This window comes from Intrasporangium oryzae NRRL B-24470 (assembly GCF_000576595.1).
Taxonomy (GTDB): domain Bacteria; phylum Actinomycetota; class Actinomycetes; order Actinomycetales; family Dermatophilaceae; genus Intrasporangium_C; species Intrasporangium_C oryzae.
The window spans coordinates 1-56,924 of record NZ_AWSA01000029.1 but is presented as its reverse complement, the minus strand read 5'-3'; the positions used below and the strand labels follow the sequence as shown (position 1 = coordinate 56,924).

46 protein-coding genes are annotated in these 56,924 nt (G+C 71.3%); 26 read left to right on the top strand and 20 right to left on the bottom strand.

Features of this window, described 5'->3' with window-relative positions; genetic code table 11:
* Window positions 1–274 precede the first annotated feature (274 nt).
* The 5 genes from N865_RS13765 to N865_RS13745 all read right to left on the bottom strand — a co-directional run bounded on the left by N865_RS13765 (window position 275) and on the right by N865_RS13745 (window position 5,979).
* On the bottom strand, window positions 275–898 hold the full coding sequence (locus N865_RS13765) for a DUF721 domain-containing protein (protein ID WP_245603763.1): 624 nt from the start codon (window positions 896–898) through the stop codon (window positions 275–277).
* On the bottom strand, window positions 895–2,289 hold the full coding sequence (gene recF / locus N865_RS13760) for a DNA replication/repair protein RecF (protein WP_034806992.1): 1,395 nt from the start codon (window positions 2,287–2,289) through the stop codon (window positions 895–897). Before recF ends, N865_RS13765 begins: the two co-directional genes overlap by 4 nt.
* Window positions 2,290–2,316: 27 nt before the next feature.
* Entirely contained in the window at window positions 2,317–3,420 is a 1,104-nt protein-coding gene (gene gnd, locus N865_RS13755) for a phosphogluconate dehydrogenase (NAD(+)-dependent, decarboxylating) (protein WP_034806990.1), read from the bottom strand.
* 119 nt (window positions 3,421–3,539) lie between these two features.
* On the bottom strand, window positions 3,540–4,667 hold the full coding sequence (dnaN, locus tag N865_RS13750) for a DNA polymerase III subunit beta (RefSeq protein WP_034806988.1): 1,128 nt from the start codon (window positions 4,665–4,667) through the stop codon (window positions 3,540–3,542).
* A gap of 586 nt (window positions 4,668–5,253) precedes the next feature.
* A complete protein-coding gene (locus N865_RS13745) occupies window positions 5,254–5,979 on the bottom strand; it encodes a TetR/AcrR family transcriptional regulator (protein WP_034806987.1) in 726 nt (241 codons plus the stop codon).
* Between the two features lie 124 nt (window positions 5,980–6,103).
* On the opposite strand from N865_RS13745, the gene N865_RS13740 reads away from it, so the two are divergent.
* Window positions 6,104–7,060, top strand: a complete 957-nt coding sequence (locus tag N865_RS13740) for an NAD-dependent epimerase/dehydratase family protein (RefSeq protein ID WP_034806984.1) — start codon at window positions 6,104–6,106, stop codon at window positions 7,058–7,060.
* A gap of 85 nt (window positions 7,061–7,145) precedes the next feature.
* Here N865_RS13740 and dnaA read toward each other — a convergent pair whose 3' ends face one another.
* Window positions 7,146–8,777, bottom strand: coding sequence for a chromosomal replication initiator protein DnaA (gene dnaA / locus N865_RS13735; RefSeq protein WP_034806982.1), 1,632 nt, complete (start codon window positions 8,775–8,777; stop codon window positions 7,146–7,148).
* Window positions 8,778–9,279: 502 nt separating this feature from the next.
* Here dnaA and rpmH point away from each other — a divergent pair.
* From rpmH to N865_RS13685, 10 genes are all read left to right on the top strand, one after another.
* Complete coding sequence (gene rpmH / locus N865_RS13730) at window positions 9,280–9,417, top strand: 50S ribosomal protein L34 (protein WP_010849920.1); 138 nt, start codon at window positions 9,280–9,282, stop codon at window positions 9,415–9,417.
* Window positions 9,418–9,435: 18 nt separating this feature from the next.
* Window positions 9,436–9,795, top strand: coding sequence for a ribonuclease P protein component (gene rnpA / locus N865_RS13725; RefSeq protein WP_034806980.1), 360 nt, complete (start codon window positions 9,436–9,438; stop codon window positions 9,793–9,795).
* Window positions 9,792–10,217: a membrane protein insertion efficiency factor YidD gene (gene yidD, locus N865_RS23840; RefSeq protein ID WP_084328230.1), complete on the top strand. Its 426-nt coding sequence runs from the start codon at window positions 9,792–9,794 to the stop codon at window positions 10,215–10,217. Before rnpA ends, yidD begins: the two co-directional genes overlap by 4 nt.
* A 73-nt stretch (window positions 10,218–10,290) precedes the next feature.
* Window positions 10,291–11,277 carry a membrane protein insertase YidC gene (gene yidC, locus N865_RS13715; protein ID WP_034806977.1) on the top strand — a complete coding sequence of 329 codons (987 nt, stop codon included), beginning with the start codon at window positions 10,291–10,293 and terminating at the stop codon, window positions 11,275–11,277.
* A gap of 103 nt (window positions 11,278–11,380) precedes the next feature.
* Entirely contained in the window at window positions 11,381–12,118 is a 738-nt protein-coding gene (locus tag N865_RS13710) for a Jag family protein (protein ID WP_245603762.1), read from the top strand.
* 90 nt (window positions 12,119–12,208) lie between these two features.
* Window positions 12,209–13,054 carry a 16S rRNA (guanine(527)-N(7))-methyltransferase RsmG gene (gene rsmG / locus N865_RS13705; protein WP_084328229.1) on the top strand — a complete coding sequence of 282 codons (846 nt, stop codon included), beginning with the start codon at window positions 12,209–12,211 and terminating at the stop codon, window positions 13,052–13,054.
* Window positions 13,055–13,583: 529 nt separating this feature from the next.
* Window positions 13,584–14,540: an AAA family ATPase gene (locus tag N865_RS13700; protein ID WP_322786062.1), complete on the top strand. Its 957-nt coding sequence runs from the start codon at window positions 13,584–13,586 to the stop codon at window positions 14,538–14,540.
* Between the two features lie 386 nt (window positions 14,541–14,926).
* Entirely contained in the window at window positions 14,927–16,012 is a 1,086-nt protein-coding gene (locus N865_RS13695) for a ParB/RepB/Spo0J family partition protein (protein WP_034806975.1), read from the top strand.
* A 27-nt stretch (window positions 16,013–16,039) separates the two neighbouring features.
* Window positions 16,040–16,900, top strand: a complete 861-nt coding sequence (locus N865_RS13690) for an Fpg/Nei family DNA glycosylase (protein WP_034806973.1) — start codon at window positions 16,040–16,042, stop codon at window positions 16,898–16,900.
* Window positions 16,901–17,053: 153 nt separating this feature from the next.
* The gene (locus N865_RS13685; RefSeq protein WP_034806971.1) at window positions 17,054–17,935 is read left to right on the top strand and encodes a hypothetical protein; all 882 of its coding nucleotides are present in this window, start codon (window positions 17,054–17,056) and stop codon (window positions 17,933–17,935) included.
* Here the strand turns inward: N865_RS13685 and N865_RS13680 are convergent.
* A complete protein-coding gene (locus N865_RS13680; protein ID WP_245603761.1) occupies window positions 17,919–18,317 on the bottom strand; it encodes a nitroreductase family deazaflavin-dependent oxidoreductase in 399 nt (132 codons plus the stop codon). The genes N865_RS13685 and N865_RS13680 overlap by 17 nt on opposite strands.
* Before the next feature lie 290 nt (window positions 18,318–18,607).
* Window positions 18,608–20,083 (bottom strand): FAD-binding oxidoreductase, encoded by a 1,476-nt coding sequence (locus N865_RS13675; RefSeq protein WP_084328227.1) that lies wholly within the window; start codon window positions 20,081–20,083, stop codon window positions 18,608–18,610.
* A gap of 203 nt (window positions 20,084–20,286) precedes the next feature.
* Between N865_RS13675 and N865_RS13670 the strand changes: the two genes are divergently transcribed.
* The 3 genes from N865_RS13670 (at window position 20,287) to N865_RS13660 (ending at window position 25,294) form a co-directional block, all read left to right on the top strand.
* Complete coding sequence (locus N865_RS13670) at window positions 20,287–23,256, top strand: AfsR/SARP family transcriptional regulator (protein WP_169735748.1); 2,970 nt, start codon at window positions 20,287–20,289, stop codon at window positions 23,254–23,256.
* A 162-nt stretch (window positions 23,257–23,418) separates the two neighbouring features.
* A complete protein-coding gene (locus tag N865_RS13665; RefSeq protein ID WP_034806966.1) occupies window positions 23,419–24,309 on the top strand; it encodes a metallophosphoesterase family protein in 891 nt (296 codons plus the stop codon).
* A 121-nt stretch (window positions 24,310–24,430) separates the two neighbouring features.
* On the top strand, window positions 24,431–25,294 hold the full coding sequence (locus tag N865_RS13660; RefSeq protein ID WP_051510570.1) for an alpha/beta fold hydrolase: 864 nt from the start codon (window positions 24,431–24,433) through the stop codon (window positions 25,292–25,294).
* A gap of 93 nt (window positions 25,295–25,387) precedes the next feature.
* On the opposite strand, the gene N865_RS13655 is transcribed toward N865_RS13660, so the two are convergent.
* Entirely contained in the window at window positions 25,388–26,404 is a 1,017-nt protein-coding gene (locus N865_RS13655; RefSeq protein ID WP_034806964.1) for a glutathione S-transferase family protein, read from the bottom strand.
* A gap of 84 nt (window positions 26,405–26,488) precedes the next feature.
* Window positions 26,489–27,265 (bottom strand): isocitrate lyase/PEP mutase family protein, encoded by a 777-nt coding sequence (locus N865_RS13650; RefSeq protein ID WP_034806962.1) that lies wholly within the window; start codon window positions 27,263–27,265, stop codon window positions 26,489–26,491.
* A 149-nt stretch (window positions 27,266–27,414) separates the two neighbouring features.
* On the opposite strand from N865_RS13650, the gene N865_RS13645 reads away from it, so the two are divergent.
* Window positions 27,415–28,095 carry a GNAT family N-acetyltransferase gene (locus N865_RS13645; protein ID WP_034807006.1) on the top strand — a complete coding sequence of 227 codons (681 nt, stop codon included), beginning with the start codon at window positions 27,415–27,417 and terminating at the stop codon, window positions 28,093–28,095.
* Here the strand turns inward: N865_RS13645 and N865_RS13640 are convergent.
* From N865_RS13640 to N865_RS13595, 10 genes are all read right to left on the bottom strand, one after another.
* The gene (locus tag N865_RS13640) at window positions 28,070–29,269 is read right to left on the bottom strand and encodes an ABC transporter permease (protein ID WP_034806961.1); all 1,200 of its coding nucleotides are present in this window, start codon (window positions 29,267–29,269) and stop codon (window positions 28,070–28,072) included. The two genes, N865_RS13645 and N865_RS13640, sit on opposite strands and share 26 nt — an antisense overlap.
* The gene (locus N865_RS13635; RefSeq protein WP_084328225.1) at window positions 29,266–30,273 is read right to left on the bottom strand and encodes an ABC transporter ATP-binding protein; all 1,008 of its coding nucleotides are present in this window, start codon (window positions 30,271–30,273) and stop codon (window positions 29,266–29,268) included. The genes N865_RS13640 and N865_RS13635 overlap by 4 nt, the downstream gene beginning before the upstream one ends.
* An 85-nt stretch (window positions 30,274–30,358) precedes the next feature.
* Window positions 30,359–31,663: an N-acetylmuramoyl-L-alanine amidase gene (locus tag N865_RS13630; RefSeq protein WP_034806959.1), complete on the bottom strand. Its 1,305-nt coding sequence runs from the start codon at window positions 31,661–31,663 to the stop codon at window positions 30,359–30,361.
* A 211-nt stretch (window positions 31,664–31,874) separates the two neighbouring features.
* On the bottom strand, window positions 31,875–32,198 hold the full coding sequence (gene trxA / locus N865_RS13625) for a thioredoxin (RefSeq protein WP_034806957.1): 324 nt from the start codon (window positions 32,196–32,198) through the stop codon (window positions 31,875–31,877).
* Between the two features lie 102 nt (window positions 32,199–32,300).
* Window positions 32,301–33,383, bottom strand: coding sequence for a thioredoxin-disulfide reductase (gene trxB / locus N865_RS13620; RefSeq protein ID WP_084328224.1), 1,083 nt, complete (start codon window positions 33,381–33,383; stop codon window positions 32,301–32,303).
* A 224-nt stretch (window positions 33,384–33,607) separates the two neighbouring features.
* Window positions 33,608–34,525, bottom strand: a complete 918-nt coding sequence (locus tag N865_RS13615) for a hypothetical protein (protein ID WP_034806955.1) — start codon at window positions 34,523–34,525, stop codon at window positions 33,608–33,610.
* Window positions 34,526–34,746: 221 nt separating this feature from the next.
* Entirely contained in the window at window positions 34,747–35,319 is a 573-nt protein-coding gene (gene sigM, locus N865_RS13610; RefSeq protein ID WP_034806953.1) for an RNA polymerase sigma factor SigM, read from the bottom strand.
* A gap of 2 nt (window positions 35,320–35,321) precedes the next feature.
* Complete coding sequence (locus N865_RS13605) at window positions 35,322–37,169, bottom strand: protein kinase family protein (protein ID WP_034806952.1); 1,848 nt, start codon at window positions 37,167–37,169, stop codon at window positions 35,322–35,324.
* Window positions 37,170–37,335: 166 nt separating this feature from the next.
* A complete protein-coding gene (locus tag N865_RS13600) occupies window positions 37,336–39,732 on the bottom strand; it encodes a DUF6049 family protein (RefSeq protein WP_084328223.1) in 2,397 nt (798 codons plus the stop codon).
* Window positions 39,729–40,214 (bottom strand): NUDIX hydrolase, encoded by a 486-nt coding sequence (locus tag N865_RS13595; protein ID WP_034806949.1) that lies wholly within the window; start codon window positions 40,212–40,214, stop codon window positions 39,729–39,731. The genes N865_RS13600 and N865_RS13595 overlap by 4 nt, the downstream gene beginning before the upstream one ends.
* 477 nt (window positions 40,215–40,691) lie before the next feature.
* Between N865_RS13595 and N865_RS13590 the strand changes: the two genes are divergently transcribed.
* The 11 genes from N865_RS13590 to N865_RS13545 all read left to right on the top strand — a co-directional run bounded on the left by N865_RS13590 (window position 40,692) and on the right by N865_RS13545 (window position 56,786).
* Entirely contained in the window at window positions 40,692–43,448 is a 2,757-nt protein-coding gene (locus tag N865_RS13590; protein WP_034806947.1) for a LamG-like jellyroll fold domain-containing protein, read from the top strand.
* A gap of 116 nt (window positions 43,449–43,564) precedes the next feature.
* A complete protein-coding gene (locus tag N865_RS13585) occupies window positions 43,565–50,272 on the top strand; it encodes an RHS repeat-associated core domain-containing protein (RefSeq protein ID WP_051510569.1) in 6,708 nt (2,235 codons plus the stop codon).
* The gene (locus tag N865_RS23050) at window positions 50,272–51,177 is read left to right on the top strand and encodes a hypothetical protein (RefSeq protein ID WP_169735746.1); all 906 of its coding nucleotides are present in this window, start codon (window positions 50,272–50,274) and stop codon (window positions 51,175–51,177) included. The genes N865_RS13585 and N865_RS23050 overlap by 1 nt, the downstream gene beginning before the upstream one ends.
* Window positions 51,174–51,350: an ankyrin repeat domain-containing protein gene (locus tag N865_RS23045; RefSeq protein WP_169735745.1), complete on the top strand. Its 177-nt coding sequence runs from the start codon at window positions 51,174–51,176 to the stop codon at window positions 51,348–51,350. The genes N865_RS23050 and N865_RS23045 overlap by 4 nt, the downstream gene beginning before the upstream one ends.
* Window positions 51,344–51,562 carry an ankyrin repeat domain-containing protein gene (locus N865_RS21845; RefSeq protein ID WP_051510568.1) on the top strand — a complete coding sequence of 73 codons (219 nt, stop codon included), beginning with the start codon at window positions 51,344–51,346 and terminating at the stop codon, window positions 51,560–51,562. The genes N865_RS23045 and N865_RS21845 overlap by 7 nt, the downstream gene beginning before the upstream one ends.
* Complete coding sequence (locus N865_RS13570) at window positions 51,559–52,137, top strand: hypothetical protein (protein WP_157557701.1); 579 nt, start codon at window positions 51,559–51,561, stop codon at window positions 52,135–52,137. The genes N865_RS21845 and N865_RS13570 overlap by 4 nt, the downstream gene beginning before the upstream one ends.
* Window positions 52,134–52,598: a hypothetical protein gene (locus N865_RS13565; protein ID WP_034806942.1), complete on the top strand. Its 465-nt coding sequence runs from the start codon at window positions 52,134–52,136 to the stop codon at window positions 52,596–52,598. Before N865_RS13570 ends, N865_RS13565 begins: the two co-directional genes overlap by 4 nt.
* A gap of 102 nt (window positions 52,599–52,700) precedes the next feature.
* Window positions 52,701–54,224 carry a CCA tRNA nucleotidyltransferase gene (locus N865_RS13560; RefSeq protein WP_084328220.1) on the top strand — a complete coding sequence of 508 codons (1,524 nt, stop codon included), beginning with the start codon at window positions 52,701–52,703 and terminating at the stop codon, window positions 54,222–54,224.
* A 46-nt stretch (window positions 54,225–54,270) separates the two neighbouring features.
* Entirely contained in the window at window positions 54,271–54,651 is a 381-nt protein-coding gene (locus N865_RS13555; RefSeq protein WP_034806940.1) for an ArsR/SmtB family transcription factor, read from the top strand.
* On the top strand, window positions 54,648–55,697 hold the full coding sequence (locus N865_RS13550; RefSeq protein ID WP_034806938.1) for a cation diffusion facilitator family transporter: 1,050 nt from the start codon (window positions 54,648–54,650) through the stop codon (window positions 55,695–55,697). Before N865_RS13555 ends, N865_RS13550 begins: the two co-directional genes overlap by 4 nt.
* A gap of 330 nt (window positions 55,698–56,027) precedes the next feature.
* Window positions 56,028–56,786, top strand: coding sequence for a PP2C family protein-serine/threonine phosphatase (locus N865_RS13545; RefSeq protein ID WP_051510572.1), 759 nt, complete (start codon window positions 56,028–56,030; stop codon window positions 56,784–56,786).
* The last annotated feature ends 138 nt before the right edge of the window (window positions 56,787–56,924 follow it).

Here is a 56,924-nt window from a genome sequence, read left to right as displayed (position 1 = left end):
GGGGGCGTCGGCGCGGCCGTGGGCGCCGCGGTGCGAGTCCGGCGGGCCCGGCGCACCTCGCGGTCGAGGTCGAGCGCGTCGCGGGCGTGGCCGGCAAGGTGCTCGTCATCGCCCTGGAGCATGGCCTCGAGCATGTAGGGCGGGATGATCGTGCACCGGTGCTGGGTCATGGCCACAGTCTGCGACCCGGGACCGACAGCTGCCCGCCGAAACCCTGGCCGATCCCGGCTCGCCGGGCTGCCGGCACGAGGACTCAGCGCGACGGCCGTGGGCGTCAGCCGTACGTGTCGCGAGGACCGCGGGAGTCCGGCGAGCGGCGTGGGCCGCGGTTCCACGACGGTGCGCTCGGCCCGAGGACCTTGAGCTCGGTAACCGCACCCGCGCCGATCTCCTCGTCGACGCGGGCGAGGACCGAGGACGTGAGCAGGCGCATCTGGGTCGCCCAGGCGGTCGAGTCGGCCCGCACCGTGAGGATCCCCTCGGCGAAGGTGAGCGGTTGGACGTGCGAGGCGATGTCGGGACCGACGATCTCGCCCCAGCGGCCCATGACCGACCCTACGGCGACATCGACCTTCCAGCCGCGATCGAGGAGCAGGCGGTCGAGCTGGTCGCCGAGCAGGGCCGGGTCGCGGCCGTCGCGGGCCGAGCCCGACAGCACCGGCGCCTGGCCGATGGGACGGCGCCGCTTGAGCGGCCTCATGCCCGGGCGGAGCCCCTTCGCCGCCGCAGCCGCGCGGGCACGAGCGAGAGCGGACGCGGCGGCATCCGCGATCCGCGTCTCCTCGTCGGACGCGGCCGGCTCCGTGGTCTCGCCCGGCTCGACAGCCCCGGCGACCGCGTCCGGCTCTCCCGGGCCGGCGTCCGAAGGCACGGTCGGGTCGCTCGGCGGCTCACTCACCGTCCCGACCCCTCATCCTGCTCCCCCTCCTGCTCCCCCTCCTGCTCCCCCACCTGCGAGGTGAACGCAGCGTTCGTTTCCGAACTCACCGGTATACCACCGCTTTCAGAACCGAACACCGCGTTCGGTTCGCGGGGAGCGGAGGGGGAGGGCACGGGCTGGGAGGGGGAGGGCACGGGCTGGGGGGTCAGGGGGTGCACCTCGCCGAGCTCCACGGCATACGTCATGCCCTGCTCGCGCAGCACGTCGGGGACATCGGCGCCGACGGCCGCCGTGATGAGGACCTGCTCGCAGTCGGCGATGAGCCCCGCGAGGCGGTCGCGCCGGCCCGAGTCGAGCTCGGCGAAGACGTCGTCGAGCACAAGCACCGGGTCGTCCCCGAGGTCGCGTCGGAGCAGCCGGTATGCCGCGAGCTTGAGTCCCAGCGCGAACGACCAGGACTCGCCGTGGCTGGCGTACCCCTTCGCGGGCAGGTCGCCGAGGCTGAGGACGACGTCGTCGCGGTGCGGCCCGACGAGGGACACCCCGCGCTCGATCTCGGTCGCCCGCACCTCGGCGAGCGTGTCGAGGACGCCCTGGCGCAAGGCGTCGACGTCAGGCACCTCGCCGGCGCCGATGCGGGCGGCGAGCGACTCGTGGAGGGAGCTGCGGTAGGTCGCGCGGGCGTTGGAGCTCGCGGCGCTGACGGCGTCGTAGCACTCGGCGAGGTCGGGGACGAGATCGCGCAGCAGACGCAGCCGCGCATAGAGCAGCTGGGACCCGACGGTCGCCAGGTGGTCGTTCCACACGTCGAGGGTGTGCAGCGCCGCGGCCCGGGCCTCGTCGACCGGCTCGTCACCGGGCCGAGGCCGCCGGGGGGCGCCGCGGCCCTTGCGCAGGACGGACGCCGCCGACTTGAGCAGGGCGTTGCGCTGCTTGACGATCTTGTCGTAGTCGGACCGCACGCCCGACCAGCGCGGCTGGCGCTGGACGAGCAGGTCATCGAGGAAGCGGCGGCGCTCCGACGGGTCGCCCTTGACGAGGGAGAGGTCCTCCGGGGCGAAGAGGACCGTGCGCAGCGTTCCGAGCACGTCGCGAGGGCGGGCCACGGGCGAGCGGCCGAGCCGGGCCCGGTTGGCGCGACCCGGCGTGATCTCGAGCTCGACCATCGTCTCGCGGTGGTCGCGGACGACGGCTCCGCGCACGATGGCCTGGGCTGCGCCGAAGCGCACGAGCGGCTGGTCCGTGGCGACCCGGTGGGAACCGAGGGTCGCGAGGTAGCCGACGGCCTCGACGAGGTTGGTCTTCCCCTGCCCGTTGAGCCCGACGAGAGTCGTGACCCCCTGCGTCAGCGCGAGCTCGGCGCTGGGGTAGCTCCGGAAGTCCTTGAGGGTGAGGTGACGGACGTACACGGACGGGTCAGGACAGGCAGCCGCCCGTCAGGAGGTCTCGCCGGTGCCGGACGTGGGCCCGGCGTCGGCGGCGCCGCCGGAGCCGCTCCCGCCGGTCGACCCCGTGCCGGAGGAAGGGCCGGCGTCGGCGGCCGCACGCCCCTGCGAGGCCGCAGCCGCGGGAGTGGGCGAGCCCTCTGCGGACTCACGGGTCTGACGGACCTCGTGCAGCGTGGTGGGCCCCTCGCCCCGGCGCAGGGCCTCGCCCTCCTCGACGGTCATGACCTGGTGTCCGCCGAACTCCCCACGGAGCGCGGCGACCGCCTGCATCGTGGGCGAGGTCTGCTGTCGGGAGGCGAAACGGGCGAAGAGCGACGCGGAGATGACCGGCATCGGCACGGACAGCGCGATGGCCTCCTCGACGGTCCAGCGGCCCTCACCCGAGTCGACGGTGTAGTCGGAGACACCGTCGAGGTGGGGGTTCTTCTCGAGCGCGTCGACCATGAGGTCGAGCAGCCAGGAGCGCACGACCGTGCCGCGGCTCCATGCCTTGAAGGCGCCCGGGACGTCGGTGACGATGTCCTTCTTCTCGAGCAGCTCGTAGCCCTCGGCGTAGGCCGCCATGAGGCCGTACTCGATGCCGTTGTGGACCATCTTGGTGTAGTGCCCGGCCCCGACCGCGCCGGCATGGACGAACCCCTCGTCACGGGGGCCCTCAGGACGGAGCGCGTCGAAGATCGGCATGGCGCGCTCGACCCACTTCTCGTCGCCGCCGCACATCAGGCCGTAGCCGTTGTCGAGACCCCAGATGCCGCCGCTCACGCCACAGTCGACGTAGCCGATGTCCTTGGCGCCGAGCAGCTCGGCGTTGGCGAAGTCGTCGGTGAAGCGGGAGTTGCCGCCGTCGATGACGAGGTCGCCCGGCTCGAGCAGGTCGGCCAGGGCGGCAACGGTCTGCCGGGTCGGGTCGCCGGAGGGGACCATGACCCACACGACGCGCGGGGCCTTGAGCGCCTGGACGAGCTCCTCGAGGGAGCCGACGTCGGCGACCTCGCGGTTGTGGTCGAAGCCGATGACCTCGTGGTCGGCGCGACGCAGCCGCTCGCGCATGTTGCCGCCCATCTTGCCGAGACCGATGAGACCGAGCTGCATGTCGGGAGCCTTCCTACGGAGGTGGGGGAGAAGCGTGGTTCGAGGCTAGCCCAGCCCGGCGGCATACGTGTCGGGCGCTGCATCCGGCAGCCGCCGGCGGGCGAGGGGCCGCCGAGTGGTCAGCTGGCGAAGCGGACCGGCATGAGGACGTAACGGTAGGAGGTGTCGGCGTCGCTGTCGGCCTCGGGCTGCCCACTGAGGACGGCAGGACGGCTCGGCTGGGTGAAGGACAGCCGGCTCCACGGGGTGCCGACCGCGTGGAGCCCGTCGAGGAGGAACTGCGGGTTGAACGCGATCTGGATCTCCGGGCCCGTGAGGGTCGACTCGACGGCCTCGGAGGCCTGGGCGTCGTCGCCGGTGCCCGCCTCGATCGACACCTGGCCGTCGGTGAACTTGAGCAGGACCGGGGTGTTGCGCTCTGCGACGAGAGCGACGCGCTTGACGGCCTCCTCGAGCGCGGCGGTCTCGATGACGGCCTCGGTGTCGACGGAGGTCGGGAAGATCGAGGTGACCTTGGGGTACTCGCCGTCGAGCAGGCGCGTGGTCGTGCGGCGACGGCCGGCCTCGAACCCGATGAGCCCGTCGGACCCCGGACCGAGGGCCAGCTCGACGGAGCCGGACGCCCCGAGCGCCTTGGCGGTCTCGGAGAGCTGGCGGGCCGGGATGAGCGCGATGTGGCTCGCGTCGGGGGTGCCGGGGCTCCAGGTCAGCTCGCGCATCGCGAGGCGGTAGCGGTCGGTCGCGAGGAGGGTGACCTTGTCGCCCTCGATCTCCATGCGGACACCCGTGAGGATCGGCAGGGTGTCGCCCTTGTCGGCCGCGACGGACACCTGCGCGACGGCCTGCGTGAAGACGTCGCCGGCGATGGTCCCGCTCGCCTCGGGCGAGGCCGGCAGCGTCGGGTAGTCGGAGACCGGCATCTCGCGGAGGCTGAACCGCGACGAGCCGCACGTGACCGTCACCTTGGTGCCGTCGGTGCTGATGTCGATCGGCTTGTTGGGCAGGTTGCGGGAGATGTCGGCAAGGAGCCTGCCGAGGACGAGGACCTGGCCGCCCTCGGCGACGTCGGCCGGGATGGTGATGCGGGCGGAGACCTCGTAGTCGAAGGCGGAGAGGGTGAGGGTGCCCTCCTCGGCTGCCTCGAGGAGGACGCCGGCGAGCACGGGGACGGGCGGTCGAGCGGGGAGGCCTCTGGCCACCCAGGTCACGGCCTCGGCCAGGACGTCACGCTCAACCCGAAACTTCACGGCGCTCTCACCTCAGGACGTAGGTCATTGGGGCTCAGACACTAGTCCTTGGCGGCGACAGGCACCACCAGACTCCGGGCTACCGATGGGGTGACCGACCTCCCCATTGTCCCGGGGTCGGACCGACGGCATCGTCCGACCCTCGTAGTCGGGGCCCTCGCGATGGTTGAGGGACTCGTCATGGTCGTAGGTGGTGTGGATCATGTGGACAGCGCAGATCAGCGCAGGTCAGCTCGCGTGGCGCCGGATCTGCGGGCTGGGGACAAGTCCACAGTCTGCGGACCCCGACTGTGGACGGCGGAGCGGCGTGCACACCGTCCTCACAGTCGATGTGGGCATTGTCCGCAGGTTTCGTTGCCTTTTCCACAATCATCCACAGGTGTCTGTGGACAAACCCGGGAAGGCGCTCAATTCGGGCTTTTCGGAACCCCGCCCGCCTGTGGACAACTGGTGACTAGTCCTCCACAGGGTTGTCCACAGGCGGTGGACAACGGGTCTGAGGTGCCCCCATCACGTCTGTCACGGGACGGTCACGCTGTGCACACAGGTGTGGAGTGCCTGTGGACGAATGTGGACGTGCGGTTGCTCAGTCGGCGTCGATGAAGAGCCCACTCGCCGACACGAGCAGGCAGGCGAACAGTCCCTCGGCATCGGGGAGGGGGCCGAGCTGTTCGAACACCTCGCTCGTCACGGCTCCGAGCAGGAGCGTCCAGGCGGCGAGGCCCTGGGCCAGCGCCGTCGCGTCGATCCCCGTGCCCGCGAAGAAGTCGTCGGACAGCATCGGGCCCAGGGCCGCGGTGGCCAGGGACTCCTCGAGACCCGCGGGCGGCGACGCGAGGCGCCCGGCTCGGTCGACGTCGTCGAGCAGCCGCAGGAGCACCACGAGGACCGCGGTCCCGGCCTGGGTCGTGCGGTCGGCCGGTGCGGTGTAGTCGGGGACGGGTGAGCCGTACAGGAGAGCGAAGTCGTGGGGGTGTGCGATGGCCCACGAGCGCAGTCCGTTGCCGATCGCGTCCCAGCGCCCGGTGAGGTCCGCAGGCTCGACCTGATCATGCGCGTCGTGGACCGTCTCGGCGAGGGACGTGTAGGCGTCGACGATGAGCCGGGTCAGGAGCTCGTCGCGGCTCTCGACGTAGCGGTAGATCCCCGACGACACCATCCCGAGGTCGCGGGCGATGGCGCGCAGGCTGAGCGCTGCGGCCCCCTCGGTCGCCAGGTGCTCACGGGCCACGCGCAGGATCTCCGACTCGATGGCCTGGCGCTGCCGGGCACGCTTGCCGAGCACGGGCCGGGCCGTCTCTTCCGTCGTCATGTCATGAGCGTGCCACACGGAGGGGGCCCACGAGGAAGAAATGTGAGCACTGCTCTTGAAATTGTCGCCGACAAGGTCCATGCTGGAAACAAGAGCAGTGCTCACATCTACGAAGGAGCAGACCATGGCCCACCACCTCGTCCTCGGTGCCGGCGGCGTCGGCCGTTCGACCACGACCCACCTCGTCGCGCGCGGCGACACCGTCACCCTCGCCTCGCGCTCCGGCGTCGTGCGGGACCGGCCCTGGGAGACCGTCCCCGGCGGGACGGAGGCCGTCGACGTCGTCGCCGTCGACGCGGCCGACGCCGAGGCCATCACCCGCCTGGCCCGAGGCGCCGCGAGCATCGTCAACGCCGTCAACCCGCCCTCCTACGCGACGTGGGACCGGGACTGGCCGCCGGTCGCGGCTGCCGTCCTCACCGCGGCGGAGCACTCGGGTGCAGGGCTCGTCACCGTCGGCAACCTCTACGTCTACGGAGAGGTCGACGCCCCGATGCGCGAGGACAGCCCGATGAGCACGACCGGCCACAAGGGGCAGATCCGGGCGCGGATGTGGCAGGACGCGCTCGCGGCCCACGAGGCCGGCCGCGTCCGGGCGACCGAGCTGCGCGGAAGCGACTACTTCGGGCCCCTCGCGACGCCGCGCACGTCGTGGCTCAACGAGCTCGTCCTGCAGGTGGCCAAGGGACGCGTCTTCCTGCCCGTCGGCCGGGCTACCGCTCCCCACTCGTGGACCTACCAGGACGACGTGGGCGCGCTCGCCGCGACTCTCGCCACCGACGACCGGAGCTGGGGACAGGTCTGGCACGTCCCGACCGTGGCACCGCGCACGATGCAGGAGGCCGCCGCCGACATCGCCGACCTCCTCGGCCGGCCCACCCCTCGAGTCCGGGTCCTCCCGCGCCCGATCGGGACGGCGCTCGGCACGGTCGTCCCCTTCCTGCGCGAGATGCGCGAGACGCGCCACCAGTTCGAGCGGCCCTACGTGCTCGACTCGTCGCACACCGAGAGCACCTTCGGCCTCGCCCCGACGCCGTGGGACGTGGCACTCAAGGAGACGGTCGCCGCGCTCGCGCGGTGAGCGGCATACGCCCGAGGTCGTATGCCGCCGGGCCGGGTCCGCGCCGACGCGCGGTCCCGGCCCGCTGCGTCTCAGCCAGCGCGTCTCAGTGGGACTGCTGGCGGATCCGGTTGGTCAGCTCGGTGACCTGGTTGTAGATGGCGCGCCGCTCGCCCATGAGCTCACGGATCTTGCGGTCGGCGTGCATGACCGTCGTGTGGTCGCGGCCACCGAAGTGCTGCCCGATCTTCGGCAGGGACAGGTCGGTCATCTCCCGGCAGAGATACATCGCGATCTGCCGGGCGGTCACGAGCTGGCGCGAGCGGGAGGAGCCGCAGAGGTCCTCCATCGTCACGGCGTAGTAGGCCGCGGTGACGGCCATGATCGTCGCCGCTGTCACCTGGTTGGGCGTCTCGTTGGGCAGGACGTCCTTGAGGACGATCTCGGCGAGCGGCAGGTCGACGGCCTGGCGGTTGAGGTTGCTGAAGGCGGTGACCCGGATGAGCGCACCCTCGAGCTCGCGGATGTTGGTGCTGAAGTTGGTCGCGATGTACTCGAGGACGTCGTCGGGCACGGACATCCGGTCCTGGATCGCCTTCTTGCGCAGGATCGCGATGCGGGTCTCGAGGTCGGGCGGCTGGACGTCGGTGAGCAGCCCCGACTCGAAGCGGGTGCGCATCCGGTCCTCGAAGCCCGACAGCTCCTTCGGTGGCAGGTCGCTCGTGATGACGATCTGCTTGTTGGCGTTGTGGAGCGTGTTGAACGTGTGGAAGAACTCCTCCTGGGTCTGCAGCTTGCCCTGGAGGAACTGGATGTCGTCGATGAGGAGCACGTCGACATTGCGATAGCGGCTCTGGAACGCGCTCGCCTTGTCGTCGCGGATGCTGTTGATGAAGTCGTTGGTGAACTCCTCGGAGTTCACGTAGCGGACCCGCACGTTGGGGAACATCGTCCGCGCGTAGTGCCCGATCGCGTGGAGCAGGTGCGTCTTGCCGAGTCCCGACTCGCCGTAGACGAAGAGGGGGTTGTACGCCTTGGCGGGCGCCTCGGCGACCGCGACCGCCGCCGCGTGGGCGAAGCGGTTGCTCGCCCCGATGACGAAGGTGTCGAAGGTGTACTTCGGGTTGAGGCGGGTGTCACCGGTCGACGGCGGCTCGATGCGCTGCTGGCGCAGCGGGCCGCTCTCGCCGCCGGACAGCGGGTGGCCCGGGTCGTCGAGGTCGGCGCCGTTGAGGGCCGGCGCGCTCTCCTCCAGGTCCTTGAGCGGGTTGCGGACGAAGCCCCCCTGCACGGTCAGCCGGGTCTGGATCGGCTCGGGCGGCGCGAGCGGGATGCCCGAGCCGACTGAACCGACCGAGCCGATGGAACCCGGCATCGGCATGCCGAGAGGAGAGACGGACATCCCGAGCCGCGACCGGTCGGACAGCGCCGGCTGGCCGGCGGGCTCGTCGGTGATGAGGCCGAGGTCGGTCTCGAGGCTCTCGTCGACCGAGACCGCGAGCTGCACCGGGTGGCGCAGGTGATCGGTCAGGGCCCTGACGACCTGCTCGCGCACCCGCGTCTCGAGGAAGTCCTTGGTGAAGGCGTTCGGCGCCTTGACGAGCGCCGTCTGGTCGAGCACCCCGACGAGGCGGCAGAGACGGACGAACGCCCGCTCCTGCGAGGAGAGCCCGACGGAGTCGAGGGTGCCGAGCGTCTGCTGCCAGATCCGTCCGTAGTCGACGTCCCCGTCCGTCACCTGGTCACCTGTCCCTGACTGCGTCAGCCTGCGCCCGCGTCCATCGGAGCGGCGCCCCCGGGCGCACGCCATGTCGTGGTGCACCCTGCCCTGTTGTCCACATGTTTGTCCACACCCTGTGCACAGTCGGCGACCGCAGGCGTGAGAGACGAAAACTACAACCCTCGGTGGGCCGTGACAACCTGCGAGCGGGGTAATGGCGGCCTACATCGGCGTGTCGTCTTGCATCCGGTTCGATTGGCAGGACGATGACCCTTTTCGGTGCTTCTGCCACGGCGCCCCGTCGGTTTGACCCTCCTTCGACCGCTCCCGTATCGTGGACCGAGCGTGTCTGCGACCGTCTTCGCATGCCCATGGCTCCCGATCGGCCGACCCAGTCTGGGTCACCGGTCCGGCGGACTCCACGGGCTTGCCGATTGCGGTCGACGACGACCACGCCACAGACCAGCCCCACCAACGGGAGCCTGCCCCGGCCCGGCACCCGCAACCTACGGAGATCCTCGTGAGCAAGCGCACCTTCCAGCCGAACAACCGTCGCCGCGCCAAGACGCACGGCTTCCGCCTGCGCATGCGCACGCGTGCCGGCCGCGCCATCCTCGCCGCCCGCCGTCGCAAGGGCCGCGCCGAGCTCTCCGCCTGAGGCCACTGAGGTCCCGACGTGCTGCCGGCACGTCACCGTCTGCGTGAGAGCGCGGACTTCGCGTCGGCAGTCCGCGGGCCAGGCTCCAGCAGAGCAGGCGGGCGACTCATCGTCGTGCATGCCAACCGGACCGATGCGCGTGCGGATCTTCCGCCGCGCGTCGGTCTTGTTGTGTCCAAAGCCGTCGGCAACGCGGTCGTGCGCAACCGCACCAAGCGCCGGCTCCGCGCCATCGCGGCCGCCCGGCTGAGCGGCATACCGGCCGGCTACGACCTCGTCGTGCGGGCCAACCCCGCGGCCGCGGACGCGACGTTCGCCGAGCTCGACGACGCCATGGCGCGCCAGCTCGAGAAGGCGACCCGGGTGAGGTCGCGATGACGATGACCGTCAACGAGCTGCTGTCGGCGCCCCTCGTGCTCGCCGTCCGGCTCTACCAGCGGTTCGTCTCACCGCTCCGACCGCCGACCTGCCGCTTCTACCCGAGCTGCTCCGCGTATGCCGTGACGGCCCTCCAGCGATTCGGCCCCCTTCGCGGGGGCTGGCTCGCGGCGCGGCGCCTCGGTCGCTGCCACCCGTGGACCCCCGGGGGCGTCGACGAGGTGCCGCTGACGTGGGAGACCCGCAACGACGTGCGGCCCGAGGACTTCCGGCCCCGGGAGGATCCCGAGGCAGGCCCGGACCCGTCCGATGTCGAGGGCGGCGCGGCCGGCCCATCCGGAGCCGTGACGCCCGGCCTCACGCACGAGCACGTGCACGACCACCCGAGGAACGGCCCACCCGCGCACGACCACACGACCTGACCACCCGGCATACTCGATTGCCGATCAGCGGTGAGCGGCACGACCCCCGCCCACCAGAGCCCAGAGGACACACGTGGGAGATTTTCTACAAACCCTGCTCTACCCGATCAAGCTCGGGGAAGCCTGGGTCATGTACGGCTGGCACTGGTTCTTCGAGACCCTGGGGCTGACCGGAGCCTGGGCCGGCTGGGCCTGGGCCCTGTCGATCGTCGGCCTGACGGTCGTCGTCCGGCTCATGCTCATCCCCCTCTTCGTGAGGCAGATCCACTCCTCCCGCCGGATGCAGCTCATCCAGCCCGAGATGCAGAAGATCCAGAAGAAGTACAAGGGCAAGCGCGACCCTGAGTCGCAGAAGGCCCAGCAGGCCGAGATCATGGATCTCTACCGCCGCACGGGGACCAACCCGTTCAGCAGCTGCCTGCCCATCCTCATCCAGAGCCCGTTCTTCTTCGCGCTCTTCCAGCTGCTCAACAACCTCAAGGCGCAGGCGGAGGGCAAGGCGCCGCCGATCGGGCCGATCACCCAGGAGGTCGCGCAGACGATCGAGAGCTCGACGATCTTCGGCGCCAAGCTCTCCGACACCTTCGTCCACGCGAACGGCAACCTCAACGTCCAGATCCTGACGGCCGTCCTCATCATCCTGATGTCGGCCACGACGTTCACGACGCAGCACCAGCTGATGCGCAAGAACATGCCCGCGGCTGCGCTCGACAACCCCTTCGCGAAGCAGCAGAAGGTGCTGCTCTACCTGATGCCGCTCTTCTTCGCGATCTCCGGCATCAACTTCCCGATCGGTGTGCTCATCTACTGGCTCACCACCAACCTGTGGACGATGGGCCAGCAGTTCTACGTCATCCGCAACATGCCGGCGCCCGGCTCGGCCGCGGAGCAGGCGCAGCGTGACCGCCTGAAGCGCAAGGGCAAGGCGCCCAAGGAGCTCGTCGTCCCCGGTCTGGTCGCCGACGACGCCACGGTTCCCGACGACGCTCCGAAGTCGGGTCAGCGCCAGCAGCCCAAGGGCAAGAAGCGGGCCAAGAACCCGCCGTCGAAGAAGCGCTGACGCGCTCTCCACCTCTCTTTCCACACCGCCTTAGGGCACCTGACCTGCGACAACACGAGTTGTCCACATGATGTGGATGGCTTGTGAATGAAGGAGCACACTGATGAGCGACACCAACGCGACGCACGTCGCCGCGGAGGACGAGCAGCCCCGGGGTGAGGCCGGCGAGGCCGCTCCGGGCGGCATGGCCGATGACGCGACCGACCGGTCGACCGACGAGATGCCCGAGGAGACCACCGACGAGATGACCGACCGGGTCGGCGAGGTTGCCGAGGTCGAGGACGCGGGCGACGAGCCGGGCGACGAGGTGACCGACGGAGCCGAGGCCGGCGAGGCGCACGCGACAGCACCCAAGGCCGACAGGCGGGCGCGGCTGCGCCAGCTCGAGCGTGAGGGCGAGATCGCGGCGGACTTCCTCGAGACCTTGCTCGACATCGCTGATCTCGATGGCGACATCGACGTCGACGTCGACGGTGACCGCGCGGCCGTCGCGATCGTCGACTCCGAGGAGGGCCGGGTTCCGCGGCGTCTGGTCGGCCAGGACGGCCGCGTGCTCGAGGCCCTCCAGGAGCTGACCCGTCTCGCGGTGCAGGCAGAGACCGGGGAGCGGAGCCGCCTCATGCTCGACATCGCCGGCCACCGGGCCGCGCGACGTGCCACCCTCGTCGAGATGGCCGCCAAGGCGATCTCGCAGGTCAAGGAGACGGGCCAGAGGCAGTCCCTCGAGCCGATGTCGGCGTTCGAGCGGAAGGTCGTCCACGACGAGGTCGCCGCCGCCGGGCTCGTGTCCGAGTCCGAGGGTGTCGACCCGAACCGGCACATCGTCATCCTCCCGTCATGAACCACGGTCAGGGCCGTGTTTCACGTGAAACACGGCCCTGACGCGTATGCGGCACCATCCACCAGGCCCGAACTGAACGAGGAGACGAGAGTGTCCGACCGACCGAGTGACAGCTCGTCGCAGCAGCCTGCGCCGACGGGTGGCGAGCCGGACGCCGCTCGGGCGTTGGAAGGGCCGCCCGCGACGCCGGAGGTCGCGGGCGTCATCTTCGGTCCCCGTCTCGAGCTCGCCGAGCAGTTCGTTGCCATCCTCGCCGACACCGGGATCACCCATGGCTTGATCGGCCCGCGTGAGGCACCGCGCCTGTGGGACCGTCACGTCCTCAACTGCGCTGTCGCACATCTGGCGATCCCACGAACCGGTGAGACGCAGCGCGTCATCGACGTGGGGTCAGGTGCCGGCCTGCCCGGACTCGCCCTCGCCATCGCCCGCCCGGAGCTCGAGCTGCACCTCGTCGAGCCGCTGGCCAGGCGTACCGGTTGGCTGTCCGGCACCGTCGCCCAGCTCGGGCTCGACAACGTGACGGTCCACACCGCGCGGGCCGAGTCGATGTGGGACCGGCTGAGCGCCCCCTGGGTCACCGCCCGCGCGGTGTCGGGCATCGTCCAGCTCGCCGAGTGGACCCTCCCGCTCCTCAGTCCCCACGGAAGCCTGCTCGCCCTGAAGGGGTCGAGGGCGGCGGCGGAGCTCGAGGAGCACCGGACCGCACTGACGCGGATGGGGGTCGCCGACGCCGGGGTCGACGTGTACGGCGTCGGGGTCATCGAGGAGCCGACGACGGTCCTGCGCCTGACCATCGGGGCGACGCTCGACCGCCGGAGGTTCCGCGCCCGGGGTCCGAGCAGCGCGGGGTCGGCACGCCGTCGGGCGGATCGGCCACGAGGTTCGCGATCGGGCGGCCTGCCGCCGAGCACTCGGACGCCGCGTCCTACATGATCGTGTCGAGACCGATCCGCAGGTGCCTGTCGAGCGACGGCCGTCGAGCGCAGGTGCCGAGAGACCCGGAGGTGGAGTCGACATGATGATGTCCGATCTCGGCTGGTTGGATGAGCCTGCACCGAGTCGCGAACGTCAGCGGCTCGGCTGGGTCGGCGGCTCCGCGTCTCGATCGACCACTGCCGCCTCCGGGGCCGCGGCGGCTCACGCCGCAGCCGCTGACACCGAACAGGTGGTGCCCGGCACCGCGGTTCCCGACGAGGCCGGGGCACCAGATGCCGACGAGGCCACCCCGGGTCAGTCGGAGTCGGGGAGGCACGACGTGCCGGACAGCCCCGGAGAGCTGGTCGACGGCGAGCCTTCAGAGGCAGTGGCTCGACCGTCGGAGACTGCTGGGAGGATGGCCGTCAGCGGTTCACAGGGCTCGGCGGACCACCGCGAAGGACCTGTGGACAGAGATGTGGATGTGAGTGCCGAATCGACTCGATCCGTGCGGGAATCAGACCCGGCGGGGCTTGGGGACAATGCTGTGGATGACGGACTGGACGTGGCTCCGGTATCACGTGAGGCGTTCGACCGTGAGGAGCTCGCCTCGGCGATCCCCACCGCCGGCGACGACACACCACTGGCCCGCGAGCTGGCTGAGAACGCCCGCCGCCGGATCCAGCTGACGGGGCGGGAGCTGCCCAAGCCGCTGCAGCCCCGCATCCTCACCGTCGCCAACCAGAAGGGTGGTGTCGGCAAGACGACGACCACCGTCAACGTCGCGGCTGCCATGGCCCAGGGTGGCCTCACGGTCCTCGTCGTCGACCTCGACCCCCAGGGCAACGCGAGCACCGCGCTCGGGATCGACCACCACGCCGACGTGCCCTCGATCTACGACGTGCTCGTCGACGGCACGCCACTGCTCGACGTCGTCCAGCCCTGCACGACGGTCGAGAACCTCTTCTGCGCTCCCGCGACGATCGACCTGGCCGGGGCCGAGATCGAGCTCGTCAGTCTCGTCGCCCGGGAGTCGCGCCTCCAGAAGGCGATCGCCGAGGCGGAGGCGACCGGTCACGCCTACGACTACATCCTCATCGACTGCCCGCCCAGCCTTGGACTGCTCACCGTCAACGCGATGGTCGCGGCGAGCGAGGTCTTCATCCCGATCCAGTGCGAGTACTACGCCCTCGAGGGCCTCTCGCAGCTGCTCAAGAACATCGAGCTGATCCGCGCCCACCTCAACCCGCCGCTCCACGTGTCGACGATCCTGCTGACGATGTACGACGGGCGGACCCGGCTCTCTGCCCAGGTCGCCGACGAGGTGCGCGAGCACTTCCCGCAGCAGGTGCTCCGGACTACGGTCCCTCGGTCGGTGCGCGTCTCCGAGGCGCCGAGCTTCGGGGAGACCGTCATGACCTATGACCCGACAAGCAGCGGTGCGTTGGCCTATCTCGAGGCGGCCAGCGAGATCGCCGACCGGGGAGCCGGCATCACCGACTGACCAGACCCAGCCGACTCCTCCGCAGCTGCTGCGAGAGGCTGGGACAGCGTGACAACGGGACCGGCCGCCACGAGGCGCCGGTCCCGTTTCACGTGAAACACCAAGTCCGTGAGAAGCCTGCTCCTGGGAGGTTCCACGCCGATCAGTGGGTGCACGGACCTCGCCCAAAGGAATCTCGCCCGCGACGCCACGGCCGCGGTGTTTCACGTGAAACACGGTTCCGCGAGGGAGCCTGCCCCCGAGCGGTTTCACGTGAAACGCTCAAGGGTGCGGCACGGCGAGAACCGCCCGACCCCTCCCGTTTCACGTGAAACGGTTGGCCGTGCCGGGCGCATAGACTGGGCGCCGGACGCGATGGCCGCGTCCTTCAGTTTGAGGGGTTGACCATGGCGGAGAAGCGTCGAGCACTGGGCCGAGGCCTGGGGGCCCTGATCCCGAGTGCACCGGCGGGCACCGGCGGCCGACCCGTCGACGTGTTCTTCGCCGAGCAGAAGCAGGCGGTCCCCGGCGGAGGCGCCCCGGGCGAAGCCACTCCAACGGACACGAACGTCGGACCCCGTGCGGCGCCCGGGGATGCCGAGCCCGGCGCCCCGGCGGGACGTGCAGAGCCGGCCGTCGCCGGCGACACGGAGCTCGCCCCCGTCCCCGGCGCGGAGTTCGCCGAGATCGAGATCTCCGCGATCCGGCCCAACCCGAAGCAGCCGCGCACGGTCTTCGACGAGGACGAGCTGGCCGAGCTCGTCCACTCGATCAAGGAGATCGGCGTCCTCCAGCCGGTCGTCGTCCGGCGCATCCCTGTCGAGCAGCTCGAGGAGGCCGACGGCAAGCGCTACGAGCTGATCATGGGTGAGCGGCGGTGGCGTGCCTCCGAGGTGGCCGGCCTCGACGTCGTCCCAGCCATCATCAAGGAGACGCACGACGACGACCTCCTGCGGGATGCTCTCCTGGAGAACCTCCACCGAAGCCAGCTCAACCCTCTCGAGGAGGCGGCGGCATACCAGCAGCTGCTCACCGACTTCGGGTGCTCCCATGAGGAGCTCGCGGGCCGCATCGGTCGGTCCCGTCCCCAGATCTCCAACACGCTCCGCCTGCTCAAGCTCCCCCCGCTCGTCCAGCGGCGCGTCGCTGCGGGCGTGCTGAGCGCCGGGCACGCCCGTGCCCTGCTCGGACTCAGCGACGGGGCGGCCATGGAGCGGATGGCCCAGCGGATCGTCGCCGAGGGGCTGTCGGTCCGGACCGTCGAGGAGCTCGTTGCCCTCGGCGAGGCCGGGACTCCCGTCAAGCCCCGGCGCCCGCGCGCCGGAAGCCGGCACCCGCAGCTCGACCACTTCACGTCCGGGCTTGCCGACCACCTCGAGACGCGCGTCAACATCGCGCTCGGTCAGCGCAAGGGCAAGATCACCGTCGAGTTCGCGTCGATGGAGGACCTGCGCCGGATCCTCGGGATCATGGGCCTGGAGGACCAGCGCTGACGAAGCGCGTGGGCGCAGGGGCTGCCCGTGCCTGAGGGTCACACGATCCACGCGCTCGCCCGCCGTCTCGAGCGGGCCTTCGTGAGCCGACCGGTCGCGGCCTCCAGCCCCCAAGGGCGCTTCGCCGCCGACGCGGCCCAGATCGACGGCCTGGTCCTCGAGAGCGCCCAGGCCCGCGGCAAGCACCTCGTCGTCGTCATCGGAGACCGCACGCTTCACGTGCACCTCGGACTCATCGGCGTCTTCCCCGTCCTCCCCTTGAGCCGTATGCCGCTCACGACGCCCGTGCCCACGGTGCGACTGCGGCTCGTGGGGGAGGAGCACGTCGCCGACCTGCGAGGACCGATGATCTGTGCGCTCATCGACGACGAGAGGCGCGAAGGCATCGAGGCCAGGCTCGGTCCTGACCCGATCGAGCCGGCAGCCGACGCAGACCACGCTGCCGCACGAATCCGGCGGAGCGGCAAGACGATCGCCGAGCTGCTCATGGACCGGTCGGTCGTCGCTGGTGTCGGCAACGTCTACCGGTGCGAGGTGCTGTGGCGGCACGCGGTCGACCCGTTCACCCCCGGGTCGGCCCTGGGTGCGCAGGCGTGGGCGGAGATCTGGGCGGATCTCGTGCACCTCCTCCCGCTGGGGATGGTGTTCTCCCAGATCCTCACGATGGACGACCAGCTGGCCGAGGCCGAGCACCTCGTGTCGGACGGTCGCGCCGACGAGATCAGCCGGCAGCTCACGGGGGAACGTCTCGGCACCCATTTCGAGCGGCGCTTCCACGTGTACAAGCGGACGGGCGAGCCGTGCCATCGGTGCGCGAACCCGGTCCAGGAGGGACAGATCGCGGGACGGACACTCTACTGGTGCCCGGCCTGCCAGGTCCGCCACTAAGGACGCCTCCCCGGATTCACTGAACCGACCCGACGGGTCCTTCTCCGTGCCGATAATGGCCGACATGTCGCCACGCGCCAGGGCTACGTGCCCTGTCACAGAGTCCTCGATCCTCGCCCTGTCCTGCCCGGTGGCCCAGCGCGGAGGGGGCGCATGAGCTCGGCGCACCGCAACGACGGAGCCTCCAACGAGCACGTGGACCAGCACCTGGACGAGCCCTTCGACGAGGTCGCTCCCCAACGGCACGTGGTGGCGCGCATCCTCACGATGCTCGCGGCGCTGGCGTGGGGAGTGGGCTTCTTCGGGATCGTCGATCTCCTCGTCGTCCCCCTCCAGGACGAGCGGTTCCACGAGCACTACCTGCTGGAGACGGGCTGGGGACTGCTCTTCACCGTGCTCGTGGTCCTGCCGCTGATGCTGTGGGTCGTGCGACCCCGCTGGCGGGTGTTCCCCCAGCAGGTGGTCGCCGTCGCGGGGGCCATCCTCCTGACCGGAGCGATGGCGTCGGCCGCAGGGCAGATGCTCGTCGCCGCGATCCTGCTCGTGACGGTGGCGCCCGCCCTGTGGGCCGCTCGGTCCGCTCGCCCCGGCTGGGGACTGTCCGTCCGCGGGGCCGATCCCTGGCTGGTCGGCCTCGTCGCCCTGGCAACGGTGACGGCGGCGACGTATGCGGCCCACATGATCTCGGCCGCGCGCTCCGGCATCCTCGATGACGAGACGTGGGGCCTGATGCACCTGCCGATGCAGGCAGCCTTCGGGCTCGCCCTTGCCGGCTCGGCGGGGACGGCGGTCCTGGCGGGGGCGGCTGGCGCGCCCGGGTGGAGGACCGCATCGCTGCCCCCGGCTGCGGCCTCGGTCTGGTTCGGCGTGGTCTGCTTCGTCTATCCCGATCTGGTCGGGAGCGTGGGACGGGGCGGCGGTCTGGCTGTCATCGCCTGGGGCCTCGCCTTTGCGGGCGCCGCGCTGCGGGCCAGACGGGGTCGCGGGGGAGCAGCCGCCCCTCAGGACCAGCCGCCCCTCACGACCAGCCGGTGAAAGGCACGTCCGCGATCAGCGGCAGCTCGACGTAGTCCTCACACCGCAGGATCGGGAGCAGCATCCGCGGTAGAAGAGGCATCCGCGAGAGGCCCACCTCGCGCGTCAGGGATGACGGCGCCCCCAGGGTCAACTGCCGGTGGCCCATCCGCATCCGGCAGCCCTTGGCGGCCCGGACGTTGGCGAGCCAATCGACGTGCCGGCCATAGGTGAGAGCGATCGTCACCACGTCGCCACGCCGGAACGCCATGAGCGGAGTGCGGTACACCCGCCCCGAGCGGCGCCCGACGTGCTGGATCTCGACGAGGGGACCATGGCCGGTGAGCCGGACCATCCCCTTGTTGAGCACCGACCGGTTGAGCCTCGTGATCGATCGTGGCATGGGCATCCTGTCGCCTCCCGTCCCTGGGACCACTCGGGCCGCTCTGGCCACTCTAGGACGGACAGCGCCCGCACGGTCTCGCGAGTCACGCGACCGCAGCGTGTTTCACGTGAAACACGCGCTGGCCGGTGTTTCACGTGAAACACCGGCCGACGCCCGGAAACCTCTCGGGCGTCACCGGGCGTGCCCCCCGCACGCCCGGCGACACACCTGTCACTCGAGACACCACGTGCCACCTCGGCACCAGGGACCGGCGGGTTCCTGGACCGTCATGGGATGGGATGACTGGCTCAGCCCCGACGGCTGGCCCGCAGGTGCCACGCCGCGGAGATGATGCCGTGGGGGTCGTAGTACGCCGCGAGCTGGGCCAGACGGGTACGGGTCTGCGGGTCGTAGACCGCGTTGACCTCCTCGAGCGTCTCGGTCTGGGTGAAGTTCACGAGCCTGCGGCCCGAGCTCCACGGCGCCATCCCCTCGAGCATCCAGGCAGCGTGCTCCCTCGTCTGCTCGACGACCCCGGGCAGGCCGACACCGACGGCGAAGAGGCTGTACGGCGCCGTCCGGTGGCTGACCGCGCTGGCGAGCGCAGCCCCCGCCGCCACCGCCCCACCGAGCTGGCGGACCTCGACGACGACCTGCGGCGACCCCGAGCCCGGGCCGACCAGCGCGACGAGAGCGTCGACGGCCTCACGGGGCAGCGAGTCGAGCAGCACGTGGGCCTCGGTCGCGGGCATCCCCTGCGGCGGGTCCATGTGGATCGCGCCCAGGGCGGCATACGGCATGACGTCGACGCCGTCGATGAGGGCGGTCGCGACCGACCGCATCGGTGCGAACACCTCACGCCCGGCCTCGACGTCGCCCGTCCAGGCGAAGCGCACCGAGATCGTCATCCGGCCGGCGATCGGCGCAGGCAGCTCCGGAACGTCCGGCAGTTGCTTGATCGCGACCGAGGTCGTTGCGGAGGACGGCAGGCCCTCGGACCACGTGCGCCAGGCCTCGAGTACGTCGGCCGTGTCGGCCGCGTCGAACCAGATCGCCCCGCCGTAGATCGTCGAGATCGGCAGCAGGTCGAACTCGACGGCCGTGACGATCCCGAGCGCCCCCTTGCCACCGCGAAGCGCCCAGAAGAGGTCGGGGTGCTCGTCGGCGGTGGCCCGCCGCAGCACGCCGTCACCCGTCACGACCTCGAAGGCGCGGACGTGGTCGGAGGCGAGCCCGTGGGTGCGGGCCACGGGACCGAAGCCACCGCCCGTCGTGTAGCCCACGACCCCGACCCCGGGTGCCGAGCCCGCGAGGGCGGCCAGGCCGTGGAGGGCCGCCTCGTCGAGGACCCGCTGCCAGCGGACCCCGGCGCCGACGCGAGCCCAACCCTCCGGGTGGATGGTCAGCTCGTCGAGGCGGCTGGTGTGGACGAGGATCGCGCCGTCGACGGTCCGGGCGCCGTGACCGGTCGCCTGGACGCCGATCTCGACGCCGTGACGACCGGCGAAGCGGACCGCCTCGACCACGTCCTCGGGCGTCGCAACCTCGACGACGGCGAGCGGCCGAACCGGGATGGCGAGGTTGAACGGCAGGGTCAGGTCGTCGTATGCCGCGTCCTCGGGACGGACGAGTCGGCCCGTGACCCGCGTGGCGAGCTCGTCGAGGGGGAGGCGGTCGCTCGGCACGTGTCGGCTCGGGTGGCTCGCCTTGGCGATGACCGTGGCACGGTCGCCTGCTCCGTCGGCGCCGGTACCGGCGGGGTCGGTGCTCGTGGTGGTGCTCATGACGTTTCCTCTCGGTCGGTGTGGCCGACGGTCGTTCCTGTGGGTGTTGACACCACGGTGGCCGGGACCCCTTGCGGGTGACTTGCGGATGACTTGTGGCCCCCGACCATGCGACGCGCAGAACGTCCAATGGCATGACGTGCCCAGATCCACGGACGGAAATCGTGGGCGGCCCGGCGCGAGGCTCCGTATCCTCGATCCCGATGAGTCGCAGTGCGTTTCGGGTCCTCGGGCCGGTGGAGGTGTGGCACGCGGGAGCCCGGGTCGAGGGCATCCCGCCACGCGCGCGTGCCGTGCTGGCAGCGCTCCTCGTCGATGCCGGAAGGGTCGTGCCGCGCGACGTGCTCGTCGACCGTGTCTGGGGGGACGCTCCGCCGCCCTCCCACGCGGTGACCGTCCAGTCGACGATCTCCCGTCTTCGGCGGCTCGTGGAGCCGGGTGTCGCAGACGGCGCCTGGACCGTCCTGCGGACCCGGGACCCCGGCTACGTCCTCGACGTCACGACCGACGACGTGGACTTTCTCAACTTCGAGAGTCTTCTCACGCGGGCGAGAAACCTTGCCCGCCAGGGGGATTCGTATGCCGCTCGCGCCGCCGCCGCGGACGCACTCGCCCTCTGGCACGGGGTCCCGTATGCAGACGTCGAGGGCGACTTCGTCGTCGAGGAGCGGCGCCGCCTCGACCGGCTCGAGGTCTCGGCCCACGAGCTCGCTGCGGAGCTCGACCTCTCGCTCGGGCGCCACGAGGAGCTCGTCGAGAGCCTCTCGGCTCTGGTGCGGGAGGAGCCGCTGCGCGAGGGACTGCACGCCTCACTCATCCTCGCGCTCTACCGGTCCGGACGGCAGGCCGAGGCGCTCCAGGCGTACGACGCGGTGCGCCGGCTCCTCGCCGAGGAGCTCGGAGTCGACCCGGGGCCGGAGCTCCAGCGACTCCACGAGAGGGTGCTGCGTCAGGACCCGGAGCTGAGCCTCGGCGCCGGTTCGGAGGCCGGCACCTCCGCCGTCCCCGACGCCAGGATTCCCGACCAGCCCGGCCAGGCGGCATACGGCGGACCGGATGGCATTCCCGCGCCGACGACGCGATTCGTCGGTCGGGACCATGACCTCACGACCGTCGCCGGCGCGCTCGGGCACGGCCGGCTCGTCACCCTCGTCGGGCCCGGGGGGAGCGGCAAGACCCGACTCGCCCTCGAGGTCGTCCGGCGCGGCCTCGTGAACCCGCAGGGCGTCGCCCTCGTCGAGCTCGCGGGCATCGACACGTCCGAGACCGTCGCCGACCACGTCGCTGTCTCGCTCGGCGTCGGCGTCACGACGGGCCGACCCATCGACGCGGTCGCCCGGTCCATCGCGGACCGTCCAGTCCTGCTCGTGCTCGACAACTGCGAGCACGTCGTCGACGGCGCGGCGACAGCCGTCGAGACGCTCCTGACCCGCTGCCCGGGACTCCGGGTCCTCGCGACGTCCCGCCAGCCCCTCGACCTGCCCGGTGAGGCTGTGCTGCCGTGCGGACCGATGGACGTGAGCGGCGCGTCGAGCGACGCCGTGCGGCTCTTCCTCGACCGCGCCGCGCTCGCCGCTCCCTCGATGGCGGCCGCGACGGCCGACGACCTCGCCCTGGTCGAGGAGATCTGTGCCGCCCTCGACGGCCTCCCCCTCGCGGTGGAGCTCGCAGCTGCCTGCCTGACCACGCTGCCCCTCGCCGAGGTCGCGGCCAGGGTCGAGGACCGCTTCGAGCTGCTCTCGTCGGGCCGCAGGACGGCCCCGCCGCACCAGCGCACCCTGGCCGCGACGGTCCAGTGGAGCGTCGACCTGCTCGGCGAGCGGGAGACCGCCGTCTTCGAGGCGGCCTCCGTCTTCCACGGCAGCTTCGCAGCCGACGCGCTCACCGCCGTCACCGACGACGAGGCGGACCCCGCGTCGGGCACGGCATCGTCGGGCACGGCATCGTCGGGCGGGCGGCCGTCAGGCAGGGGACCGACGATGACAGCCCTGCGGGCTCTCGTCGCCAAGTCGCTCGTCGTCCTCGACCATGCCTCAGGGCGCTACCGGATGCTCGAGACGCTGCGGTGGTTCGCCCGCGACCGGCTCGACGAGGACCGTCAGCGACGGCTCGACGACCGTCACGCGGCGTTCCTCGCCGACCTCGTCGACCGGATCGAGCCGACGCTGCGCAGCGCCGAGGGGATCGTCGGGTGGCGCCGGCTCGATGCCGAGCACGAGAACATCCGTGCCGCGATGGCCCACACCCTCGCCACGGGGGACGCACTGACCGCTCTGCGCCTCGCCGGCGGCGTCTCATGGTGGTGCTACCGCCGTGGTCACGTCCGCGAGGGTCGGGAGTGGCTCGCCGCCGCCCTCGACCTCCACCGCGCCGACCCGGGTGCTCTCCCCCCGCCGGAGCGATCCGCACGGCTGCGCGCCCTGCTCGGCGACGCCCTCCTCGCCTACCTCGGCGGGGACGTCCCGGTCATCGCGGCCCGGACCGACGAGATGCGACGGCTCGCCGAGGGTCACGACGACGCCAGCCTTGCCCTGGCCCTCGTCCTGCGCAGCTTCGTCGACGCCATGGTCGGCGCAGTCGGGCCCGACACGGTCACCCCCGACCCCGAGGCGTGGATGGCGCTCGCCGAGGGCTCGGGCGTCGAGTGGGTCCAGGCCGAGATCGCGATGACGCTGGGGCAGTTCGCGCGGGCTGGGGGCGACCGTGACGCCGCACTCGCCCACCTCGACCGCTCCGCCGTCATCGCGCTCGAGGCCGGTCACCGCTGGGCCTGGGTGTCGGCGCTCTGGGTGCGCGCGAAGGTCCTCATCGACGTCGGCCGCGGGGACGAGGCGATGGCGGCGATCGCCGAGTCCGTCGACGGAGCGTTCGCCGACGGCGACCGCACCTCGACGCTCGCGGGCCTGCTGACCGCAGCGGGAGCGGCTGCCGCGGTCCACCAGCCCCGCGCGGCGGCCCGTCTCCTCGGAGCGATGAACGAGCTCGGTTGCCGGGTGGGTTACGACCCGCTGGCGATGGACCCGCTCGACGGGCAGAGCTACGTGGAGGCCGTCCGCGCCGCGCTCGGCGATGAGGAGTACGAAGCGGAGCGCGCCCGAGGCGCCGAGCTCGACCTCGGAGCGGCCGTGGCCGTCATCGACGGGCTCGCCGCCGATGTCGACGCGATCGCCTGACGGGTGACAGCCGGCCCGGCCTCTCGACCTCAGCCGGTATGCCGCTGGGCGCGGGGAGCACGTCGGGCGTGGACCGCGCCCCGCGGCAGACGCCCTGCGAATCACCTTGGCGGGGAGGGGTCCACGAAGGGCGGGAGCCCGGGCTGCGCCTAGGCTGGCGCCATGACCACGTTCAGGAGCCGGCCGGCTCCGACCCACGTCATCGCCCACCTCAGCGACCCGCACCTGCTCGTGGGCGGGCTCCTCGGCGGCCACATCGACACGGCCGCCCAGCTGCGCCAGGCGCTGGCGCGCGTCGAGGCGTCGGGGGAGCGGGTGGACGTCCTCGTCATCTCCGGTGACCTCACCGACACCGCGCAGCCCGAGGCCTACGCACTGCTCCGTGAGATCGTCGACCCCGTCATCGACCGTCTCGGGGCGGCGCTCGTCCTCACCGGAGGCAACCACGACGAGCGACGGCCCATGGCTCGGGGGCTCTGGGGGGTCGACACCGACCAGCCCCAGGACACCGTGACCGTCGTGCGCGGGCTGCGCGTCATCGACCTCGACTCGGCGGTGCCGGGCTACCACCACGGTGGCTTCTCCGACGAGCAGTACGCCTGGCTCGCCCGCGAGCTCGCCGAACCGGCCGAGCACGGGACGATCCTCGTCATCCACCACGCGCCGATCGCGTACCGCTCTCCGCTCATGCAGCTGCTCGACTTCGACGACGTCGACCGGCTCCGGGCCACGATCGAAGGCACGGACGTGCGCGGGATCCTCAGCGGGCACCTCCACGTGACGAGCTTCGGCACGCTCGGGACCGTGCCGGTCTTCGTCGCGGGCGGCGTCAGCTACGTCGACGATGTCGGCGCACCCCGCGAGCTGCTCATGGCCGTCGACGGGCCACAGTCCTGGAACCTCATCGAGGTCCATGCCGACCAGGTCGTCGCGTCGGTCGTGCCGATCGAGGAGCACAAGACCTGGCCCGCCCTCTCGGAGGCGGTCCTCGACTACCTGGCGAGCGTCCCGGAGGACGACAAGAGGGAGGTCTTCTCCCGCAAGCGAACGTGACGGGAGGCCCCGCTGGAGGCGGGCGAGAAATTCGTCGGAACGGAGTGTCGAGGTCGGACACCACGGATCGACGCAGGGGTGAGCGGGCCCGCGACCGGGCCCCCGAGCGAGAGGCACGACGATGACCACCGAGCACGACACGATCCAGCACGACACGATCCAGCACGACCAGCACGACACGACCGCCGACGTCCGGACGACCACCTCGGCCGACGGCACGACGATCGCCTACGAGGCCTACGGCACCGGCCCGGCGGTCGTCACCGTGGGCGGCGCCTTCTGCGACCGCGGTGCGCTGCGCGAGCTCGCCCAGGCCCTCGGGGAGCGGGGCTTCACCGGGGTGACGTACGACCGTCGCGGCCGCGGGGACAGCACCGACACGAGCCCGTATGCCGTCCAGCGCGAGGTCGAGGACCTGACCGCTGTCGTCGAGGCGGTCACCCCCGGGGAGCGCGCCTTCGCGCACGGGATCTCCTCGGGCGGCGCCCTCGTCCTCGAGGCTCTCGCCGCCGGCGCCCCGGTCGAGCGGGCGTCGGTCGTGGAGGTCCCCTACCGCACGCCGGCCTTCCCGCCCCTCCCGGAGGACTACATCGGCACGCTGGAACGCTTCGAGGCCGCCGGCGACCGCGAGGGCATCATGCGCTACTTCCACACCCAGATCGTCGGCATGCCGGAGGAGACGCTCGAGCCGATGAAGGGGACGCCGTTCTGGGACGAGCTCATGGCGCTCACTCCCACGGTCCGTTACGACGGGCTCTGCCTCGGCGGCGACGACCAGCGCATCCCGGCCGACCGCCTCGCCACGGTCACGACCCCCGTGCTGACGATCGCGAGCAGCGGCACCGCCATGCCGTGGCTCCACGACGCGCCGGCCGTGGTCGCCGAGGCCCTTCCCCAGGGCCGTACCGTCGAGCTCGAGGGGGGCTTCCACGAGGTTCCGGCCGCGGTCCTGGCCCCGGTCCTCGCCGAGTTCTACCGCGGCTGAGGACGCGCAGCCGAGCGACCCACCGCCCCGGCCAGGCACGCTGGGTTCCCTTGCAGCGCAAGGGAACCCAGCGGCATACGGGATGGGTCTCCGTCAGAGCAGCGCGAGGACGGGGTTGTGCTCCGGGGGGACGACCTCGCGCGGCGGCCCGGGAGGCGTGCCGTCGCCGAAGGGCGAACCGCCGAGCGACTCGCGTCCGTGCGGCTCCGCCCAGTTCGTGAGGTCGGGACCGCCGGGGATGATCCCGGTCGGGTTCACGTCGCGGTGGACGACGTAGTAGTGGGCCTTGATGTGGGTGAAGTCGACGGTGTCGCCGAAGCCCGGCGTCTGGAACAGGTCGCGGGCATAGGCCCACAGCGCAGGCAGCTCGATGAGCTTGTTGCGGTTGCACTTGAAGTGGCCGTGGTAGACCGTGTCGAACCGGACCAGCGTCGTGAAGAGCCGGATGTCGGCCTCGGTGATGTGGTCGCCGACGAGGTAGCGGCGGGTCGACAGGTGCTCCTCGAGGACGTCGAGGTGGCGCCACAGCCGCAGGTAGGCCTTGTCGTAGGCCGCCTGGGTCCCCGCGAAGCCGCACCGGTAGACGCCGTTGTTGACGAAGCGGTAGATCGGCTCGGAGACCTCCTCGATCTCGGCGCGCAGGTGCTCGGGGTAGAGGTCGGGGGCTCCCTCGCGGTGGAAGGCGGCCCACTCCGTCTCGAGGTCGATCGTGATCTGCTTGAAGTCGTTCGTGACGACGGCGCCGGTCGGGACATCGACGATCGCGGGGACCGTGATCCCCCGGGCGTACTGCGGGTCGCGCGCGAAGTAGGCATCCTGGATCCGGGGGATCCGAAGGACGGGGTCGACGTGGCCCGGGTCGAGATCGAAGGTCCAGCTCCGCCGGTCGTGGGTCGGTCCGCAGATCCCTATCGAGAGGGCGTCCTCGAGGCCGAGCAGCCGCCGCACGATGATCGCGCGGTTGGCCCAGGGACAGGCCCGCGACACGACGAGCCGGTAGCGCCCGGCCTCGACGGGGAAGCCGTCGCGGCCGTCGGCCGTGATTCGGGTCTCGATGTAGTTCGTGTCGCGCTTGAAGGTCGGCTCGACGTAGGTCCCCGGCTCGCTCATGCTACTCACCCTAGTTCGCGGTGGGGCGTGGCGCCGGGGACGGCGACCGTCCCGGACGCGGGTCGAGCCTGCCCCGTATGCCGCTCAGCTGAGCCGGCGGGTCCCCTCCGGGAGTGCCCCGCCGGAATGGGCCCGCTCGGCGAAGGACGCGAGCGCCGTGAGGGCGACGTTGAGGCTCCACGGCCCGAAGGAGACCCGGGCCACCCCGAGCCGCTGGAGGGTCTCGAGGGGGAGTGAGCCCGGCACGCCGATGACGTTGACCCGCTGTGGCCCCAGAGCCTCGACGAGGCGGGTCACGGTCGGCTCGTCGAGCAGGCCGGGCACGAAGAACGTCGACGCACCGGCGTCGAGGTAGGCCCGGCCGCGCTCGATGGCGTCGGCGAGGACGATCTCCGGGTCGAGCTCGCCCATCCTGAGGAACGCGTCGGTGCGGGCGTTGAGCACGAACGGGACGCCGGCCCTCTCGCCTGCGGCGACCGCAGCCTCGACGGCGCGCACCGCGTCCGGCAAGGGCCGCAGCTGGTCCTCGAGGTTGGCTCCGACCACGCCGACGTCGATGGCGCGGCTCACGGTCTCACCGGCGTCGCCGTATCCGGCCTCGAGGTCGGCCGTGACGGGGAGGTCGACCGCGGCGGCGACCCGTCCGACCGCGGCGATCATCTCGTCGCGGGGGATCTGCTCGCCGTCGGGATACCCGTGGCACGCGGCGATCGAGTGGCTCGCGGTGGCGATGGCCCGGGTTCCCGGCGTGTCGGCGACGACGCGGGCCGAGATGGCGTCCCAGACGTTGACGAGCACGAGGAGCTCGGGATCGGTGTGCAGGCGGAGGAGCTCGGTGGCCTTCTCGACGGGAGTCGTCACGCCTGCAAACCTAGCCCCTGGACTCGCGCCCTGCCGCACGAACCTGCCGCACGAACCTGCCGCACGACCTGACCGTGGTCCCGGATGCTGGCGCGGCGGCCCCGAGCGACACAATGGGGCCATGGCGTCACACGGGGCGGGTGCAGGGCATGCGTGAGCTGCGACCGCTGACTCCCGGCGACGTCGGTGACCTCCTCGCCCCCTGCGCACCGTGCACCTTCTGGCAGACCAGGCCCCATCACGGTCACGACCGGCCGGCCGAGCCGGAGCGGTTGCGCGCGGCGCTCGCGGCCTGGGTCGCCGAGGTCACCGAGGACTGGGGACCTCCCGGATACGTCGCCTACGTCGACGGCGAGCCGGCCGGCTACGTCCTGCACGCCCCTGCGCGGCTCGTCCCCCGTCTCGCAGCGTTCCCGACGGCCCCCTCCGACCCGGCCACCCTCATGCTCATCACCGCATGGACCTCGCCGTCCGTCTCCGGCAACGGCCTGCGCAAGGTCCTCGTCCAGGCCGCGGCCAAGGACGCCCTGCGCCACCAGGCCCGCTCGCTCGACGCCATCGCGGCCCGGCCGCTCGCGGTCGCCAGGCACGCGTGCGTCCTCGAGGTCGCACCCCTCGAGAAGCTCGGGTTCCGTGTCGAGCGCGACCACCCGGCATACCCACGCCTGCGACTCGACCTGCGCACGGTCGTCACGGTCAAGGACGAGGTCACGGCGTTCGTCTCGCGGGCCATCGCCCGGATCCCGGGCGCCCGGCCCGCGCCCGAGACGCACCCCGACGGCGCGACCCGGGCCCGCGAGGCGCTCAGCCGCCGCTCCCGGCACCGATGAGCTCCTTCACCTTGACGCGGTGCCCGGTGATGACGAGGGCCCGCCGGTAGATCGACGACGCGAGCCAGACGAGCAGGACCGACGTGGCGGCCGTCAGCACCATCGCGATGACGAGCTGGTAGGCCGGCACGTCGCCCGCCGCCCACCGGACCGGCATGGCGAGCGGTGCCGTGAACGGGAATATCGAGAGGGCGACGGCCCCCGGGCTCTCGGGGTTGCCAGACACGACGGTGATGGCGAGCAGGTACGAGACGGTCAGCGCGATCGTCACCGGCATGATCGCCGAGCCGACCTCGGTGATCTTGTCGACGAGCGCGGCCGCCGCCGCGAAGAGGAAGGCGTAGAGCACGAAGCCGAGGACGAACCAGGCGATTGCGAGGGCCAGGTCGGCGGTCGCGACGGGCGGCAGCTGGATGTTGTCGGTGACGCGCACCGCGACGGCGAGCGGCACGGCGAGCACGAACAGCTGGATGAGGGTGACGGTGCCGACCGCGCCCACCGTCCCGACCAGCACCTGGCTCGGCCGGAGGACCGCCAGGAGCACCTCCGAGATCCGGGTGGACTTCTCCATGGCAACCGTCGTGGCGATGGCGTTCCCGGCGAAGGTCAGCGCGAGGAAGAGCACGATCCCCACCGCGATGCCGACGCCGGCCCGAGACTCGCTCGAGACCTTGGCGACCGTGACCTGGCGCGGCGGGCGCACCGACATCACGTCGACGATCTGGGCGGGAGTCAGCCCCGCCCCGAGGAGCTTGCGCGAGGTCTCGAGCGCGACGACCGACTGGCCGACGACGACGGGGAAGGTCCCGCCGGCAGTCCTCGAGGTGTAGAGCGAGTCGCCGGAGAGCCCGACGGTGGCGTCCCCGTTGACCACCGCGGCCCGCACCCCCGCGTCGTCGGGGCGGGACACGTAGGTGACCGTGAAGCCGGAGGCACGCCCTGCCGCGTCGATGGTGGCCATCAGGGTGGTGGGGGCCGTGCCGACCGTCGCGAGGGTGTAGGTCGTGGGGCCGCCGCTCAGCAGTTGCGGCACCACCACGGCAGCCACCGAGAGGATGAGGAGCAGCCCGGTCACGATCCGGAACGTCCGAGACCTGACGTTTTCCACGAGCCCGCGTTCGGCCACGAGCGCGGTGCCCCGCCACCAGGCGCTCATCCCGCCCATGCCGGTCATGGACGCCTCCCTGCGGGCTCGGATGAACCGGCAGGCTGGGTGGAATCGCCAGGCCGGGTGGAACCATCAGGCCGGGTGGAACCATCAGGCCGGGTGGAACCGGCCACACCGGGCTCGACGACTGCTGCCAGGAACAGCTGGGACAGCGTCGGAAGCTCGAGCCCGAAGTCGACGACCCGGCCGGCCCGACGCGCCGCGTCGAGGACGACGAGCGGGTCGGTCCCGAGAGGGACGTCGAGGCGCAGGTCGTCGGCCTCGTCGTCGATCACGGAGACTTCCGGGAAGGCGCCCAACCAGGCCCGGCTCGGTGCCTCGACGTGCAGGCGGAGCTGGCGCCGACCGGACGAGGCCCGCAGCTCGGCGACGCTCCCGTCGAGCACCGTCCGCCCGTGGTCGACCATGACGATCTCCTCGCACAGGTCCTGCACGAGGTCGAGCTGGTGGCTGGAGAAGAGCAGCGTGCACCCGGCTCGGGCCCGCTGTCGCAGCGTCCCGGAGAGGCTCGCCACCGCAACGGGGTCGAGCCCGCTGAACGGCTCGTCGAGGACGATCACCTCGGGTTCGTGGACGAGGGCCGTGGCGAGCTGGAGGCGCTGCTGCATGCCCCCGGAGAGCTTGTCCGTGCGCCCGCTCCACCGGTCCGCGAGATCGAGCTCCTCGAGCAGGATGCGGGCCCTGCTCGTCGCATCGTGCCGCGACAGTCCGTGCAGCCGCCCGAAGTGCACGACCTGGTCGCCCACCGGCATGCCGGGGTAGAGCCCACGCTCCTGCGGCATGTAGCCCCAGCGGCGGCGGTCCTCGTCGTCGACGGGACGGCCGTCGAAGAGGACCTCCCCGCGGGCCGGTGGCAGCACCCCGAGCATGATGCGCATGAGGGTGGTCTTGCCGGCCCCGTTGGGCCCGAGCAGCCCGGTGAGCACGCCGCGGGTCACGTCGAAGCTCACCTCGTCGAGGGCGACCCGCTCCCCGAAGGCGTAGGTGACCCCTCGCACCTCGAGCCCCATGCTTCGACCCTACGCTCGGCCCGGCCGGCATCCAGTCGTTTCCGCGCGACAGTGACGGCCGGAACAGCGGTGGGTCGGGCCGCCATCAGGTCCCGGTGCGGTCGCCCACGCCGATCTGGTGCTCGCGCATCGCCTCGAGGTGACGACGGAGGTCGTCGAGACGGAGCACGCCCGTCATCGAGGGGTCGGCCTCGCCGAGGTAGAGGCGCTGGAGCGCGACGACGACCGACTCGGCGATGAGGTCGAGGGTCTGCGGGTCGGCCAGGGCCGTCCGGTCGCCGAGATGGCTGAGGTAGCCGAAGTCGAGGCGGATCGCAGGCATGCGGGTGCGGCGGAGGAGCGGCCACGTGCGCGGGTGGGACCGGCAGTCCGTGAGACCGGTGCGGGCGACGACCTCGCGCAGGAGCAGGTCGGCGAAGTGCTCGCCGATCGTCGACCAGCCGCCGTGGTCGGTGTGACCGTAGAAGAAGGTCGCCACCCCGTGTGCCGAGCCCGACTCCGTGTGGTCGGTGTGGAGGGACAGGACGAGGTCGGCGTTGCAGGAGTTGGCGAACGAGGCGCGCTCCTCGTCGCTCCCGCCCGTCCCGGAGGTGCGGGTGAAGACGACGTTGACGCCGTGGGCCGACAGGCGGCCCTCGACGTGGCGCGCCAGCTCGAGCGCGAGCTCGGCCTCGACCATCCCCTGGGGGCCGATGGCCCCCGTTTCGGCGCCACCGTGCCCCGGGTCGAGGACGATCGTGCGTCCGGCAAGGTTGAACCCGCTGCGGCGCAGATGCTCGCGCTCGCGCAGGGCGTTGGCCGACCCCCCGCTCACCGAGCGCCGGAGCGCCGCGAACGAGCGCATCGTCTCGGGTCCCACCGTGCCGTCCGGGGTCAGCCCGACGGCCGTCTGGAAGGACCGCAGCGCCGCGTCCGTCTCGGGGCCGTGGATGCCGTCGACCTTGCCCGGGCGGAAGCCGAGCTCGAGCAGGCGCGCCTGGAGGGCCGCGACGTCATCGCCCTCGACGTGCTGGCCGGGGTCGAAGCGCAGCACCCGGTCACCGAGCGTCCACCGCGCGCCGTCGAGGACGGCATACGTCGAGCGTCCGACGAGGCCGTCGACGATGAGCCCGCGACGTTGCTGGAACGACTTGACGGCCCGTTCGACATGCTCGTCGAAGACGTCGCGCGGGGCGGTGCCGTTGGAGCCGTTCCTCTCCGCCTGGTCCGACGCGTGACTCGACGCATGGTCCGACGCATGGTCCGACGCATGGTCCGACGCATGGCCCGGGTGCAGGTCGCGCTGGTGGTGGGGCTCGAGGTCGCCCGTGATGAGCAGTCGCTCACGGACGGCGGCGACAGCCGGCCCGGAGTCGCCTCGGCGGAGCACGATGACAGAGCTGGGGGTCACCGGCGGCTCCCTTCCAGAAAGGATGTGGGCCACGCTCGCCTCGTCGGGCGGATGGCTACGGACGATCGGTGTGCTGGTCGGGCCGGCGCGCAGAGGTGGTGGCGCCGTGCGGACCCCTCCAAGGATGCCCCATGCCGGACGCCCCACGGCCGCAAAGGGCACGTGGGGCGATTCCGGGCACGGCGACGAGCATCGCCGTGGGGACGGCGTCTCAGCCGATGAACTCCTCGAGCTCACGGAGCAGCTTGGGCTTGGGGTGCGCGCCGATGATCGACTTGACGACCTGGCCCTTGACGTAGACGTTGAGCGTCGGGATCGACACCACGCCGTACTGCGCGGCGGTGTGCTGGTTCTCGTCGGTGTCGAGCTTGACGACCTCGATCTTGTCGCCGTACTGCGCGGCGATCTCCTCGAGGATCGGGGCGACCTTGCGGCACGGCCCGCACCATGTGGCCCAGAAGTCGACGAGGACGGGCTTCTCGCTCAGGAGGACGTCGTCGGCGAAGGTCGCATCGGTCGTGGACTTCAGTGCCATGAAGGTTCCTTTTCGGTATGCCGCTGGGTTGCGGGCCGCGTCACGTGCCGCGGGTGGGGGGTGGGGGACAGGGGCGCGGTGAGTTTCGGGTGTGCCCCGAGACTAGGAGTGCCTGCCGACGACGGTGGTCGTGAACAGGGCGGAGGTCGCCGCGGACAGGGCGCCCTCGGCGGGCTCCTCGACGGGGTCGGACTCGTCGATCCGGCGGGCCTCGGCCGCCGCGGCCGTGGGGGTGGAGGTGTCCACGAGGGCGGCGAGGTAGTGCTCGGCGTCGAGGGCGGCCGAGCAGCCGGATCCCGCAGCGGTGATCGCCTGGCGGTACGTGTGGTCGACGAGGTCGCCGCAGGCGAAGACCCCGGGAACGTTGGTGCGCGTGGAGCGGCCGTCGACGAGGACGTAGCCGGCCTCGTCGAGGGCGACCTCGGCGGCCTCACCCGTGCGGAGCAGCTCGTTGCGGGGGTCGTGCCCGATGGCGACGAAGAGCCCGGTGACGGCGAGCGCGCGGGTCTCGCCCGTCTGCGTGTCGCGCAGGGTCACGCCGGTGAGCTTGCCGTCGCCGTGGATCTCGGCCACCTCGGAGTTCCAGGCGAAGCGGATCTTGTCGTTGGAGAGCGCGCGGTCGGCCATGATCTTGCTCGCGCGCAGCTCGTCGCGGCGGTGGATGATCGTCACCGTGCGGGCGAACTTCGTCAGGAAGGTCGCCTCCTCGATGGCCGAGTCGCCGCCGCCCACGACCGCGATGTCCTGGTCGCGGAAGAAGAAGCCGTCACACGTCGCACACCAGCTCACGCCGTGGCCGGAGAGCTCCTTCTCGTTGGGCAGGCCGAGCTCGCGGTAGGCCGAGCCCATCGCGAGGATGACCGCCCTGGCCCGGTGGACGGTGCCCTCACCATCGGTGACCGTCTTGATGTCGCCGTCGAGGGAGACCGCGGTGACGTCGTCGGTGACGAGCTCGGCACCGAAGCGCTCGGCCTGGGCGCGCATGTTCTCCATGAGGTCCGGACCCATGATGCCGTCACGGAACCCCGGGAAGTTCTCGACCTCGGTCGTGTTCATCAGGGCGCCGCCGGCCGTGACCGCGCCCTCGAAGACGAGAGGCGCCAGGTTGGCGCGGGCGGCGTACACGGCGGCGGTGTAGCCGGCCGGGCCGGAGCCGATGATGATGACGTTGCGGACGTCGGACATACGTGGTGCTCCTCGAGAACGCTCGTGTGCGGTGCCCGGTTGCTGGAACTGGCCAGGACGGGCGGTGCTGCGGGCTGGATGGTCGGCTTTCGTCCGACTGAGGCCCGCGTAGGCCACAACCGATCCTAGGTGCTCGTTGTTCCCCCGCCCCCCGCCGGCGCGTCGCGCATGGCGGGCCGGTGGCGGGGCCCGGTGGATGGTGTGAATGGAGTGGTCGGTGTGGTTCAGGGGACCGGTGTGGCGGGGTGGAGCACGTGCGCATCGCCCGTCGAGCAGGTCCGGCCGACGACGTACGCGGTGTCGCCCGAGGCGGACGAGGACACGATGACGACGGCGGGCCGCCCGTCGAAGAAGGCCAGGTCGGCGTGCACCGGCTGGTTCGTCGGCACTCCGAGCGCGCCGAGGCAGGACGTGAGGCCCGTCTCGGTGGCCACCGGGCCCAGATGGGGTGCCTCGGCGGCGAGCGGCGGCAGGGCCGGCACGGGGTGGGACACCAGCCGTCGGGCCAGGGTGGGCAGCGACGCCGCGTCGTATGCCGTGGCGCTCACCTGGATGTGCAGGTTGGCGTTCGTCGGCCCGGGCAGGGGAGACACGGGCACGGAGCCCGTCGGCAGGAGGCTCGACGGCACGGGGCCCGGCGTGCCGATGGTCGCCCCCCTGTCGCCGAGGGAGGCGGAACCGGTGGGGGTGGGGCTGGTCGCGGTCATCGTCGTGTCCCCGAGGGCCGCGGCGACGTTGGGCCGCTTCGTCAGGTGCAGGGCCGAGGCGCCGACCGCGACGACAGCAGCCGCCGCGGCAGCGGCGGCGACGGCGAGGAGGGGGCGAGGACGTTGGCGCCGGCGGATCAGGGGGATGAGGACCGCGTCGTCGAGGTCGATCGCCCGGGTCGGTGCGGGGTCGACGCGCAGCCGTGCCTCCTCGGCCAGGGCGGCCTCGATCCGCGCGGCGACATCACCCGGCATCGGTCCCGGGTCCGACGCGGCGGCGAGCAGGGCCCGGACCCGGGCCTCGCTCAGCGGGTCGAGATCGGGCAGCGGACCTTCGTCCTCGAGCTCGTGGTGGTCGAGGTCGTCGGCAGCGGGGGTGGGCGTCGACCTGGGGTCGGTGGCGTCGGGCTCTGGGGTGTTCGCGGACTGGTCCACGGGTCTGTCCTTCGTGCTGGCGTCGGCTGACGGTGGCGGTGTCGGCCCCGTTCGAGACCGCCGGGCGTGCTGGTGGAGCGGGTGATGTGTGTCAGGAGGGTCGGGTGGTGCGGGGATCGAGCTGCGCGCGGTCCGAGCAGGACGGTCGCCGGGTCTCTGACGAGCCCGGGCGTGGCGTGGTTCCCATCGGGACCGCTGTTTCGGCGCTTCGGGCCACGCGTTCAGACCTCGTGCGCCGCGCGCCGACCGGGAGTGAGCCCGAGCTCCTTGGCGAGGGCGGCCCGGCCGCGGGCGCACCGGGACTTGATCGTGCCCTCTGCCACGCCGAGGATCTCGGCCGCCTCGGCGACCGGGATCGCGTGCATGTCGACGAGCACGAGGGCCGCCCGCTGCCCCTCGGGGAGCCGGGCCAGGGCCTGCTGGACGTCGAGCCGGACCTCGGTCGAGGAGTGGTGGTCGTGCGGGTCGCCGAGCTCGTACTCGGGAAGCTCGCTCGTCGGCCGTCGCCGACGCAGCCGGTCGAGGCAGGCGTTGACGACGATCCGGTGCAGCCAGGTCGTCACGGCGGCATCGCCCCGGAACGAGTCCGCCCGGCGGAAGGCTGCGATGAACCCGTCCTGGACGGCGTCGGCGGCGAGCTCAGGGTCGCGGCACGTTCGCAGCGCGACGGCCCACATCCGGTCCCGGTGCCGCCGGAAGAGCTCGCCGAAGGCCTGCGCCTCGCCCGCGACGTGGGCCTCGAGCAGCTCCCGGTCGCTCAGGTCGGCGAGCGGGACGGCACGAACACCGTCCAACGTCAGCGCACCGTCACTTCGTTGATCTGCGCTCGGTAGTGGTTGGGCGCCTCGGCGGGGGCCGGCTTCGTGACCCAGACGATGAGCTTCGTCGCCGGCTGCGTCGGCTGGTCGGCGTTGATCGTGACGGTGCCCTGGGCGTCGGTCACCGACCCGATCCGCTGGGCGCCGTCGAGCGAGCCGGCGTTCGCGGCGTAGACGATCACATCTTGGGCGGCGGGAAGGACGAGCTGCACCTGCTTGATGGCCGTCGGCGCGCTGAGGTCGAGGATGACCCCGACGCCGTCCTTGCGGCGGTTGTATGTCGGCGAGCCGTACCACCGCGAGCGCCAACCGGTGGATGGGTCGCCGTCGTAGACGAGCTTGACGAGCTGGTCGGCCTCGGTGTTGTCGTCCTGGGGGTCGAAGCCCGTTCCCCCGACGATCGCCAGGGTGGTCGGTGCGGGCGTCTCCGCCGTCGTCGTCGGCGCCTGGGTGGTGGTCGAGGGGCTCGACTGTTGCGTCGTGGTCGTTCGGCTCGGCTTCGCCGAGGCCACCTGTCCCGCCACGGTCCCGTCGTGCGTGCCGATCTTGGCGACGTTGTTGATCCCGATGACGAGGGCGATGAGGACGAGAACCCCGACGATCGCGAGGGCGATCCGGGACTGCGTGCCGGACGGGCGTTCCTCGACCCCGTGGCCGAAGACGGGAACCGGTGGCTCGAGCGGGGTCGGCGGCGCCTCGTCGAGAGCCTCGGTGAGGTGGATGTCCTCGCCCGGGAAGTCGTCGTTGGCGGAGCGGCGCTCGGCGGCTCGCGCCGCAGCACGGTCGGCGGCCGCCCGGGCGAACGAACCGACGCGACTGCCGATACCGGCCGCAGCACCCGCCGCAGCACCCGCCGCGGCACCGGCCGCGGCCGCCGTGGTCGCGCCTGCGGCTCCCGGAGTCGGACCCGGGCCGACCGGGCGCCCGTCGGGTCCGACCTGGACCCGGCCGGAGTCCGCGGTGCTTCGAGGATCTCGTGGCTGGCCCGCGACGGCCGGAAGGACCTGCGTCGAACGCTGGTCGTCTCGGGCGGGGGGCAGGCGGATGCCGCTCGCCCCGTCGGACACGGGAGGCTCGGGCGGCCACGGCGCGATCTGCAGGGCGAGGTCGCCGGGGGAGATCGGTCCCCGGTCGTTGTTGAGGGTCAGCCGGCAGATCATGTCGAGGTCGTTGGGGACCCCGGCGACGATCTCGGACGGCGCCGCGAACCCGCCGATGACGGTGGGCGCCGGCTCGAGACCGATCGCCGGACCGAGTCCGGCCCGGTCGAGAGCCCGCGCCGGCCACCTGGCGGTGAGACCGGCATACGTGATGCGGACGAGGCCGATGGCGTCGACTCGCGAGGCCCGCTTGTCGGAGACGATGTCCGCCTCGGTGAGGGCGGCCTCGGTGGCCACGCCACGCACCTTGACCCCGCCGTCGGGCATCCGGAGGATGGCCCACGGCGTGAGGGCCAGGTGGTGCAGGCCGCGGTGGCTCGCCTTCTCGAGGGCGCTCGCCGCCTCGCCGGTGAGGCGACGCACCTCTTCGGGTGGCAGGCCGCCGCTCCGGAGCAGCTGGGTCATCGGGATGGCGCCGGTCAACGGCTCCTCGACGATGAACCCGATGCCGTGGTCGGAGCCGACGTCGAGGACCCGGACGAGACGGGGGTCCTCGATGCCGGCCGCACGCCGGGCCGCGTCGAGGGCACCGGGCGCGACCCGCGAGCCGGCGGGGAAGCAGACGAGGACGACCTCGCGGTCGAGGGTGTGGTCGCTGGCCCGCCAGCGTTCGTGGTGGGCGCCCTCGGACATCCGGAGGGTGACCGCGTAGCGGCCCCCGAACACCGATCCTGGCCCGACCCCGTGCACCCTCGCCTCACCCCTTCGCTCGTCGTCGTCTCGTGTTGTCGTGATGTCGTCGTGATGTCGTCGTCTGGTGAGCCACCCGGTGGGATGCCTCCCGCTTCGCGTCGCTCTGCGGCCATCCTAGGGCGAGACGACGTCAGGAGCGTCACGCCTCGTCGTCGCGCTTCGCCCTTTCGTGCGTCGCCGACCCGGGCCTGGCGCCCGACGTGGTCTCGTCCCGCGAGGCGCCGGAGGGCTCGTCGAAGGCCTCCGACCCGGAGTCCCCTGCCTGCCCGGCGGGGGGTGCGGCCGAGGCGTCCTCGAGGTCGCCCTCGAGGACGTCGATGTCACCGATCTCGTCGATCCGCGACGTGCCGCGCCAGATCGTCCGCGCGACGCCGGCGAGCAGGACGAGCCCGACGAGGATGCCGCCGACCCAGTAGATCGTCCCGTCGATCGGGTTGGCCGTCACCGGGATGACCGCGGGCGAGCCGATCGGCGTCCCGTCGGACGTCGTGAGGTAGGCGCGGATGTCGGCCCGCCCGGCCGCGACGGCCCGGATCCGCACGGGGACGTTCGTCTTCGACCCCGGCCCGATCGTGATCGGGCCGGGTTGCTCGACGACCTGGAGGCGCGGGTTCGTCGGCTCGAGACGCAGGCGGATGTCGTCGACGGCATAGTCGAGGCCGTTCTCGACGGTCACCTGGAGGGTGCCGTTCTCGGCGAGGAAGTTGACGGTCCGGCCGACGACCCGGATGGCGCTCGTCGCGGCCCGGGTGTCGGCGATGACGGAGTTGGCGAGCGTGGTCCACGCCTCCGGCTCGTAGCGCCAGCGGACGCTCGCGAGCTCGTCGAGCAGCTCTCCGTAGGTGCGTGCGAAGGCCTCTCCGTCCTCGAGGACCGTCGCGACCCGCAGGAGCGTCTCGCGCTGGGCGGCCATGAGCCTGAGCCGGGCGGCCGTGAGCGTGGGCGGAGGTGCGTCGGACGGGACGGGACGGGCCGGCACCTGGGCCGGGACGGGCTTGTCGCCCCCGCCCCGGGCGAGGAGCGACGACGCGTCGACGGGCTGCAGCCACGGCACGTTCGTCGCCGTCGCGAGGAACGAGGCGAGGCCGCTCTCGTCGGGGTCGTACGTGCGCGGGGCGGCGAGGAGCACGGACCGTGGGGTGCCGGGGCGCTCGCGGACGAGCACGAGCGTCTCGGCGAGGAACCGCTGCGTCGAGAGCACCGGGGTGGCCTCGGAACGGTTCGGCAGGAGGGCGGAGAGCCGCTCGTCGTAGGCGAGGAGCGGGGTCCCCGAGGCGGTGACCCGCCTCGCCGTGGGGGTGTATGCCGTCGAGCTGGTCACGGCCTGCTCGTTGACGACGATCCCGGCGGGCTTGCGGACGGTCGTCGCGGAGAAGAGCGTCTTGAGCCCGCGCTCGCGACCGGGGGGCAGCAGGCCGTCGACGGGCCAGGCGATGTCGCGTCTCGTCTTCTCCCCGACGGTGGCGTCGACGATCGACGACCGGTTGACGAGGTGGCGCATGAGCGAGTTGGTGGGATCGACCGTCACCGTCGCGGCGAGGTCGGCGTCCGCGTAGGGCAGGGCCCAGAGCGAGTGGCCCCGCAGCTGCGCGGCGAGCTGGTCGGACAGGGCCGTGACGCTGTCGGCCTGGCCGGTCTGCGTCGGTGACGGGCTCGTCGGTGTGCCCGCGTCCGTCGAGGACCCGGTGGGGGTGGTCGCCGTGGCGGAGGGCGCCTTCGTCGGCGCCGGAAGACCCGTGTCGGGTCCGAAGACCGACGGGTCGACGGCGAGCGTGACGGGCGTGCCCTTCGTCCCGTCGACGATCCGCCGGATCCGGGAGTCGGGGCCGATCGTCCGGCGCCAGGCCGCCTCGCGGGTCGCCGTGTTGCGGGAGAACAGGTCGAGCTCGGGATCGAGCGTCACGGGCAGGACCGCCGCGAGCTGGAGGGGGACGTACTCCTTGCGCTGCTGCCAGGCCAGGAAGGTCCGCGTCACGCCGGTCGGGACGGTGGCGCCCTCCTGGTCGACCTCGATCGAGATCGGGAGCGGGGCGAAGGCCTCGGTGGACCTCACCTTCCCCGCTGGGAGCGTCACGGTGAACGGCTTGGTCTGCCCGGCCGCCACGCTCCCGACCGGCGTGGAGACGAGCTCGCGACCGGCCGCCGCAGTCGTGCCCCGGGACCAGGCGTCGATCGCGGCGCGCTGGGTCAGGTCAGCGGTGCCGAGGACGACCCGCAGGCTCGGGCCGGTGAGGGGCCCCGAGGCGGGCGCCGTGAGCGTGCCCCGGATGACGACCTCGTCCCCGGGGGCGACGACGGTGGGTGTGACGGCGGTGAGGGTGATGATGGCCCGGTTGGCGTCGGGGACGACCTTCGGCAGGGCGTCCGGGGTCTTCCCGACGGGCGCAGCCTCCGTGGACGCGACGACCACCATCGCGCCGCTGCCGGTCACCGCCGGGGCGGCCGCCAGGGCGGCGAAGAGGGCGAGCAGCAGCGAGACGGGCGTGACGAGGGCGGCCGCTCGGCGCCCGGTGCGCCGTGACCCCCGATGGTTCACGTCGTCCCTGCCAACCGGTTCCACGCCGCCTGAGCGATGCGACGTTCGTTGGGGAAGGTGAGCCGCCGGTGGACCTCGTCGAGGCGCATCCACGCGACGTCGATCGCCTCGTGGTCGGGGTCGTTGTCGATGGTCAGCTCCCCGCCGGTGGCCTCGAGAAGGTAGTGGTGCACGTACTTGTGGACGCGCTTGGTCGAGGTCGCGAACCAGTAGTCGATGGTGCCGAGCTCGATGAGCACGCGCCCGATGATGCCAGTCTCCTCGGCGACCTCACGGGCTGCGGTCTCGACCAGGGTCTCACCCGGCTCGACGTGACCCTTGGGCAGGCACCACTCGACCTTCCCGGCGCGGTTGCGCCGGGCGATGATCGCGATGAGGGCCAGGCCCTCCCGGACGTCGACGATGATCCCTCCGGCAGAGCGCTCCTCGACCGCGGGCAGACGCCTCCCCTGCACGTGGCTGGGAATGGGCTGCGCGGTCACATCGCCACCATAACGACTCGGCCCCGAAACCTCTCAGCCGTGGACGTCACCACGCGTGCCTCACGCACGTGCCGAGCGGCATACGGAGGGGCCGTATGCCGCTGGGCCGGCTCTCGGCGCGACGCGCCCTCGGGGGCAGGCCCACAGAGGTTTGCGAAAGCCAGACCATTTCCTGGAGAAGAATTTACCTTTCACGCGGACGGCTCGAGCCACTCCAGTGGGCCTCGTGGGACACCTCGAGTGGCGCCCCGACGTCGTTGGACAGAGCCTGTTAGAAGTCTGAGATTCCTCTGTGAGACAAGCGATTTCGCCCGCTCGCTCCGGTCGGACGAACGAGAGGCGAATCGCCTGCGGACAGGTCCGGCAAGGGCGACATGCGGTGCGTAACGGGACTCTTGCCGCAAAATCATCACGCCCCTAGATTGCGACTCGCCGGCCACAGGGGCCAGTGATCAGGTTCATCAGGGGGAACTTGCCGTGATCGCCCTACCCGCTACCCGCGCAGCCGGTCTCGTCGTCGCCTTGGCCGCGGTGACCGCCCTCGGCGCGAGCCCGACCCTCGCCGACACGAGCGCTCCGTCGCCGACGCCTCCGGCCCACGGCAACCTCGCCCAGGCCGGTCTGCTCGCGCGAAGCCTCGGCGAGCGTGTCGAGGCGACCGACCTCACGACCGAGAGCGAGCAGTTCTTCGCCAATCCCGACGGCACGACCACGGCCGAGCTGCACACCCAGCCGGTCCGCGCCAGGAGTGGGGGCACGTGGGTCGATCTCGACCTCACCCTGAAGGTCGGCGCCGACGGCCTCGTGCGGCCCCGGGCCGGTGCCCTCGACGTGGCCTTCTCGGGGGGCGGGAGCGCACCGCTCGCCACGATCCGCCGCAACGGGACGTCGTCTGCTCTCTCGTGGACGGGGACGCTGCCGACGCCGATCCTGGTGGGGCCGTCGGCGACCTACCCCGAGGTGCTGCCGGGGGTCGACGTGGTGGTCACGGCGGTCCCGGACGGCTATCGAGAGGTCGTGGTCGTCAAGGACCGGAAGGCCGCGTCGAACCCCGCCGTTCGCCAGCTGCGCCTCGGCCTGGACATCACCCACGGCAGGACGGCCCCCATGGACGACGGTGGCTACACCGTCGTCGGCGACAACGGTGCCGAGGTCTTCACCAGCTCTCGCGCGACGATGTGGGACTCGCGTGGCAACGCCGCGCCGCAGGGCCCGCGGGGCGGCGGGCAGGACGGCCGCGCCGTCGGACCTCTCGACAACGACCACGTCCGGCCCGTGGCTCAGGGCGTCACGGCGCGCGCGATCGCCCTCACCCCCGACGCGTCGATGCTCGACAGTGCCGACACGGTCTACCCCGTCTACATCGACCCGACGAAGTCGGCCGCCCAGTACTCGCGGGCCATGATCGACGCCGCCTACCCCGACCAGGAGTACTACAACTGGTCGGGTGACCAGGGCTCCGGCTACCAGAACTTCAGCGGCTGGTCGCGCAAGCGCCTCTTCTTCCGGTTCACGACGCCGTCGGGTGTTTCCAAGACCCACATCCTCAAGGCGACGATGACGGCGTACGAGACGTACGCCTCGCAGTGCAACAGCGAGACCGTCGAGGCCTGGCGAACTGGGGCCTTCTCGAGCTCCACGAACTGGACCAACGGGAGCTCGGTCTCGTCCACCGGTGACTGGCAGGCCAAGCTGACCACGATCTCCACGGCGGCGGGGCGCTCGGACTGCTACTCCGCGGGCCGCTCGTACGACTTCAACGTCACCACCGGCGTCGCGACGTATGCAGCCGCGGGAGCCCCGGCGATGTACTTCGGTCTCAAGGCGACGGACGAGACCGATCCTCTCGCGTGGCGTCGGTTCCGCAGCGACGTCAAGCTGTCCATCGAGTACAACACCAAGCCGTCGACGCCCGCAGCCTCGGGCATGAAGACGACCAGCCCGAGCACCACGTGTGTCACGGGTTCGGCGCGGCCGGTCGTCAACGACCCGACCCCGGTTCTCGTGGCCCGACTCAACGACGTCGACAACGACAGCGTCTACGGCCAGTTCGACGTGTTCGACATCACGAACACGACGTCGACGCCGAACATCCAGAAGACGTCGGTGACCAAGACGGCCAACGCGGACTTCTCCCCGTCGACCGCTTTCACGCTCACCAACCTCAAGACCTACAAGTGGCGGGTGCGCACCTGGGACGGCCACGACTGGAGCAGCTACTCACCCTTCTGCGAGCTGACCATCGACACGAGCGCTCCGACCCCTCCGGTCATCCAGGACCCGGGCACGATCGCCATGGCGACGCCCGTGACGTTCACCGTGACGCTCCCGACCGATGCCAAGAGCGCGAAGTGGTCGCTCAACATCGATGCGCCGGTGACGGCCCTGGACATGACGACCCGCCAGTTCACGATCACCCCGAGTGCCACCGGGCCTCAGGTCGTGCGCGCCTGGGCGTATGACGCGGCAGGCAACGTCAGCCCGAAGGACGCGTTCACGTTCGTCGTCGACGGCGCCAAGCCGGCCGACCGGTGGGCTCTCAACGAGGGCGCCGGGTCGACCGCCGACAGCAAGGTCCGGACCAACCCGTTCACCCTGTCCGGCGGCTTCGCCTGGATCGTCGGTGAGAAGGACCAGGTCTGCACGCCCGAGGATCCCGCCGACTGCGTGACCGTCGTCGACCGAGCCCTCGACCTCAGCCCCGGCGTCGTGGCCACGACCGGGTCGGCGACGACGAACGTCAAGACCGCCAACAACTTCACCGTCATGGCGAAGGTGCGGCCCGAGGCGACGACGACGCGTCAGGTCATCCTCCAGGAGGCGGCAAGCACGACGGCGTCCGCGTTCTACCTCGGCGTCAACAAGGTCACCGCGAACTCCCTCGGGACCTTCGACGTCGAGTGGGTCTTCGGGATGCCGAACCCCTCGGGTGGCGAGAAGGTCCTCACCTGGACCGAGATCAACGTCCAGCCGGGAGAGTGGAAGCACGTCGCCGGGCGCTATGAAGCGGCCACCCACACCCTCGACCTCGTCGTCGACGGGGTGGAGCAGGCGACCGGCGCCCTTCCTGCCACCACGTCCAGCCTCGCCGGAACCTCTGCTGTCCAGCTGGGCCGGGTCTACCTGAACGGCGCCGCGAGCGCGGCCTGGTCGGGCGACGTCGATGAGGTCGTCTCGCTCGACGGCTGGGGCGACGACGACCTCATCTACACCTACGCCTCGATCGAGCCCTGACCCGAGGGGAGAGGGCGGTGCGCGAGCCCGCCCTCTCCCGGTCCGCACCACCACTGCACCGCCCTGCTCACACCCAGACCAGGCGCCATGTGCGCCTACCCAGAAACGGGGGAGTCATGTCACGGTTCACGCGCCGCGGGGCGTCGATGTCCTTGAGTGGGGCCGTCGTCGGCGCCCTCATCGCCACGACCTTCGTCGTCCCGCCACCGACAGCCGCAGCGTCCACGGCGCGTCATGAGGCTCCTGCCGTCAAGCAGGAAACTCCCGTGCCCGGACGGGCCTTCACCCCGAAGGTGACCCCGGTCGTCGACGCCACCGCACAGGCGGCGTCGAAGAGGCCGTCCCTCGCGAGCTGGCCCGGGGCCGCGCGTGGCTCTGTCGCCCTCGGGTCCGGCGTCGCACCGGTCCGGGTCGCGGGCACTCCGGTGTCGGTCGGCCGAGCCGCGGGAGCGGGAGCCGCTGCCTCGGGGTCCGTCGAGGTCTCGGTCCTCGACCACGCGCGTGCTGAGAAGGCCGGGGTCAACGGGCTCGCCTTCAGCGTGTCCGGTGACCACACCTCGACGAGTCGCGGTGCGGACCGGGTGCGGGTGTCGGTCGACTACGCCGCGTTCGCGACGGCATACGGCGGCGACTGGGCCAGCCGGCTGCGGCTCGTCGACCTGGGCGGCTGTGACCTCGCGTCCGCCTCGGCACAGTGCCAGGGAACCGCGCTGAAGACGGTCAACGACACGACGTCGAAGACCGCCTCAGCCGACGTGTCGCTGACCACGATGACGACGCTGGCCCTGGTCGCCGCGCCTGAGGGCAGCGCCGGCAGCTACTCGGCCACCTCGCTGTCCCAGTCGTCGACGTGGCAGGTCAACCTCCAGAACGGCGACTTCACGTGGTCCTATCCGCTTCGCGTACCACCCGCGGTGAACGGACCGACCCCCTCGCTCGCGCTGGACTACTCGTCGGGGTCGGTCGACGGTCGGACCGCATCGACGAACAACCAGGCCGGGTGGGTCGGTGAGGGCTTCACCCTCGAGCCGGGGTTCATCGAGCGCAAGTACGTCACGTGCGCCGACGACATGACCGGCGGGAACAACACGACGAAGACGTATGACCAGTGCTGGAAGAGCGACAACGCGACGCTTTCCCTCGCTGGCCACTCGAGCGAGCTCGTCAAGACGGCCTCCGGCTTCACGCTGAAGAACGCCGACGGCTCGAAGATCGAGCGCCTGACCGGGGGCACCAACAGCGACAACGACACCGAGTACTGGAAGTTCACCGCCTCGGACGGCACCCAGTACTTCTTCGGCGCGGGCAAGCGCTACGCCGCCGACACGGTCAACACGAACTCCACGTGGACCGTCCCGGTCTTCGGCAACCAGTCCGGGGAGCCGTGCCACCAGAGCACGTATGCCGCGTCCTACTGCACGCAGGCCTGGCGCTGGAACCTCGACTACGTCGTCGATCCCGACGGAAACACGATGACGTACTTCTACACGCCCGAGACCAACTCCTACGGGCGCAACAACAACACGGCGGTGTCGAGCTACGTGCGGGGGGGCTACCTCGCCCGGGTCGAGTACGGCGAGCGCAAGGGCTCGGAGGCGACGACCACGGCGCCGATGCAGGTCCTCTTCACGACAGCCGAGCGGTGCATTCCCAACTCGACGTTCACCTGCGACCCGTCCCTGCTCACGTCGACGAACGCCGCCAAGTGGCCGGACGTCCCCTTCGACCAGATCTGCACCTCGACGACGACCTGCACGAACCGGGTCTCGCCGTCCTTCTTCTCACGCAAGCGGCTCGTGACGGTGACGACCCAGTACCTGTCCGGCACGGCATACAAGAGCGTCGACAAGTGGGACCTCGACCAGTCCTTCCCCGACCCCGGGGACGGGACCACGGCCGCCCTGTGGTTGGCGAAGGTCACCCACACGGGCCTCGACGGCACCGCCATCGAGCTCCCGCCGGTGACGTTCACCGGCACCCAGATGCCGAACCGCGTGGACGGTCTGGACAACGCCCCGCCGCTCATCAAGTGGCGCATCGCCAACGTGCGCACCGAGTCGGGGACGAGCGTCAACGTCAACTACACGCCGGCCGAGTGTGTCCCGGGCAGCAACATGCCCGCCTCTCCCTCGAACGACATCAAGCGCTGCTTCCCGGTCTACTGGAGCGCGCCGGGCGACCTCAACCCCACGCTCAACTACTTCCACAAGTACCTGGTGTCGTCGCTCGTGGTCGACGACCTGACGACGGATGCACCCGACCAGGCCACGTACTACGACTACGCGGGCGAGCCGGCGTGGCACTACGACGACAACGAGCTGAGCCAGCCGAAGTACCGCACGTACAGCGACTGGCGCGGGTACGCCAAGGTCAACGTGCGCTCGGGTGAGCCGGGCAGGCAGACCCTGGACAGCTACACCTTCATGCGCGGCATGGACGGTGACCCGCTGCCCGGAGGAGCAAAGCGAAGCGCGTCCGTCACCGACTCCGAGGGCGTCGCCCTGACCGACGACGGCCGGTTGAGCGGCTTCCAGCGCGAGCACATCACGTACGACGGCGTCGGCGGCGCCGAAGTCACGGGGACGATCAACGACCCGTGGATCTCCGGGGTCATCGCCAGCGACGGCACGGACGAGGCCCGGTTCCTCAAGACCGCGAAGGTCCGGACCCGGACCGCGCTCGCGGCGGGCGGGTACCGCCGGACGCAGACCTCGACGACGTATGAGAGCACGTACGGAACACCCACGCAGGTCGAGGACCTCGGCGACGTCTCGACCAACGCGGACGACCTATGCACCCGCCTCACCTACGCGCGCAACACCACGGCATGGATCGTCGACCGCACATCGCGATCCGAGACCGTCTCCGTGAAGTGCGCGACGACGCCGTCCCGGCCGGCGCAGGTCGTGAGCGACACGCGGACGTTCTACGACTCCCTCGCGTGGGGGGCTGCCCCGACCCGAGGGAACCAGACCCGCCTCGAGGCCATCTCGGGGTGGACGACGGGCCCGGTCTATGCGCTCCGCGGCCGTTTCGACTACGACGTGCACGGGCGTGTGACGGGCACCTACGACGCCTCGGACAAGAAGACGAGCACCGTCGAGTACACGCCCGCAACCGGCGGTCCGGTGACGGCGATGAAGACGACGAACGCGCTCGGCTTCGCCAACACCTCGACCGTCAACCCCGCCTTCGGCGCAAACGTCGCCGAGGTGGATGTCAACGGCCGCCGGACCGACCTGTCGTTCGACTCCCTCGGTCGCCTGACCGGCGTGTGGGCGCCCGGTCGGGACAAGGCCTCGGGGGCCACGGCGACGGCGCAGTTCTCGTATGCCGTGTCCAAGACCTCCCCGACCGTCGTCACCTCCAAGGAGCTGACCAACAGCGGCGGCTACACGACGCGGTACGCGATCTTCGACGGTCTCCTGCGCCAGCGGCAGACCCAGACGCCGGCGGCGACGGGAACCGGGCGCCTGATCACCGACACGCTGTACGACGTCCGTGGCAACGCGGCCAAGCAGATCGGGCCGTCGTACGACACTGCCGCCCCCGGCGGGACGCTGTTCGCGGTCAACGAGCAGCAGGCGCCCGCGATGTCGGTGACGACGTACGACGGGGCGAACCGGCCGGTCGATGCCATCTTCTCCTCCCACAACATCGAGAAGTGGCGGACGACGACGACCTACGGCGGTGACCGGACCAGCGTCACCCCGCCGGCCGGCGGCACGCCGACGACGACGGTGACTGACGCTCACGGCAGGCCGGTGGAGCTCCTGCAGTACAAGGGAACGACGCCGAGCGGGCCCGCAGATGTGACGACCTACGCGTACGAGCCTGGCGGCAAGATCGACAGCGTCAAGGACCCGGCCGGCAACGAGTGGACCTACGACTACGACCTCCTCGGTCGTGCCACCCGGACGAGCGACCCGGACAAGGGCGTCACGACCACGACCTACGACTCGGCCGACCGGGTCGCGACCGTCAAGGACGCCCGCGGCAAGGTCCTCGCCTTCGACTACGACCTCGGCGACCGCACGACGGCGATGTACCAGGACTCCCTGACGGGTCCGAAGCTCGCGTCGTGGCTCTACGACACTCTGGCGGGCGCCAAGGGCAAGCTCACCTCGGCGACGCGGTACGACAACGGGAACGCCTACACGAATGCCGTGACCGGGTACGACGTGGCCTACCGCCCGACGGGCAACACGGTCACGATCCCGACCACAGAGGGCGCGCTCGGCGGCACCTACACGACGTCGCTGGCGTACAACCTCGACGGCGGCATCCGATCGATGACCCTGCCGAAGCTCCCGGGCATCGTGGGCGAGACGCTCGACTACACCTATGACGCGCTGGGCCAGCCGGTTCGGCTGGCCGGCTACGGCGCGATCGTCAACGGCACGACGTACTCGCCCTACGGCGAGATCACCCAGTACTCGATGGGCAACACGCCGAACCTCAACACCTACGAGACGGTGGAGTACGAGGAGGGGACGCGCCGGCTCACGTCCGTCCGCGTCGACCGGGACGGCACAACGGCGCCGGACAGCATCACGTCCTACGTGTACGACCTGGCCGGCAACGTCACGTCGATCGTCGACGACGCCGGAGCCCTCGGCACCGACCGGCAGTGCTTCGGCTACGACTACCTGCGGCGGCTCACCCAGGCATGGACCCCGGCCACGGATCCGTGCACGACAGCCCCCTCCGTCCCTGCGCTGGGCGGGTCTGCACCGTACTGGCAGGAGTACGGGTACGACGTCACGGGCAACCGGACGACGCTGACCTCACGGTCGAGCGCCGGCACCACGACGCAGACTCTCACCTACCCGCTGCCGGGGCAGACCCGACCGCACTTCGCGACGGGCGTGACGACCGACGGACCCGCGGGGCCGACGAGCGGGACCTACTCTCCCGACGAGGCCGGTAACACGGTGCAGCGGCCCAACGGGCCGGGCACGCAGACCCTCATCTGGGACGCCGAAGGCCACGTCTCGAGCATCGTCGACAGCGTCAAGGGGACGACGAGCTTCCTCTACGACGCCAACGGCGAGCGTCTGATCCGGCGTGAGCCGGGTGCGACGACGCTCTACCTCGACAACACCGAGATCCGCCTCGACACGGCGACCAACCTGCGTGCCACCACCCGGTACTACGTCTTCAACGCCAAGACGGTGGCGGTCCGGACGAGCGGCGGCGTCCAGTTCCTCGTGGGTGACCACCACGGGACGGAGTCGATCCAGGTCGACGGCGAGACCGGGGACCTGACCCGGCGGCGGATGGACCCGTTCGGGAACGTCCGCGGCTCGAGCCCCACGGCCTGGGTCGGACAGCGCGGTTTCGTCGGCGGGACGCTCGACGACAGCACCGGCCTGACGCATCTGGGGGCGCGAGAGTACGACCCGGTCATCGGTCGGTTCATCTCGGTCGACCCGATGGTGGACATGGGCAACCCGGCCACGCTCAACGCCTATAACTACGCGAACAACTCTCCCGCGACGACGTCCGACCCGTCGGGCCTGATGTACCCGGCTGAGGACGGCGGCGGCTGCGGGTGCGCCTCGCAGGCGAAGTCGAAGGCGAGCCCGCCCAAGGCAGAGCCGACGCCGGCTCAGCAGGAGGCGCAGACCCGGGTCAACGCTGCGACGGCGAAGCGGGAGCAGACCAAGGAGCGGATCAAGTCTGCCGTCAAGGAGGTCGTCAAGATCGCGGCGGACGAGCTCGGGATCACGGACGGTCTGAACTGCTTCGTCAACGGTGACCTCGGCGCGTGTGGCGCGACCGCGGTGAACATCCTGTCGAGCTTCGCGGGCGGCATGGCCGGGAAGCTGCTGTCGAAGTACGGCCTGCCGTGGAAGTGGGAGAAGGGCGCTGAGCTCGCGGGCCGGCTGTGGCGTCTGGCGGGTGAGGCGATCGACGCGGTCAAGGGCTGGTTCAAGGCCGGTGACGAGCTGGTCGAGGCGCAGAAGGCGATGAGCGCTGCGGATGCCGCCGCTGACGCCGAACGGGCCGCGAAGACCGCCTCGGAAGCCGCCGGGGACGTCTGCAAGCTCAGCTTCTCCGGCGACACCTTGGTCTTGATGGCCGACGGGTCGACCAAGAAGATCAAGGACATCCAGCCCGGCGACGACGTTGTCGCGCTGGATCCCGAGACGGGCGAGGAAGGAACCCGCCGGGTTACCCACACGTGGCCGCATGTCGATGACCTGACTCGCCTCGACACCAAGGACGGCTCCGTTGTCACGACGGAAGACCACCCGTTCTGGAACGTCACCGATGGGGAATGGGAACAGATCCAGGACTTCGACCGCGGTGACCTCGTCCGGACTGCAGCCGGCGCGACCGTCGCGGTGGTTGGCCTGGACGGCTCCACGACCTACCGCGGACCTGCGTACAACCTGACCGTCGAGGGCCTCCACACCTACTTCGTGATGGTCGGCGGCAACCCCGTCCTGGTGCACAACGATGGGGATGGCAGGTTCAACTACCTAAACCGTTCCGGGTACAGCAACTACATGTTGCTCGATGCGGGAGGCTCTCCCTACTACTCCGGAATGTTCGGACCGGGGGATACCCCGGCCGGGGTGCAGTCTCGCCACGCGAGCAACAACAACCGCTTCAATCCGGCGAATGGCGACAAGATGAAAGTCATACCCGGTAATCGCACCTATGGCGAGGCGCGGCTGATGGAGCAACGGCTTTCGGAACAATATGGGACCTACATCGGGCGCGACGGAGACAACTATCGCGGCAACCGTCAGAATCCACTAGCCGAAGGCAAGAGGGCCGAGTACGAAGGCTTCGTGGATGGTGGAGGATGCTGATGAGTTCCAGGTTGCCAGACAATCGGCTGCATGACGCGGCCCACGCATTGGCGGGGGTTGCCGCGGATTTCGCCGAGCAGGTAGGGCGCCGGCCGACGCTGGCGGAGCTCCTCGAGATCCTCGGCTGGGCCGCCCTCGGACCGCTCTCCTCACGTGTCACCTTCACCGCATTGATGGAGGGTGGGGTCCCGTACCGGGGCCCTCGGCAGTCGGCGGTCGGGGAGCTGGACGACGCGGTCTTCGTCGACGCGTCCGACCTGCTCTCGCTCCTAGCGCGCGACGGCGAGCGACGGGACGACGGAATCGCCGACCCGAACGAGCTCTCGTCGAGGCTCACCGCGGCGCTTCAACGTTGGGGGGGAGCACTCGCCGACGTCGGCGCCGGCAGCGTGACGAGCCTGACGGTCGACGTCCCCCGGGCCCGGAGGCCCAAGGTCGGCGACGTCCTGGCGATCCCGGCCTCGAGTGGTGGCTACCACCTGGCCTCGGTGCTCGCCCGAAACCGCTTCGGCACGGCCCTCGGTGTCGTCGAGGGGACGGTCCCGGTCCCGAGGGTCATCGGGTCGCTGCCCGTGCCGGCGCCCGCACGGCGGCTGCCGGTCTACACCGACGACCGTTTGGTCGTCTCGGGTGCCTGGACGGTCGTGGGCCATGACGAGGCCCTTCTGGCGCTGTTCCCGTCCGACCCGGAGATCTACCACTCGCCTGAACCGGCATGGCCCGGCGTCGATCTCGGCGAGTTCGGTGCGGCCGAGACGGCATCTGGGGAGATGCGTCTTCTTGGGGTCGAGGAGGCCCGCGCGATCGGTCTGCTCGATGGCAGCTACCAGCAGTCCTTCATGCCCGAGGAACTGGAGCGGCTCCTGGATGGTCAACCCAGCTCCGCGTCCGAGGAGTCGCGGTGAATCGTGACCAGCAGGGGCGGACGGCGCTGCACTACGCCGCGGTCGACGGAGACGTACCAGCCATCGTGCGCCTGATCTCCGACGGCGCAGACGTAGGCGCGGTGGACCGGGCGCTCATGACGCCGCTCCACCTGTCCTGCCAACAGGAGCAGTCGAGGCGGCGCGGGTGCTGATCGCTGCGGGTGCACCGGTCGATGCGCAGGACGTCCACGGCAACACCCCGCTGTGGCGAGCGGTCTTCGTGTTCCGGGGAGGTGAACCGCAGCTGATCCGACTCTTGGTCGCTGCGGGCGCCGACCTGGATCGCAGGAACAACAGCGGTCGCTCGCCGCGCGACGTCGGCCTGACCTTCGATCGGCCGGGCATCGGTAGCGTTCTGGGGTGAGTGCTCGAGAGGTGGACGCATCGACCGTTGCGAAGGCGGCGCTCGAGACCGCGGTCCAGGACCTGCTGCAGGGGCTGGCGGCTGGCGCAGATGACGCACGGTACGGGCGGTCCTTCGAAGCGGTCGGCCATGAGCTCGAGGCGTGGTGTCGCGTGGCGCCGCGCGGGATCAGCATGAAGGGTCTGGACGGCGCGCCCGACTGGCTCACGCACGAGATGTCCGCATGGGAGCTGGGGGAGCGCGTGAGGGGCCTGGCGATGCCGCGGCTCCGAAGGCTGCAGCCCGAGTCGGAGGTGCCTCGAGCTCTGGAGGGGTTCGTCGCGCGGACGCCCCTCGGCAAGGGACGGCAGTGCTGGGCCTCGTTTGCCCTCGATGTGGGCAAGGCCGCGACGGCTGCTCGTCTCGGTGCGGCGCACCTGGACGACGACGAGGTGAACGCGACCGTCCTCACGGGGCTGCGGAAGTATCGCGTGACCGGGTTCGGCGAGGCCGCGCAGCGTCTCGCCACCGGGCCCTCGTCGCGACTGACGAGGCGTGAGGCGAGGAAGTACCTGAGCCTGGGACTGGAGCGGTGACGCGCCCTCTCGACGGCGTCGAACGGGTGCTGGTCGACCTGCTCGACGAGGTGCTCGCTCCGCGGGGCTTCCGTCGGCGGGGCAGGACCTGGACGCGCGGTGGGCACCCCGTCCTGGCGATGGTCACGCTGCAGCGGGAGTCCTCGTTCGCCGCGCTCCTCGTCACCATCGCCTTCACGCCCGCCACCGATCCCGCGCCGACGACCTTGAGGCAGTACCAGGTGCGAATCCGGGCCGAGCGGGTCCACGGCGTGTCAGTGCAGGCGCTTCGCGCTCTCGACCTGGGCGCGGCGGGCGGTGTCGTCGACAGGGACCTGCTGCGGTCCGGGCTCGTCGATCCGATCGCGCGGCTCGTCGCGGGTGTCACCGACCTCTCCTCCCTCGCCGTCGCGCTCGGGACCGAGGTGTCCCGCAACGTCTTCGTCCACGCAGACCTGAGGGACGCGCTCTCGCGTGAGTGAGCGGCCCCGGACGGGTGGCCCGACATGCGCGGACCGAGCCCGGGCGCGGGGCCGGCTCAGCGGCATACCGAGGCACGTATGCGGCTCACCTAGGCTTGGGGGATGCCTGACCGTCCCGCCTCGACCTCCTCGACGACGTCTGCGCCCTCCGTCGGCGTCGCGAACGACGTCGTGAACGTCGCGCTCCTCAAGGGCGCCGTCGCGCGACTCGCGCCCGTGCTCCCGCTCCTCACCGAGCTGGGGGAGCGTTTCGCCCGGACGGGTCACGAGCTGGCCCTCGTCGGCGGACCCGTGCGCGACGCCTTCCTCGGGCGGGTCTCTCCGGACCTCGACCTGACGACGGACGCGAGCCCTGACGAGATCATCGAGGCGGTGCTCGGCTGGGCCGACGCGCACTGGGACATCGGCCGGGAGTTCGGCACGATCGGGCTGCGCAAGGGCGAGCACACGATCGAGATCACGACCTACCGCGCCGACGTCTACGACCGGACCTCGCGCAAGCCCGAGGTGATGTTCGGCGACACGCTCGAGGGCGACCTCGGGCGGCGCGACTTCTCCGTCAACGCGATGGCGATCCGCCTGCCGAGCCTCGAGTTCGTCGACGTCCACGGCGGGCTCGCCGACCTGGCCGCCCGCCGCCTCATGACGCCGGCCGCCCCGGAGGAGTCCTTCGCTGACGACCCCCTGCGCATGCTGCGGGCAGCCCGGTTCGCGTCGCAGCTCGGCTTCGAGGTGGCGCCGGAGGTGCGGGCCGCCATGACCGACCGGGCGCAGAGCCTCGAGATCGTCTCGGCCGAGCGGATCCGCGACGAGTTCACCAAGCTCCTCCTGTCACCCCGTCCGCGCGTCGGGCTCACGCTCCTCGTCGACACCGGGCTCGCCGACGTCTTCGTGCCCGAGCTGCCCGCCCTGCGTCTCGAGCTCGACGAGCACCACCGCCACAAGGACGTCTACGAGCACTCGCTCATCGTCCTCGAGCAGGCCATCGACCTCGAGGGCCCGGCCGACGGCCCGCCGGAGTCGGTGCCCGGGCCCGACCTCGTGCTGCGCCTCGCCGCCCTCTTCCACGACATCGGCAAGCCCGCCACGCGACGCTTCGAGCCCGGAGGCGGGGTCTCCTTCCACCACCACGAGCTCGTCGGTGCCAAGCTGACGAGCAAGCGGATGAAGGCGATGCGCTTCGACAAGGACACGACCAAGCAGGTCGCCCGGCTCGTCGAGCTCCACCTGCGCTTCCACGGCTACGGCGACGGGCAGTGGACCGACTCGGCCGTGCGCCGCTACGTCACCGACGCCGGGCCGCTCCTGCCGCGCCTCCACCGGCTGACCCGGAGCGACAGCACGACGCGCAACGCTCGCAAGGCCCAGCGGCTCCGGACGGCCTACGACGACCTCGAGGCCCGCATCGCCAAGCTCGCCGCCGAGGAGGAGCTCGCCGCGGTGCGCCCCGAGCTCGACGGCAACGAGATCGCCCAGGCGCTCGGGATCAAGCCCGGACCCGTCCTCGGCGAGGCGTACAAGTACCTCCTCTCGGTGCGGCTCGACGACGGGCCGATCGGCAAGGACGCCGCCCGCGAGAAGCTGCTCGCGTGGTGGGCCGAGCGTGAGGCCGGCGACCGCGGCTGAGGATAACCGGGGAAGGCGGCTCAGGCGCCTCGGTTAATATCTGCGCATGAATGCAGGTATCGACCGGCCCGAGCTCGAGATCGAGCAGGCCGAGCTCGCCGTCGAGGTGTTCAGGATGCTGTCCGACGTGACTCGCGTCCGTCTCCTCTGGGAGCTGCTCGACGGGGAGCTCTCGGTCAACGAGCTGGCCCGGAGGCTCGGAAAGCCCGGCCCGGCCGTCTCCCAGCACCTCGCGAAGCTGCGCATCGCCCGCCTCGTCCGAGGACGCCGCGACGGCACCCAGGTCTTCTACCGCGTCGAGAACGCGCACGTCGAGCAGCTGGTGCGCGACGCCGTCGACAACGCCGAGCACGTGATGACCGACCATCCCCGCCACCACCGAGACGACGTGCCCACGATCCGAGAACTGCAGGGAGGCGCCTCATGAGCCACGCGACCGATCACGGGGACCACCGGCACGACCATGACCACGGCCATGACCACGGGCACGACCACGGCGACTCGCTCTGGTCACGGCTGGCGCACGCCGTCACCCCGCACTCCCATGACGCCGCCGAGTCGGTCGACGCGGCCCTCGAGACGAGCGCCCGCGGCATACGTGCCGTGAAGATCAGCCTCGTCGGGCTGCTCGTCACCGCGGTCCTCCAGCTCGCCGTGGTCGTCGTCTCGGGATCGGTCGCCCTCCTCGCCGACACGATCCACAACTTCTCCGACGCCTTGACCGCTGTCCCGCTGTGGACGGCATTCGTCATCGGCCGACGCCTGCCGACGCGGCGCTACACCTACGGGTTCGGTCGCGCGGAGGACCTCGCGGGGCTGTTCGTCATCGCGATGATCGCGGTGTCCGCCGCGGTCGCGGGCTACGAGGCCCTCACCCGGCTCGTGCACCCCGCGCCCGTCCAGCACCTCGGCTGGGTCGCCGTCGCCGGCTTCGTCGGCTTCGTCGGCAACGAGCTCGTCGCGATCTACCGGATCCGCGAGGGTCGCGCGATCGGCTCGGCGGCGCTCGTGGCCGACGGCCACCACGCCCGCACCGACGGGCTCACGTCCCTCGCGGTCCTGATCGGAGCCGGAGGCGTGGCCCTCGGCTGGCCGCTCGCAGACCCGGTCGTCGGCCTGGTCATCACCGTGGCGATCCTCCTCGTGCTCCGCACGACGGCCCGCGACATCTTCCGACGGCTCATGGACGGCGTCGAGCCTGAGCTGCTCGATCAGGGTGAGGCGGCCCTCTCGTCCCTGCCCGGCGTCACCGAGGTCCACCGCCTCCGGATGCGCTGGATCGGTCACGCGCTCCACGCCGACGCCGAGATCGAGATCGACCCTGCCACCTCGCTCACCGAGGCCCACGAGCTGGCGCACCGGGCCGAGCGAGCCCTCGTGGCAGGTGTTCCGCGCCTGACCGTGGCGGTCGTCCATGCCTGCCCGCGCGTGCCCGGAGCCGTGCGGGAGGCCGCCCAGCCGTCAGCGCGATGACCCCAGCCGCCCGGCGACGCGCTCGCGTCCGGTGTAGCCGGCGTGGCCCGGGCCCGGCCTCGGGCCTACGCTCTGGTGCAGCGGGTGGCGCCGGCTGCCCGGGAAGGGGGTCACGATGTCGCCCGTGCAGTGGGAGAGCCTGCGCCGCGGGGCAGTGGCTCCGCGCGTGAACGAGGTCCCCGGAGCATGACCCCCGACTCCTCGGGCCCCTCCGGAGAGCCGTCAGCAGAGCCCTCGGCAGCGCCTTCCGCAGAGTCCCCGGCAGACGACTCCGCCGGCCGCTCCGGCGAACCCCCGTGGTCGGTCGGCGTCGCGACGGACGTCGGTCGGGTGCGCTCGCACAACGAGGACGCCGCCCGCGCCGAGGGCGGCGTGTTCGTCGTCGCCGACGGCATGGGCGGCCACGCCGCGGGTGAGGTCGCGAGCCGGATCGCCGTCGATGCCGTCGCCGAGCTCGCCGGCCGCCCCGACCTCAGCGTCGACGACCTCGTCGCGCAGGTCGGGGAGGCCAACCGGCGCATCCTCGACTCGGTCGCCGAGCACCCTGCCCGGTCGGGGATGGGCACGACCGTGACCGGCCTCGCCGTCGTCCGGGGAGAGGGCGGTCGCGAGTGGGCCGTCTTCAACGTCGGCGACTCCCGCACGTACCGGTTCGCGGACGGCCGGCTGGCCCAGGTCACCGTCGACCACTCCCACGTCCAGGAGCTCGTCGACAGCGGGATCATCACGCCCGAGCAGGCGCGGTGGCATCCCGGACGCAACGTCGTCACCCGCGTCCTCGGACGCCCGGCCCTGCGCTCCGTCGACGTCTGGCTGTTGCCGCCGCAGCCCGGCCAGGTGTTCGTCCTCTGCTCCGACGGGCTGTCCAACGAGCTCACCGACGCCGAGATCGAGGGCATCCTCACCGAGGCAGGAGGCGAGGTGCTCGTCGACGCCCAGGCCGTGGCCGACGAGCTCGTGCGCCGCGCCGTCGAAGCAGGCGGGCGCGACAACGTCACGGTCGTCGTCGTGGCCACCGGAGGCGCGCCGGCCGACGCAGTCGCGCCCGACAGTGAGGCGCCGCGCGAGGCCCCGACCGGCCACGCCTGAGGGCGCGCCGTCCCTCGTCGACCCCCCGAAGACGTCCGCCCAACCATCCGCATGGCGGTACGCCCTGCGGCCGTTTGGCGTTGAGGCACCAGATTCTGTTTCACTGGGACTAGGGCGTGTCTGCTAATTGATTCGCGT

Excerpts from the sequence above, each read along its gene's own strand:
- N865_RS13745 (WP_034806987.1), bottom strand. The coding sequence starts at position 5,979 with ATGACGACGGAAGAGACGGCCCGGCCCGTGCTCGGCAAGCGTGCCCGG.
- N865_RS13585 (WP_051510569.1), top strand. The coding sequence starts at position 43,565 with ATGTCACGGTTCACGCGCCGCGGGGCGTCGATGTCCTTGAGTGGGGCC.
- N865_RS13710 (WP_245603762.1), top strand. The coding sequence starts at position 11,381 with ATGAGCGACACCAACGCGACGCACGTCGCCGCGGAGGACGAGCAGCCC.
- N865_RS13695 (WP_034806975.1), top strand. The coding sequence starts at position 14,927 with ATGGCGGAGAAGCGTCGAGCACTGGGCCGAGGCCTGGGGGCCCTGATC.
- gnd (WP_034806990.1), bottom strand. The coding sequence starts at position 3,420 with ATGCAGCTCGGTCTCATCGGTCTCGGCAAGATGGGCGGCAACATGCGC.
- yidD (WP_084328230.1), top strand. The coding sequence starts at position 9,792 with ATGACGATGACCGTCAACGAGCTGCTGTCGGCGCCCCTCGTGCTCGCC.
- N865_RS13680 (WP_245603761.1), bottom strand. The coding sequence starts at position 18,317 with ATGCCACGATCGATCACGAGGCTCAACCGGTCGGTGCTCAACAAGGGG.
- N865_RS13660 (WP_051510570.1), top strand. The coding sequence starts at position 24,431 with ATGACCACCGAGCACGACACGATCCAGCACGACACGATCCAGCACGAC.
- N865_RS13550 (WP_034806938.1), top strand. The coding sequence starts at position 54,648 with ATGAGCCACGCGACCGATCACGGGGACCACCGGCACGACCATGACCAC.
- N865_RS13655 (WP_034806964.1), bottom strand. The coding sequence starts at position 26,404 with ATGAGCGAGCCGGGGACCTACGTCGAGCCGACCTTCAAGCGCGACACG.
- N865_RS13645 (WP_034807006.1), top strand. The coding sequence starts at position 27,415 with ATGCGTGAGCTGCGACCGCTGACTCCCGGCGACGTCGGTGACCTCCTC.
- N865_RS13670 (WP_169735748.1), top strand. The coding sequence starts at position 20,287 with ATGAGTCGCAGTGCGTTTCGGGTCCTCGGGCCGGTGGAGGTGTGGCAC.
- N865_RS13740 (WP_034806984.1), top strand. The coding sequence starts at position 6,104 with ATGGCCCACCACCTCGTCCTCGGTGCCGGCGGCGTCGGCCGTTCGACC.
- N865_RS13685 (WP_034806971.1), top strand. The coding sequence starts at position 17,054 with ATGAGCTCGGCGCACCGCAACGACGGAGCCTCCAACGAGCACGTGGAC.
- N865_RS13555 (WP_034806940.1), top strand. The coding sequence starts at position 54,271 with ATGAATGCAGGTATCGACCGGCCCGAGCTCGAGATCGAGCAGGCCGAG.
- N865_RS13675 (WP_084328227.1), bottom strand. The coding sequence starts at position 20,083 with ATGAGCACCACCACGAGCACCGACCCCGCCGGTACCGGCGCCGACGGA.
- N865_RS13665 (WP_034806966.1), top strand. The coding sequence starts at position 23,419 with ATGACCACGTTCAGGAGCCGGCCGGCTCCGACCCACGTCATCGCCCAC.
- N865_RS13635 (WP_084328225.1), bottom strand. The coding sequence starts at position 30,273 with ATGGGGCTCGAGGTGCGAGGGGTCACCTACGCCTTCGGGGAGCGGGTC.
- N865_RS23050 (WP_169735746.1), top strand. The coding sequence starts at position 50,272 with ATGAGTTCCAGGTTGCCAGACAATCGGCTGCATGACGCGGCCCACGCA.
- N865_RS13640 (WP_034806961.1), bottom strand. The coding sequence starts at position 29,269 with ATGACCGGCATGGGCGGGATGAGCGCCTGGTGGCGGGGCACCGCGCTC.
- trxB (WP_084328224.1), bottom strand. The coding sequence starts at position 33,383 with ATGTCCGACGTCCGCAACGTCATCATCATCGGCTCCGGCCCGGCCGGC.
- N865_RS13560 (WP_084328220.1), top strand. The coding sequence starts at position 52,701 with ATGCCTGACCGTCCCGCCTCGACCTCCTCGACGACGTCTGCGCCCTCC.
- trxA (WP_034806957.1), bottom strand. The coding sequence starts at position 32,198 with ATGGCACTGAAGTCCACGACCGATGCGACCTTCGCCGACGACGTCCTC.